Source organism: Kitasatospora setae KM-6054 (genome assembly GCF_000269985.1).
Taxonomy (GTDB): Bacteria; Actinomycetota; Actinomycetes; order Streptomycetales; family Streptomycetaceae; genus Kitasatospora; species Kitasatospora setae.
The window spans coordinates 8,711,933-8,769,603 of record NC_016109.1 but is presented as its reverse complement, the minus strand read 5'-3'; the positions used below and the strand labels follow the sequence as shown (position 1 = coordinate 8,769,603).

The 57,671-nt window shown below is 73.0% G+C and carries 49 protein-coding genes and 2 pseudogenes (2 of these 51 running past the window's edge); 34 read left to right on the top strand and 17 right to left on the bottom strand.

All coding sequences use genetic code 11. From position 1 onward, the window contains the following. Positions 1–3,463 carry the 5' portion of a DEAD/DEAH box helicase gene (locus KSE_RS39225; protein ID WP_014133185.1) on the bottom strand. It extends 92 nt beyond the left edge of the window, so 3,463 of the gene's 3,555 nt are visible here — the first part of the coding sequence; its start codon is at positions 3,461–3,463; the stop codon falls past the left edge of the window. Between the two features lie 191 nt (positions 3,464–3,654). Between KSE_RS39225 and KSE_RS37870 the strand changes: the two genes are divergently transcribed. The 7 genes from KSE_RS37870 (at position 3,655) to KSE_RS37840 (ending at position 15,597) form a co-directional block, all read left to right on the top strand. After that, positions 3,655–4,671 (top strand): TniQ family protein, encoded by a 1,017-nt coding sequence (locus tag KSE_RS37870; RefSeq protein ID WP_014133186.1) that lies wholly within the window; start codon positions 3,655–3,657, stop codon positions 4,669–4,671. A 209-nt stretch (positions 4,672–4,880) separates the two neighbouring features. Further along, entirely contained in the window at positions 4,881–5,540 is a 660-nt protein-coding gene (locus tag KSE_RS37865) for a hypothetical protein (protein ID WP_014133187.1), read from the top strand. Between the two features lie 122 nt (positions 5,541–5,662). Further along, positions 5,663–8,047 carry a Mu transposase C-terminal domain-containing protein gene (locus tag KSE_RS37860; protein ID WP_148283035.1) on the top strand — a complete coding sequence of 795 codons (2,385 nt, stop codon included), beginning with the start codon at positions 5,663–5,665 and terminating at the stop codon, positions 8,045–8,047. Further along, entirely contained in the window at positions 8,044–9,126 is a 1,083-nt protein-coding gene (locus tag KSE_RS37855; RefSeq protein ID WP_014133189.1) for an AAA family ATPase, read from the top strand. The genes KSE_RS37860 and KSE_RS37855 overlap by 4 nt, the downstream gene beginning before the upstream one ends. Positions 9,127–9,295: 169 nt before the next feature. Next, entirely contained in the window at positions 9,296–12,478 is a 3,183-nt protein-coding gene (locus tag KSE_RS37850) for a DEAD/DEAH box helicase (RefSeq protein ID WP_014133190.1), read from the top strand. A gap of 170 nt (positions 12,479–12,648) precedes the next feature. Further along, entirely contained in the window at positions 12,649–14,802 is a 2,154-nt protein-coding gene (locus tag KSE_RS37845) for a P-loop NTPase fold protein (RefSeq protein WP_014133191.1), read from the top strand. Positions 14,803–15,330: 528 nt separating this feature from the next. Continuing rightward, positions 15,331–15,597 carry a hypothetical protein gene (locus KSE_RS37840; RefSeq protein ID WP_231873102.1) on the top strand — a complete coding sequence of 89 codons (267 nt, stop codon included), beginning with the start codon at positions 15,331–15,333 and terminating at the stop codon, positions 15,595–15,597. A 170-nt stretch (positions 15,598–15,767) separates the two neighbouring features. On the opposite strand, the gene KSE_RS37835 is transcribed toward KSE_RS37840, so the two are convergent. From KSE_RS37835 to KSE_RS37825, 4 genes are all read right to left on the bottom strand, one after another. Next, positions 15,768–16,259, bottom strand: coding sequence for a hypothetical protein (locus tag KSE_RS37835; protein ID WP_014133193.1), 492 nt, complete (start codon positions 16,257–16,259; stop codon positions 15,768–15,770). 1,001 nt (positions 16,260–17,260) lie between these two features. After that, positions 17,261–17,530 carry a hypothetical protein gene (locus KSE_RS42560; protein ID WP_033258910.1) on the bottom strand — a complete coding sequence of 90 codons (270 nt, stop codon included), beginning with the start codon at positions 17,528–17,530 and terminating at the stop codon, positions 17,261–17,263. Positions 17,531–18,061: 531 nt separating this feature from the next. Continuing rightward, positions 18,062–19,078, bottom strand: a complete 1,017-nt coding sequence (locus KSE_RS37830; protein WP_014133196.1) for a terpene synthase family protein — start codon at positions 19,076–19,078, stop codon at positions 18,062–18,064. An 896-nt stretch (positions 19,079–19,974) separates the two neighbouring features. Next, positions 19,975–21,255: a hypothetical protein gene (locus KSE_RS37825; RefSeq protein ID WP_014133197.1), complete on the bottom strand. Its 1,281-nt coding sequence runs from the start codon at positions 21,253–21,255 to the stop codon at positions 19,975–19,977. 219 nt (positions 21,256–21,474) lie between these two features. Between KSE_RS37825 and KSE_RS37820 the strand changes: the two genes are divergently transcribed. The 12 genes from KSE_RS37820 (at position 21,475) to KSE_RS37765 (ending at position 31,302) form a co-directional block, all read left to right on the top strand. Then, positions 21,475–22,242 (top strand): hypothetical protein, encoded by a 768-nt coding sequence (locus KSE_RS37820; RefSeq protein WP_041293870.1) that lies wholly within the window; start codon positions 21,475–21,477, stop codon positions 22,240–22,242. A 68-nt stretch (positions 22,243–22,310) separates the two neighbouring features. Further along, positions 22,311–23,108, top strand: coding sequence for a peptidoglycan-binding domain-containing protein (locus KSE_RS40695; protein ID WP_051055599.1), 798 nt, complete (start codon positions 22,311–22,313; stop codon positions 23,106–23,108). Between the two features lie 164 nt (positions 23,109–23,272). Continuing rightward, on the top strand, positions 23,273–23,614 hold the full coding sequence (locus KSE_RS37810) for a hypothetical protein (protein WP_014133200.1): 342 nt from the start codon (positions 23,273–23,275) through the stop codon (positions 23,612–23,614). Next, positions 23,611–24,465 carry a pentapeptide repeat-containing protein gene (locus KSE_RS39215; RefSeq protein ID WP_051055068.1) on the top strand — a complete coding sequence of 285 codons (855 nt, stop codon included), beginning with the start codon at positions 23,611–23,613 and terminating at the stop codon, positions 24,463–24,465. Before KSE_RS37810 ends, KSE_RS39215 begins: the two co-directional genes overlap by 4 nt. 88 nt (positions 24,466–24,553) lie before the next feature. Further along, complete coding sequence (locus KSE_RS37800) at positions 24,554–24,748, top strand: hypothetical protein (protein WP_014133202.1); 195 nt, start codon at positions 24,554–24,556, stop codon at positions 24,746–24,748. 667 nt (positions 24,749–25,415) lie between these two features. Then, the gene (locus KSE_RS39210) at positions 25,416–26,537 is read left to right on the top strand and encodes a DUF6192 family protein (protein ID WP_014133204.1); all 1,122 of its coding nucleotides are present in this window, start codon (positions 25,416–25,418) and stop codon (positions 26,535–26,537) included. Between the two features lie 3 nt (positions 26,538–26,540). Next, positions 26,541–26,969, top strand: coding sequence for a hypothetical protein (locus KSE_RS37790; RefSeq protein ID WP_014133205.1), 429 nt, complete (start codon positions 26,541–26,543; stop codon positions 26,967–26,969). 74 nt (positions 26,970–27,043) lie between these two features. After that, a complete protein-coding gene (locus KSE_RS37785) occupies positions 27,044–27,898 on the top strand; it encodes an IS5 family transposase (RefSeq protein ID WP_014133206.1) in 855 nt (284 codons plus the stop codon). Between the two features lie 181 nt (positions 27,899–28,079). After that, positions 28,080–28,481 carry a hypothetical protein gene (locus KSE_RS37780; protein WP_033258912.1) on the top strand — a complete coding sequence of 134 codons (402 nt, stop codon included), beginning with the start codon at positions 28,080–28,082 and terminating at the stop codon, positions 28,479–28,481. 125 nt (positions 28,482–28,606) lie between these two features. Then, positions 28,607–29,020, top strand: coding sequence for a hypothetical protein (locus KSE_RS37775; protein WP_033258913.1), 414 nt, complete (start codon positions 28,607–28,609; stop codon positions 29,018–29,020). 339 nt (positions 29,021–29,359) lie between these two features. After that, positions 29,360–30,199 carry an IS5 family transposase gene (locus tag KSE_RS37770; RefSeq protein WP_014133208.1) on the top strand — a complete coding sequence of 280 codons (840 nt, stop codon included), beginning with the start codon at positions 29,360–29,362 and terminating at the stop codon, positions 30,197–30,199. A 263-nt stretch (positions 30,200–30,462) separates the two neighbouring features. Beyond that, positions 30,463–31,302: an IS5 family transposase gene (locus KSE_RS37765; protein WP_014133208.1), complete on the top strand. Its 840-nt coding sequence runs from the start codon at positions 30,463–30,465 to the stop codon at positions 31,300–31,302. A 318-nt stretch (positions 31,303–31,620) separates the two neighbouring features. Here KSE_RS37765 and KSE_RS37760 read toward each other — a convergent pair whose 3' ends face one another. Beyond that, a complete protein-coding gene (locus tag KSE_RS37760; protein WP_014133209.1) occupies positions 31,621–32,649 on the bottom strand; it encodes a YncE family protein in 1,029 nt (342 codons plus the stop codon). 582 nt (positions 32,650–33,231) lie between these two features. On the opposite strand from KSE_RS37760, the gene KSE_RS37755 reads away from it, so the two are divergent. Then, complete coding sequence (locus KSE_RS37755; protein ID WP_014133210.1) at positions 33,232–33,789, top strand: hypothetical protein; 558 nt, start codon at positions 33,232–33,234, stop codon at positions 33,787–33,789. A 35-nt stretch (positions 33,790–33,824) separates the two neighbouring features. Here the strand turns inward: KSE_RS37755 and KSE_RS37750 are convergent, their stop codons facing one another. Both KSE_RS37750 and KSE_RS37745 read right to left on the bottom strand, forming a co-directional pair. After that, positions 33,825–35,339 (bottom strand): NAD(P)/FAD-dependent oxidoreductase, encoded by a 1,515-nt coding sequence (locus KSE_RS37750; protein WP_014133211.1) that lies wholly within the window; start codon positions 35,337–35,339, stop codon positions 33,825–33,827. 82 nt (positions 35,340–35,421) lie between these two features. Continuing rightward, positions 35,422–36,003 (bottom strand): hypothetical protein, encoded by a 582-nt coding sequence (locus tag KSE_RS37745; protein ID WP_014133212.1) that lies wholly within the window; start codon positions 36,001–36,003, stop codon positions 35,422–35,424. Between the two features lie 399 nt (positions 36,004–36,402). Here KSE_RS37745 and kdpF point away from each other — a divergent pair, with 399 nt between their 5' ends. The 8 genes from kdpF to KSE_RS37710 all read left to right on the top strand — a co-directional run bounded on the left by kdpF (position 36,403) and on the right by KSE_RS37710 (position 44,351). Then, positions 36,403–36,492 carry a K(+)-transporting ATPase subunit F gene (gene kdpF, locus KSE_RS39460; RefSeq protein WP_014133213.1) on the top strand — a complete coding sequence of 30 codons (90 nt, stop codon included), beginning with the start codon at positions 36,403–36,405 and terminating at the stop codon, positions 36,490–36,492. Positions 36,493–36,704: 212 nt separating this feature from the next. After that, positions 36,705–37,418, top strand: coding sequence for a bestrophin-like domain (locus KSE_RS37735; RefSeq protein WP_014133214.1), 714 nt, complete (start codon positions 36,705–36,707; stop codon positions 37,416–37,418). Between the two features lie 189 nt (positions 37,419–37,607). Beyond that, entirely contained in the window at positions 37,608–38,573 is a 966-nt protein-coding gene (locus tag KSE_RS46275; protein WP_014133215.1) for an APC family permease, read from the top strand. After that, complete coding sequence (locus tag KSE_RS46270; RefSeq protein ID WP_014133216.1) at positions 38,531–39,349, top strand: hypothetical protein; 819 nt, start codon at positions 38,531–38,533, stop codon at positions 39,347–39,349. The genes KSE_RS46275 and KSE_RS46270 overlap by 43 nt, the downstream gene beginning before the upstream one ends. Before the next feature lie 310 nt (positions 39,350–39,659). Beyond that, positions 39,660–40,013: a molecular chaperone gene (locus tag KSE_RS45490; protein ID WP_014133217.1), complete on the top strand. Its 354-nt coding sequence runs from the start codon at positions 39,660–39,662 to the stop codon at positions 40,011–40,013. Positions 40,014–40,069: 56 nt separating this feature from the next. Then, positions 40,070–40,891 carry a glycosyltransferase gene (locus tag KSE_RS37720; RefSeq protein WP_051055069.1) on the top strand — a complete coding sequence of 274 codons (822 nt, stop codon included), beginning with the start codon at positions 40,070–40,072 and terminating at the stop codon, positions 40,889–40,891. Between the two features lie 67 nt (positions 40,892–40,958). Beyond that, positions 40,959–41,504, top strand: a complete 546-nt coding sequence (locus KSE_RS37715; RefSeq protein ID WP_014133219.1) for a hypothetical protein — start codon at positions 40,959–40,961, stop codon at positions 41,502–41,504. 741 nt (positions 41,505–42,245) lie between these two features. Further along, positions 42,246–44,351: a DUF7927 domain-containing protein gene (locus KSE_RS37710; RefSeq protein WP_033258914.1), complete on the top strand. Its 2,106-nt coding sequence runs from the start codon at positions 42,246–42,248 to the stop codon at positions 44,349–44,351. A 29-nt stretch (positions 44,352–44,380) separates the two neighbouring features. Here the strand turns inward: KSE_RS37710 and KSE_RS46445 are convergent. Beyond that, positions 44,381–44,953: pseudogene (locus KSE_RS46445) on the bottom strand (choice-of-anchor D domain-containing protein); the annotation flags it as partial. Between the two features lie 91 nt (positions 44,954–45,044). On the opposite strand from KSE_RS46445, the gene KSE_RS43935 reads away from it, so the two are divergent. Beyond that, positions 45,045–45,566, top strand: coding sequence for a VOC family protein (locus KSE_RS43935; protein ID WP_033258915.1), 522 nt, complete (start codon positions 45,045–45,047; stop codon positions 45,564–45,566). Positions 45,567–45,589: 23 nt separating this feature from the next. On the opposite strand, the gene KSE_RS37700 is transcribed toward KSE_RS43935, so the two are convergent. Further along, a complete protein-coding gene (locus KSE_RS37700; RefSeq protein ID WP_014133222.1) occupies positions 45,590–46,636 on the bottom strand; it encodes a hypothetical protein in 1,047 nt (348 codons plus the stop codon). Between the two features lie 298 nt (positions 46,637–46,934). Here KSE_RS37700 and KSE_RS42550 point away from each other — a divergent pair, with 298 nt between their 5' ends. Beyond that, complete coding sequence (locus tag KSE_RS42550; RefSeq protein WP_148283036.1) at positions 46,935–47,531, top strand: hypothetical protein; 597 nt, start codon at positions 46,935–46,937, stop codon at positions 47,529–47,531. 820 nt (positions 47,532–48,351) lie between these two features. On the opposite strand, the gene KSE_RS37685 is transcribed toward KSE_RS42550, so the two are convergent. Beyond that, positions 48,352–48,771: a hypothetical protein gene (locus KSE_RS37685; protein ID WP_148283037.1), complete on the bottom strand. Its 420-nt coding sequence runs from the start codon at positions 48,769–48,771 to the stop codon at positions 48,352–48,354. Between the two features lie 420 nt (positions 48,772–49,191). Between KSE_RS37685 and KSE_RS37680 the strand changes: the two genes are divergently transcribed. The 4 genes from KSE_RS37680 to KSE_RS39195 all read left to right on the top strand — a co-directional run bounded on the left by KSE_RS37680 (position 49,192) and on the right by KSE_RS39195 (position 52,394). Further along, complete coding sequence (locus tag KSE_RS37680; protein ID WP_148283038.1) at positions 49,192–49,707, top strand: hypothetical protein; 516 nt, start codon at positions 49,192–49,194, stop codon at positions 49,705–49,707. Between the two features lie 221 nt (positions 49,708–49,928). Next, positions 49,929–51,416 (top strand): hypothetical protein, encoded by a 1,488-nt coding sequence (locus tag KSE_RS37675; protein WP_014133227.1) that lies wholly within the window; start codon positions 49,929–49,931, stop codon positions 51,414–51,416. A gap of 157 nt (positions 51,417–51,573) precedes the next feature. Next, entirely contained in the window at positions 51,574–52,149 is a 576-nt protein-coding gene (locus KSE_RS42545; RefSeq protein ID WP_051055071.1) for a hypothetical protein, read from the top strand. A 53-nt stretch (positions 52,150–52,202) separates the two neighbouring features. Then, entirely contained in the window at positions 52,203–52,394 is a 192-nt protein-coding gene (locus KSE_RS39195; RefSeq protein WP_014133229.1) for a hypothetical protein, read from the top strand. Here the strand turns inward: KSE_RS39195 and KSE_RS40670 are convergent. The 6 genes and pseudogenes from KSE_RS40670 to KSE_RS37640 form a co-directional block, all read right to left on the bottom strand. After that, positions 52,366–53,112 (bottom strand): annotated as a pseudogene (locus tag KSE_RS40670) (NF041680 family putative transposase); the annotation flags it as partial. The gene KSE_RS39195 and the pseudogene KSE_RS40670 sit on opposite strands and share 29 nt — an antisense overlap. A gap of 215 nt (positions 53,113–53,327) precedes the next feature. Then, the gene (locus KSE_RS37660) at positions 53,328–54,659 is read right to left on the bottom strand and encodes a cytochrome P450 (protein ID WP_014133231.1); all 1,332 of its coding nucleotides are present in this window, start codon (positions 54,657–54,659) and stop codon (positions 53,328–53,330) included. A 92-nt stretch (positions 54,660–54,751) separates the two neighbouring features. After that, positions 54,752–55,606 (bottom strand): class I SAM-dependent methyltransferase, encoded by an 855-nt coding sequence (locus KSE_RS37655; RefSeq protein WP_014133232.1) that lies wholly within the window; start codon positions 55,604–55,606, stop codon positions 54,752–54,754. Beyond that, a complete protein-coding gene (locus tag KSE_RS37650; RefSeq protein WP_014133233.1) occupies positions 55,600–56,373 on the bottom strand; it encodes an alpha/beta fold hydrolase in 774 nt (257 codons plus the stop codon). Before KSE_RS37650 ends, KSE_RS37655 begins: the two co-directional genes overlap by 7 nt. Further along, a complete protein-coding gene (locus KSE_RS37645; RefSeq protein WP_051055072.1) occupies positions 56,370–57,050 on the bottom strand; it encodes a substrate-binding domain-containing protein in 681 nt (226 codons plus the stop codon). The genes KSE_RS37650 and KSE_RS37645 overlap by 4 nt, the downstream gene beginning before the upstream one ends. Beyond that, positions 57,047–57,671, bottom strand: the 3' portion of a protein-coding gene (locus KSE_RS37640) for a DUF6182 family protein (protein ID WP_014133235.1). Its footprint extends 164 nt past the window's final position; the window shows 625 of its 789 coding nt (coding positions 165–789); the start codon falls outside the window, past its right edge — the gene reads right to left on this strand; the stop codon is at positions 57,047–57,049. Before KSE_RS37640 ends, KSE_RS37645 begins: the two co-directional genes overlap by 4 nt.

Sequence of the window (57,671 nt, the reverse complement as noted above, 5' to 3'; positions counted from 1 at the left end):
CGATCCAGGTGCCGAGGCGGACCTTGGCGTGCTCGACGCGCTCGACGAATCCGGGCGGGACGTCCAGGTGGCCCTCCCGGTCCCGGAAGGCTCGCGCAGCTTTGATGTAGCGACGGAATTCCGCTGGCAGTTGGTGGATCGGGGTGAGGGCGGACCGCGGCGGCCGATGGGCTGGCCGGTCCGTTCGGGGTCCGGGCCGTAGGGGCGGCACTGATGGTGGTGCGGCCATCGACCGGGCGTATGGGGGCTGCCCGCAGCCGGCACTGCCCTGCGCCCTGCGGTACGGCGCGGGCTCGCCCTGTGCGGGGTGGGTTCGCCAGGCTCCGAGGGCGTCCAGGAGCGCGGTCTGGTGCGCGTCGAGGTTGCCGGTGTCGGCGTGTCGGTTCTGCATGCGCAGCCACGCACCCGGCCGGAAGCGTTCGTCGCCGGGTGTCCCGGTGCGGTTCACGGGACCGGTGAGGCGGCCGCCGGCTGCCAGGTAGGCGACGAGGCGACGGTATGAGCGCTGCCAGTCCGGCGCCATCCGCCAGAGCGGGTCCAGTGCGGTGAGCCGTGCTTCCTGATCCGCGGTCAGGTCGGCCTTTCGCTGGCGACGCACCCACGTGCCGAGGTTGTAGTCCTCGACCTGCTCGTCGGCGGGAACGGCCAGATGGCCAGTGCGCACGGCAAACGCGCGCGCGTGGGCGTAGCCGCGCTCCCAGGCGTCCTCGTGCTTGTTCCAGATCATCCCGAGGGCGTCCAGGTCGTTTCGGCGTCTGGTGGCGAGTCGGCCGGTGGCGTGCAGGTGGCGCTGCCGGGAGAGCCAGCTCGCGAGGGCGCCTTCGGCAGGGTTGAGGTGGCCGTGCTGTGCGGCGAAGGTCGCGGCCTTGGTGAGCATGCTGGCCCACGGCTCCTCGAATGCTGTCGGCCTGGGCGCGGCCTGCGCGATGACGGCAGCGGCTGGTGGGGCTGTGGCCTGGTGGTGGGGGGCTGTGTCTGTGCCTGGCGGCGCCGTGCTGCTTCCGGCCGTGGTGTCGGCTGGCTCCGATCGGGCGCGGTGCGGGAACGGCTGCGGGATCCGGGGGGCGGCCAGCGGGGGGCCGGGCGGTTCTATGGGGCCGGCCGGTTGAGTGAGGGCGGGGTCGGCGGGGGCTTGGAGGAAGTGCGGGGCCGGGTCGATGCCGAGGGCCCGCAGGGCGGTGAGCTGCCGGCTGGTCAGTTGGGCTGCGTCGCGTTGGCGCTGGCGGATCCATCGTCCGAGGTGGACCTGCTCGGAGTCGACGGTCTCGCAGTGGCCGGCGGGCACATCCAGGTGGCCTTCGCGCTGGTGGTACTGGCGGGCGGCACGCAGTCCGCGGGTGAAGGCTGCGGCGAGTGCGGTGGCGGGGCGGGACAGGAGGATCGTGTGGGGGTGGGCGTCGGGGTGGGTGCGGGCGAGGTGGTGCAGGAGATGCCGCTGCCCCGGGTGGAGGTCGTCCCGGCGGTTGATCTGGCGGTCGAGCCAGCTGTTCCAGCCGGTGTCGGTGTCGGCCTGCCGGTGGTAGGGGATCGTCCAGGTGGTGGTCGCGAGTCGGTGACGTAGGTGGGTGTAGGTGTGCTGCCAGCGCAAGCTCCATGGGGGGTTCCACCACGGGTCGACGGCGTTGAGGGCGTCGACCCGTTCGGACTCCAGGTTGCTGGTGCTCGCTCGTCGGCGCATGCGGGCGAGCCAGGCGCCGAGCGTGGGGTCGCTGCCGGGGATCGTCGGGTCGAAGGCGAGGCTTCCGGTGCGGGAGGCGGTCGCGGCGGCCCGTTCCAGGTGGTGCTCGAAGCTGTCCGGTGGGTGGGGCCAGGAGATGCCGAGGGCATTGAGCGCGACCGCCCGTTCGATGGGCAGTGTCCCGGCCTTGTAGTGGGTGCGGTGACGGCCGACCCAGCAGCCGAGGGGAAATCCTGACGAGTCGGTGTAGTCGCTGGGCACGTCGAAGTGGTCGTGCCGGTCGACGAAGCGCACCGCCGCGTTCCAGCCGTCCGCCCATTCACCGCTGTCGATCTGGTGGGTGCGCAGGTCGAGGACGGGGGCGATCTCGTCGGCGCGTTCAGGACCGGGGAGGACAGGGTCTTGGAGGCGGCGGCGGCGGATGCCCGTGAGGCGGTGGAAGACGCGGTCGTCGTGGTCGCGAAGTCCGGTGAGGACGTCCCACAGGACGGAGAAGTGGGAGGACCACATGGCCTCCCGGGTGGACTGGCCGGGGGCGAGGTAGACCGGGATGACCAGCGTGGCGATCTTGCCGGAGCCCGGGGGCTGGCGCAGGGCGCGCCCGAGGGACTGGACGATGTCGACGGCGCTGCGTTTGGGGTCGGCGAACAGGACGCCGTCGGCGTCGGGGACGTCGACGCCCTCCCCGAGGGTCTTGACGTTGGCCAGGATGGCGAACTGGTAGCCCAGCGGCCCTCGGGTCGTGCTGCCCAGCAGGGGCATGGTGTCGAACTGACGTAGGCACCGGGCGCGTTGTCGCGGGGTCTGGTTGCTGTGGACGGCCCTGGACCAGATGCGCGGCGGGGTGTCCTGTTCGCTGATGGCGGCGGCGGTGAGGGGGAGGCTGTCGGCGAAGTTCTGGGAGGCAACGATGCGGCTGTGGAAGGTGACCACGCGGCGCAGTCCGTAGTCGGCGACGGCTTGCAGGAGGCCCACCTGCAGGGCGGCCAGCCGCAGTCCGTCGTACTCGGGGGTTGCTTCGGCGGTGTGGAGGACCTCGCGCAGGTCTTCGTCGCGGATGATGGGCACGACGATGCGGTAGTCGGCCAGCAGTTTGCGGTCGATGGCCTGTGCCAGGGTGAGGCGGTAGACCACGGGCCCGTAGATGGTGGCGTCGTTCATGGACGCGAGTTCGACCGGGGCCCCGGGCTTGCGCTTGCGTCTGCGTGTGCCGCTGTTCGCCGTCCACAGGCGCGGGGTGGCGGTCATGTAGAGGCGCCGGGCAGCGGGCAGGCGCTCGTCGTCGTGGACCGCTCCCCAGTCCTTGCCGCGGTCGCCGCTGGTGTGGTGCGCTTCGTCGGCGACGACGATCGCCCATTCGGGCAGGAAGTGCCGACGGTGGGCGAGTTCGAGCACTTCCAGGGAAGCGTAGGTGGCGAAGACCACGGCCGGCCCGGGGCGCTCGGAGAGCCGGGAGGCGAGGACTTCGGGGTCGGTGGTGAAGACGACATGCCGGGTGATGTCCGGATAGTCGGTGCGGCCGCTGGAGCACACAGCGGTCATGCGGTGAATGCTGCTGTCCTCGCGCCATCGGCGGATGGTCTGGGCGACCAGGTCCAGGGTGGGCATGAGCACCAGGACGTTGCCCTGCCCGGCGAAGTGCTCGGCGACCCGGATCGCAATCAGGGTCTTGCCGGTGCCGCACGCTGCGATCACCGTCGCTCTCGGCAGGAGTCCCAGCGTCGCCGTCGCGGCCTCGATCGCCTGCTGCTGGTGTTCACGCAGTGAGCGCGGTTCCCTGGACACTGAGGAGGCGGTTCCTTCACGGCCGTTGCGACGTGCGGGGCGGCAATGCGGGCAGGCCGCCTGCCGCCTCGGGCACCTGTCCGGGGTCTCCGATCGGTCGGACCGGCCCTGGAAGGTGCCCGGATGTTCCCGTGATGATACGGCCGACATGCGCTACCGTGGTGGGCCGGTTGTCCGCCCCGGGGAGCGATGTGAACGTGCAGGAGCATGGCCGCTGTTCGGACCTGCGGGAGCTGCCGCTGCATGTGCGCTTCCTGCCGAACGAGTCGACCGGTTCGTACGTGACCCGGCTCGCCGAGCGCAACGGGCTGAGTGTGGGCTACCTGCTGGAGATCGTGGGTGAGGGCAAGAGCCGGGTGGTTGCGCCCCACCTGACCGAGCTCTACCTCAACCGGCCCGCGGCCGAGCGTCTGGCCCGGCTCGCCGGCCGGCCCCTGCCCGTGCTGCAACGGGCCTTGGCGAGTCTGGGCGAGGAGTACCTACTGACGGGCTCCGGGGAGCACCCGGTGTGGAAGTGGCCGTGGGCCGTGACGGACGGCTACCTGGTACGGGCGTGCGCGCTGTGCGCGGCCCGGCGCGGGGTCACCGAGCCGGCGTGGCTGATGGTGCCCGACACCTGGAGCGTGTGCGGCGAGCATGCCCGGTGGACGGACAACTCGCGCGACACGGCGTGGCCGTGGACCGATCTGCGGCCGTGGCCGCAGGTCCTTGACGCCCACCGCCGGTTGGCGTGTCTGGGCCGGCGGATGGGAAAGGTGGGGCGGGCGCTGATGGCGGACGCCTTCTCCATGATGGCCGACCGCCAGGTGCGGTCCTTGTACGGACGGGCGCCGCGCTGGTTCGCCGAAGCCGCGGACCGGCTCGGGGAACGGCGGGCGGCACCGTTCCTGGCGTATCCGGAGGCGGTCCGGGTCGCGCGGGTCCTGGCGCGCAGCGAGCGGCACCGGCTGGCGGGGGCGTTGACGTGGGAGGAGTACCGGCGTTGGCACGCGCAGGCGGTGGCCGAACTGGGCCCGGCGTTCAGCCCGGTCCTGACCGTCTGGATGGCCCGGCATCAGCCGCAGACGTCCGTGGCGGCGCGCAAGGCAGGGGTCCGGCCGCCGCTGGCCGCTCCGCACAAGGTGGTCGGCGCGCTGGCGTCGGTGGCGCAACTGAGCTGTCTGCCGGGCGAGCTGGGCGCCGGAACCTTCGACCGGCCCTACCTGTGACGTGAGGCGGAGGGCTTTCACACCTGAAGTGGACGTCTTTGTTCCGCCGGGTGGCGAGTTGTGATAGCTGTGGGGCGTATCACGGCGGCTCGATGTGGTGGCGCAGGCTCGGCCGGGGCTTCGGCCCGGCGGCGGAAAGGCATCGTGTGCAGGTACAGGTGCGTTATCGGGATCCGGACGGCCGGGAGCGCGAGGCCGCTCCCGGAGAAATGCGCGCAGTGCCGTTGGAGCGATGCGAGCCCCTGCGTGAACCCCATGCCTACCACGGGAGGCAGTCGATCCTGACCCGTTACTGGGCGGCCACCACCAAAGGCATGGTGGTCTGCGGCAGCGAGCGGCTGATGTACGCGGCGGCCCTGCTGGACTTCGACGCCTCGGTGCAGTGGTTCTCCGCGACCGCGACGCAGATCTGCTGGCAGGACGGCTCCGCGCACGGGACGGTAGAGCCCGCGTTCTTCGCTCGGACCGTACGCGGGGAGCGGCTGGTGATCGTGCACCCTGCCCGCGACGGCGACGAGCAGGCCCGATCCCGGGAGGCGGAAGTGGTCGCGCATGTCGCGGACGCCGCCGGATGGACCGTCGCCCCGCTGGACGTCCCGACGGGAATCCGCCTGCAGTGGCTGCGGGTTGTGTCCGCGCACCGCTTCCCCGACCTGTACGACGAGAAGATCCGCGACGTGCTGCTCCCCGCGTTCTCGGTGGCGCGCCCGATCACGGCGGGAGTCGCCGCCGCTGGCCTCCCGCGCACGGCTCTCGCCCATGCCTGGCACCTGCTGTGGACCGGTGACCTGTCCTTCGAGCGGGACCGGGCCCTCATCCCGGTCTCCCTCGCCTGGGCAGGCAACGCCGCGAATCGGGTGGTCGTGTGAGGGCCCAGAGGTCCGGCTGCACCTGCCGTACCGGCAGCGCGCCGGGCACGGACGACGATGACGGGCGGTGCGCCGGCCTGGAGCCGGGCGACACGGTCCGCTGGCACGGCGCCTCGTACCTGGTGGCCGCCCTGCAGGGCGGCCGGGTCCACCTGAGCGCCGCCGACGAGGACGGCGAGGACGCGGTCGCGCTGCTGTCGGCCGTCGTAGGTGCCCCGGACTTCGCGGTCCTGGACGACGCCGGCACGGAGCGGCCCGGAGCCCGGATCCCCGACGTCAGCATCCTGTCCCTGCTCACCCCGGCTGAACTGGTTGACGTCCGCGCGTGGGAGCGGCACCTGCGCGAGGCAGAGGAAGGCCTGCCGCCGGGTTGCGCACCCGACGCGCGGCCCCGGCCCGAGTACGACCCGGCCACCGTCTCCCGCAGCCAGCGGTTGGCCAGCAAGGAGCGCGAACTCAAGGCGCTGGGCTGGCGCAAGGTGTCGGTGGCGACCTTGGACCGGCGCTTGAAGGAGTACTCGGCCCAGGGCGTGGCGGCCCTGGTGAAGGTCGTCGCCGGAAAGCTCTACGGGAACACCGACGAGCGGATCGTCGCCCTGCTGCTGCAGGAGCTCAAAGACGGAGTCGAGGAGTCCTCCGGCTGGGGCACCCGCCTGCACGAGCGGCTGCAGGCCGGCCTGCGCGCGGCCTACCCCGAGGAGAACCTGAGGATCTCCCGCACCGGGTTCTACCGGCTGCTGAACAGCCTCGGCACCCGCACGGGCTCCCTGCGCGGGCCTGTACGCCGCCGCAGGGAGGCGGCGGGCTCCCCCGAGCCGCCGTGGACGCCCACACGGGCACGGATGCTCGGCGAGATGGTGCAGATCGACTCGACCGGCCTGGATGTGCTTGCGATCGGCGACGACGGCTACCCGGTCCAAGTCGAGCTGACCGCGGCTGTGGACGTGGCCAGCCGCAGCATCATCGGGGCACTGATCGTGCCCCGCGCTCCTGGCCGTGGGTACAAGGGCAAGCGGCTGGGCGGACGAGCGACCACCTCGTTCGACGCCACCCTCATGCTCGCGCAGGCACTCGCCCCCATGCCGGCCCGGCCCGGATGGTCGCCGCTCAGCAGGGCTGAGCTGTCGGATCTGCCCTACGCGGATCAGGTCGCCTGCGATCCGCGGATGGCCGGTGCCGCGGCGCGGCCGGTGATCCGCCCGAAGATGGTCGTCGTCGACCAGGGGAAGATCTACCAGGGCGAGCACTTCGAGGACGTGTGCACCTCGCTGGGGATCTCGATCAGGTCGGCGCGGGACAACACCGGCCCCGACAAGGCGATCGTGGAGGCGACGTTCTCCGCCTTGAAGAAGCTGTTCAGCCAGTACGTGGCCGCCTACACGGCACGGGACCTGGCCCGGCGCGGCAAGTACGTGGCCGAGGGGCCGATGTGGCGGCTCAACGAGCTGCAGGACCTGCTGAACGAATGGATAGCGCTGCACTGGCAGCAGCACCGCCACGAGGGGTTGCGCAGCCCGAACCTGCCCGGTGTGGTACTCACCCCCAACCAGATGTACGCGGCTCTCGTGGCATGCGAGGGGTACGCGCCGCTGCCCTTGTCGCCGTCGCAGTCGCGCAAGCTGCTGCTCTGCGAGTGGCGGCAGGTCGGCGACAAGGGCGTGCGGGTCGGCAACCGCACGTACAACAGCGCCGCGCTCCAGGCATACAACAAGCAGCCCTCCGGGGTGCGGGGGCAGGGCAAGAGGTGGCCGATCCGCTTCGACCCGTACGCGCCGCACTATGTGTGGCTGTTCGACCAGCGCCAGGAGCAGCTCGGCAAGGACCCGTGGGTGGAGGCCGAGTTCATCCACCAGGACCTGATCGACGGCGAGTGGTCCCAGTACCTGTGGCAGACCGCGGAGCAGGCCTTCCTCAATGCGGGCGGCCCGGAGGAGCACGAGCAGCGGGAGCGCGACATCGCCTTGGCCGTGTCGGAGTTGCGGGAGCGGGCGCGGCGCGGGCCGCTCGACGAGGCACCCGCCGCACGGGCCTGGCGGCGGGCGGGCGCAGCTCGGCGGCTGTGGCGCCGGCCGGGCCGGCCGTTCACCGGGCCTCAGCCGGCGGTGCGCCCGCCGGATCCGGACAGGTACGCCAGCATCAGTGTCCCCGACCCGGCCACGATCGTGCCGGCCCGCTCGTTGGAGAATCCCGCGCAGTTCCTCTTCCCTGATCAGGACGCCGGGCCGCGGCTGTCCGGCGACGCGGGCGTGCTGGTGACTGCGGGCGAGCCGGTCGCTGTTCCCGACACGGACGAGCGTCCGCCGCAGAACGCAGAACCGCCGGCGGATCCCGGAGTGGACATGACGACTGGGACTGGGAAGGAGCCGCGGCTGGTGGCACAGCGGCGCGGTTCCACGGGTGGCATCGCCGATCTGTTCCTCAGCGGCCTGCCAGCCCCGGCCGATGCCTCCGATCCTGCTCCCCCGCCCCGGGCAGCGGCCGGCTCCACCGACGAGGAGGATTCGTGAACGACACCACACGGCAAGGCACCGCACCCGCGCCGGCCGGGACATCCCCGCTGCCGGGCGGGCCGTTCGATCCGGGGCCGCTGACGACGAAAGAGGGCTTCCGGGCACAGGCCCGGCGCACCTACGGCCCGCCCGACCTGCAGGACTGCGCTCCGCTCGGCACGAAGGTGACGCTGTCGGACCCACGGCTGGTCTATCACGGCCGGCTGCTGCCGGTGGTGACCGACGATGTGGGCGCAGCCCTGAAGCAGGCCCGCAGGTTGCTGGTGAAGAACCTGACGACCGGTAACGGGCGCGGGCCGAACTTCGTCGTCGACGGCCCGCGCCTGAGCGGGAAATCGTTGCTGGCGGCGCTGATCGCCCTCGGATTCCATGCCTTGGTCGACGAGTTGTACGGGCCCGACCCGGACCGGCATCCGGTGGTGTACATCAACGTGCCGCACGACCGCAGCGACGATCTGCACTGGTCGCTGCCGTTCGCGGACTTCCTCGGGATCGAGCACTCGCGCTCTCCCGAGACGATGAACCATCGGCCGGTCGACATGACCGAGCCCATCGTGCGGGTCATGCAGCGTGCCGGCACCCGGCTGGTCGTGGTCGACGGTGTCGAGTACATCAGGAGCAGCGAGCGGCAGACCGCGTTCGACTACCTCCTGCGTCTTCAGGACAGGCTGCCCCGCGTCACGTTCCTGTTCTGCGGCATCGGTGCGCGGGAGATCATCAGGGCGGGGTACGGCGACCACCGGAGCCAGGCACCGGCCGCGGGCACGCACGCGCCGCGGCCCCACATTGCCTTCCCGACCCTGTGGGTGCGGCCCGTCCCCTACACCGACGCCGAGCCCGAGCAGTGGCACAGGGTGCTGGGCAAGGTCGAGGAGAACCTCCGCCTCTACAAGCACAAGCCCGGAACCCTGCGCGACCTCGCCGCCTACCTCCACGGGCGTACCGACGGCTCCATGCATGTCCTGGACCAGCTCATCTGCCAGGCTGCCCAAGCCAGCATCCTGGAGGGGACCGAGGAGATCGACAAGGACCTGCTCGACTCGGTCCTGACCGGCTACGACGACCCCGCGCACTGACCGGCCCCGTCTCCGTGTCGGCACGTATCGCCGGTGCGGGGGCAGGCCCGCGGGATCCGGGCCCGTCCGCTCTGGCCGTGCCTTCGAAGCCCGGCCGCCCCCTGTGCGGGAGAAAGACCAGTCCGCACGACCGCACGTTCGACCTCCCTCTCCGAAGAAGGCGCGGCGCATGTACACGAGCACCGAGGTGTGGGCCGATCCCGCGAAGTACGAGAAGAACCATGTCCGCCAACTCCTCGTCCCTGCGAGCGAGTTGGATGTCACTGAGAGCGGCGGGGCGAAACGGGTGCACAGCGTCTTCGGAAGCTGGCCGGCCGTCGACGCGGCGCACGACGTACCGCAGGAGGCCGAGGCGCTGACGGCGGTGCTCCCCGCCGGCGCGTCCTCGGGCGTGGTGGGCTGGCGGGGCAGCCTGGCCCGCACCGGTCCCGACAGCGTCAGGCGGTCGCTGCGCGGCTCCATCGGCTACCGCCCCCACGACGAGCCGGGCAGCCTGCGCCGCCCCCAACTCGGCGCGCTGCACGCCGTCATGGCTCACTGGGTCTCCGGACTGCCCGATCCGGGTGTGGTGGTGATGCCGACCGGCACGGGCAAGACGGAGACCATGCTCGCCGTGCTGGTGGCCGGCCGGGTGGAACGGCTCCTGGTCCTGGTTCCCAGTGCTGCGCTGCGCGACCAGCTCGCCGGGAAGTTCGAGACGCTGGGCGTCCTGCAGCGCGAGCGCATCGTGTCGGCCGGCGCGCTGCGCCCGTGTGTGGGCCGGCTGGAGCACTCCTTCAAGGACCCGGACGAGGCTGCCCGGTTCGCGCAGGCCTGCAATGTGGTCGTGGCCACCCCTCAGGTGCTCAACGCCTGCTCGCCGGCCGTCCGGGCGAAACTGCTGGGCGCTTTCTCCCACCTGATCGTCGACGAGGCCCACCACGCCCCCGCCGCCACCTGGGCACGCGTGATCGACACGTTCGCCGACCGGCCTGTCCTGCTGTTCACCGCGACCCCGTTCCGGGAAGACGGCCGGCGCCTGCCGGGGCGCGTCATCTTCCGCTTCCCGCTCCGGGAGGCGCAGCGCGACGGGATCTTCGGGCGGATCAACTACCGTGCCGTCCTGGGGCTGCGGGACACCGACCGGGAACTCGCGGAGGCCGCGGTGGAGCGGCTGCGCAGCGATCTGGACGCCGGGTTCGACCACCTGATGATGGTGAGGGCGGAGAGCATCCCGAAGGCGGAGGAAATCGTCGAGATCTACCGGGAGCTGGCTCCCGGGTTCGCGCCGACGGTGGTCCATCAGAACGTGGGCGCCCGCCGCCGCACCGCCGCCGTGCGGGCGCTGCGGGACCGCAGCTGCCGCATCATCGTCTGTGTCGACATGCTCGGGGAGGGCTTCGACGAGCCGGCGCTGAAGATCGCCGCCATGCACGCGGCGCGCAGGAGCCTGAGTCCGATGCTGCAGTTCATCGGCCGCTTCGCCCGGGCCCGCAAGGACCTGGGCGAGGCAACCGTCTTCGTCGCCCAGGAACCCGGCGCCGGCGTGTCGCCGCTGCGCCAGCTGCTGCGGGAGGACGCCGACTGGAACCTGCTGCTGGACCGTCTGACCGACGGCGCCGCGTCGAGCGCCGAGGAGACCAGCGCCTTCGACGCCACGTTCGCCGATGCCCCGGACGATGTCGCGGTCAGCGTCCTGGAGCCGAAGATGAGCGCCGTCGCCTATCGCGCGGCGAGCGGGCAGTGGAATCCGGAGGCCGCGCTCGGCCTGTTCCGCAAAAACGCCCGGGTCCTCGACGAGACCGTCGCCACCGGCGGCCAGGACAACCCGGTCGCGTGGTTCGTCGTCGAGCACCGCACCGCCGTCCGCTGGGGCGCGCCACAGGCACTTGAACAAGTCGTCTACGAGCTCTACATCCTGTACTTCGACGTCGCCCGGCGGCTGCTGTACATTCACGGCTCGGAGAAGTCCGGGGCCTACAAGGAACTCGCCGAGGCAGTGCTGGGGCCGGACTGCGAACTGATCAACGGGGCGCGCACCTACCGGGTGCTGGCCGGGGTGGACCGGCTCATCCCCAGCAACGTGGGGCTCAAGGACGCCCGCAACCACTTCACCAGGTTCTCCCTGCACGTCGGCAGCGACGTCTCCCAGGGCTTCGACACCTCCCAGGAGCACAAGAGCCAGACCCACATCGCCGCGTCCGGGTTCGAGAACGGCGAGGGCGTCTCCATCAGCGCCGCCTACGCCGGGCGGTTCTGGACCCCGACCACCGCCCCCGACCTCAAGGCCTGGACCGACTGGTGCGACCACCAGGGCAGCAAGCTCCTGGACGACAGCATCAACGTCGAACGGGTCTTCGACGGATTCATCATCCCCGAGGACATCGACGAACGACCCGAGTACGTCCTACTCGCAGTGCAGTGGCCCTGGCAGATCCACACCGACGCCGGCAGACGGCTCACCGTCCACCACGACGGCCGCTCCTGCTCGATGACCGACATCGACTTCGAGGTCGACGACCACTCCCCCACCGGCCCGTTCCGCTTCTCCCTCGTCAGCACGGCCTGGCGCATCCCCTACCAGGCCGACTACGAGAACAGGCGCCTCGTCTACCGCCCCCTGGGCTCGGATGCGAAAGTGCGCAGCAGCACCCGCGGCACGCAGGCGCTGCCGCTGCAGGCATGGCTGAACATCCACCGTCCCGAACTGTTCCTGGAGGGCGACCGCCTCATCGACGACGAGGGCCGACTGCTCAACCCCCGTTACGCCCGGCTCCCCTTCGACACGAGCGGGTTCGTACCGCTGGCCTGGCAGGGCGTGGACCTCACCAAGGAGTCCCAGGGGCCCGAACGCCGCCCGGACTCCATCCAGTTCCACATGTCGGCGCACCTGCGTGCATCAAGCGCCTTCGACGTCCTCATCGACGACGACGGCCCCGGCGAGGCTGCCGACCTCGTCGGCCTGCGCGTCGTCGACAACAAGTACCTCGACATCACACTCGTGCACTGCAAGTACACCAAGGCCGCCGCAGGCCGCCGCGTCAAGGACCTGTACGAGGTGTGCGGCCAGGCCGTCCGCAGCGCCAAATGGCGGCGCGGCAGGACGCTCTCCCTCCTGGACCACCTGCGCGACCGCGCCCAGAAGTACACCGCGCGCACCGGCATCTCCCCGTACGAGATCGGCGGCCCCAGGGAACTCCTCGCGATCCACGACATCGCACGCACCCTCATCCCCCGCTTCCACACCGTCGTCGTCCAACCCGGCCTCCAGGCCGAACACGCCACCCACGACCAACTGCTCCTGCTCGCCGGAGCAGAGCAGTACGTCCGGCACGCCACTGCCGGCGACTTCGCCGTGTACTGCAGTCCCTGACCCCGTTCACAGCACCGCTGGCTGACCACCCCACACCGGTGGAAGCGCCCCTTCCGTTCCGACCAGCAAGACCTCGCAGTCACCGGCCTCACACCCACCGGGCCAGTGGCTGCGAGGTCTTTGAAGGCATTCAGCCCTTCGACGGGCCTCTCCAGGAGCAGGATGCACGCATGGCCAACACGTTCTTCAACGACGACCCGGTCGACGGCAGCCCGGACGCCCCTGACCTGCTGGGGCACCAGAGATACGCACACCACGCCGTGGGCCTTCTGCAGGAGGTCCGCGGTCAGAGCGAGTCCGGCGTTCTTGCGCTGATCGGGCCCTGGGGGTCCGGGAAGTCCTCGGTCCTGCAAATGGTGCTGCGCAACCTCCGGCAAGGCCCGGCCGACGGTGTGTCATGGTCGGTGGCCGAGCTCAACCCGTGGCTCTACCCGGACCTGGACACCCTCACCATGGCCCTGTTCAGCGAGATCCGCGGCGCGCTGCCCAAAGACGACCAGTGGTCGGAGACGCGGAAGAAGATCGGCAACTTCGGCCAGGCCATCAGCCCCCTCGGCAAGGTGGGCGGGCTCCTCGGCCTGGACCCCAGCGAGGCCATCAAGGCCCTCTCCGAGCGGATCAGCGGAGACACCAGTCCATCAGCCGCCAAGGCGACCGCCAGCGAAGCACTGCGCAAGGCGGGACGCCCCGTTCTCGTGGTCATGGACGACCTGGACAGGCTGACGCCCCAAGAGCTGCTCCTGGTCTTCAAGCTGGTGCGCCTGGTCGGCAACCTGCCGAACGTCTACTACCTCATCAGCTTCGACGAGCAAACCCTCCTCGACGTCCTTCGGCGCAGCGACCTGGTGGGCGACTCCCAGCACCGGGCCAGCGAGTTCCTGGAAAAGATCATCCAGGTCAGGCTGGACCTGCCCGCCTTCCGCGAACGCGACGCCTCCGCACTTGTCGACCAATCCTTGAGCACCTTGCTCGAGTCGCATCAACTGGCACTGACCGAGCCCGAGGAACGGCGACTCGCAACCGCCTACTTCCAGTACCTGCAGGACCGGCTGCGCACACCGCGGGCGATCAAGCGCTACTTCGGCCAGGCCGCCGCATCCCTTCACGCCCTCGCCGGCGATGTCGACCTCGTCGACTTCCTCCTCGTCACCTTCCTGCGCACCAGCGAGCCCGGCGTCTACCGCCTGCTGAACCGCCACCGCGCCGAACTCACCGGCACCAGTTTCGATCCGGCCGCCAGGCGTGAGCGCCAGTCCGGGGAGCACACCCAGCGATGGCGCGAGCGGCTTGAGAAGGCCGGCGTCGCCCCTGATCACATGGAAGGAGTGCTCGGTCTGTTGGCCATGCTCTTCCCTCCGCTCGGGCAGGCGCTCGGCGGCGGTGGCGACGCGTCAGGCACCGCGCGGCGTCGCGGCATCGGCAGCAACGACTACTTCGACCGCTACGTCGCCTTCGGTATCCCCGACGACGACCTCTCCGAAGCCGCTCTCACCACGGGCCTCGATCAGTTGACGGCCGGAGCCCCCGGTCCGGAGGCGGCCGAACTCCTCCTGCGGCTGGACAACGACACCCAGCGCATCGGCCGGCGCATCAGGCAACGCATGGACGCCGGCACCCCGGTCCCCTCCACCGCGCTGCTGCTCGAACTGGCCGCCCGCTACGGCTCACTGACCGCACAAACCGAAGGCCTGCTCGGAGCGGACGTGAGCGCGCGCTTCCTCGCCCAGGACCTCTTCCGTAGCCTCCCGTCCGACGGGCGGGCAGAGGTCCTGCAGCGCATGGCAGCCACCCCGCAGGGGGCCATGCTGGCCAGCCGGGTCCTGTACGACGCGACGGAGCCCAGCAACAGCAAGCCTGCCTTCGCCCAGGAAGACGACGCCTGGGTCCAGGAAGCCCGCACCGGCCTGGTAGCGCGGCTGCGCCAGCATCTGGCGACGCCCGGATCCCGCCCCGCTGCCCATCTCAGCGACTCCGATGTCGATCTCATCTGGAACTGGCGCCACATCGACCACGCAACCGCCCGGGCCTGGATCCGCCAACGCCTTGACGACGGCACCTGGCAGCTCCTGCCCCTACTCACCAAGATCGTCCGCCCGCCCCGCACTCCCTGGGGCGCAGTGGACGCCGACACTCTGGCCAACCTCGATGCACTGATCGACCGTGCCGAGGTCTACACCGTCCTCGACCAGGCCCAGACCTCGCCCGACCCTGACCAGTCCCGGCTCCTCGAAGGACTCCGTCACGCCCGCGACCGCGACCGCGCCGAAGCCACCCAACAACCTGACAGCGGATCAGCAGAAGTGACCAACACTCAAGACACCTGACCGCTGAGCAGAACGCCAGCTCTGACCGCCGATTCGGGACGCTCCCGTCCCAGGTGGTCAGGGCTGGCGGACACCCACGCGGCACGGGGCTCAGGCGACCCCAGCCGGTCAGCGGACAGCAGCGGCAGGCCACCGTTGACACACCGAGCCGCAGGGCGGCCCTCGGCGGCAGCGCCGTTGCCTCAGGACGCGGACAATGAAACGGGGACAGCCCAGACCGACCCCCTTGCCGGTGAGCCACCGGACCGCAGTTCGACAGGCATCCCGCCGCCAGGCCGATCCGGTGAGCCGTCAAACCACCACGCTGGTATATAGATCGCACCAGGCACTCTGCAGGCTTGTCCCAGATGCTGCATAACAGCAGGTCAGAAACCACATACCCCGACCAGATCAGGGAAATTGGCAGCTCAGAGCCCTGGTACTTGTAGTCCCAGTTTTTGCAGAACCACAGCTCACAGCACTGCCATTGAATCCACCTACTCCAAAACTACTGGCGCTGAACACCCGGTGGACCGGGTGGAGGTGCGCGTGGTGGTGCCGGGTGAGGCGGGGCGCCGCCTGGCGGCGTTGGCCGCGGGGTTGGGGTGGAGCGCGGAGCGGGTGCTGGCGGTGCTCGCCGAGCACGCCCAGGTCGACGACGACGGCCTGGTCCACGTTCCCCCGGTCGCGGTCACGGCGGCGCCGCCCGGCCTGGAGCCGCCCCCGGAGCGGGCGCCGGTGGTCTACCGGGAGCGGCCGCGGTTCGGGCGCGACGAGGGCGGCGAGGGCTACGGCGGCCCGGCGCTGGACTGGTAGGAGCGGGCAGCAGGCGGCGGGGCCGTCACCGGCTGGTGGCAGCCCCGCCTGTCTGCGCCGGTGAGTTTTGGCCCCACCAGAACGGGTTCGTCTGGTCCCATTTTTAGGCCGTCCGGGTGGCGGCCCGGGGCAGTGTCGAGAAGGAACGGGTTGGAGTGGCCCCACCCGTGTCACTCGTCGCTGGGCTCAAGGGGGTGGGGAAGTGGCTCCCACTCGGGCAGCCAGTCGGTGGCCGTCTGGCCGGTCAGCGCAAGGTGGAACCAGTCGCTGAAGCCGAGGTCAGTGTCGTGCCAGTCCGCCCAGCCACGTCGGAACGCCGAGACCGTCCAGGACCCGTCCCCGCGGGGAACGAGGAACAGCTGGTCGCCTTCGACCGTGTTCCCCCAGACCAGGGCACCGCCCGGGGTTGGCAGCACCGCGTGGGGAACCGTCCGGGTCGCCTCCAGCATGCGGCCCATGCGGTCGGCGTAGCTGCGGAGCTTCCGGGCCCCGCAGAAGTAGAGGTAGTCCGAGATCAGCGCGTCGCCGTACGCGCCGGCGATCGCGATGAAGTCCTCGGGCAAGGTGATCGACCAGGAGGCAGCGATCTCCTTGATCAGATGCCCTTCGTCCTGCCGGACAGGAGCCCCGAGCAAGGGCAAGAAATCGCTGACGGTCTTCATCTGGTCCCCTGCCCGCGGGACGGCCCCGCTCCTCAAGTCGGCACCGCTCACTGCCGCCGACCGCCCAGACAGTAGCCGAGAGGTCCGACTGATCCTGCAACCGGTACGACTGTCGTCCATGCGTACTTGCCCCGTTGACCGCCTGGTGGGGCCAACTTAAACCGTTCCTCGGTGGGGCCACTTGCAGCCGTCACCCCGGGGCCAAGAAACACCGTCCTGGACACCCGCCGCTTCGCTGTGCGGGCCCTGGCCCGGCGGGGTGCTGAGCGGCCGTCAGCGGGCCGTACGGGGCCGGGACGGGGCGCGGCAGGGGTCAGTGGTTATCTTGGGCGGCCCGGAGCCGTTGGCCACATGAGGAACAGCGCCTGTAGGCGCCTGTGGCTAACCGATATCTGGGGGCTCATGAGGCACACGCGGCACGGGTCGAGGCCGAACGTTTCGGTCGAAAAGTTTGGAACGTCAGTGCGAAGATTTTCGACCGAAATGCTTCCGCCCGGACTTGGGGCTGCTGCTGACCAATCGGCCGGACGGCGCGCCACCATGGAGTTGTGGCACGTGTCCGGTACTGCGCGAGCTGCGGCGGCCGGCTCCCCCGGGGAGCCTCGTCCCGGCGCCGGTACTGCGACGACGCCTGCCGGGCCCAGGCGTACCGGGACCGCAAGGCGGAACAGCGCCGCCTGGACTTCCTGACCCTGCTCGGGCAGGCCCACTACGCCAGTCACCGACGGCTGATCCGGGCGCTGACCTGTCCGGTCTGTGGGCGCGCGACCATGGCCAGGGCGAGCCGGCGGCGCGATGCCGTCTACTGCTCCGGTCGGTGCCGGTCCCGCGCCTGGCGTCAGCGGGCTTCCCGCCGAGCCCGGTCGGCAGCGTGACGTCGAGCCGTCACGAATCAACCCCGTACTGACCGGTATGACGCCTGCGCGTCACGGTACGCCCCCAAACTATTCGGCCGAACAGTTTGCGCCGGCCAGGCAGTGCCTCATGTGCCTACATGGCGATCACTGGGGCTGATCTGCGGGAACGCCAACCAGCCCCAGATAACCGTCGGGCTCGGCGAGGAACCCGTGCCCGAGGGGTCGGCGGGCGCGCGGGACGGGCCCGGACGGCCCGGCGTCCGGCCCCGGCCCCGGTTCCGGGTCGGGATGCGGCTGCGGGTCGGGGTGCGGGGCGCGCTCGATCGGCAGGAGGCGGGGGCGGCCGGCGGCGGCCTGGCCGCCGTCGTCGTCGGGCGCGGTGCCGGGAAGGTGGAGTGGTCGACGGTCGGTCATGGACCCAGTCTCCCCCGGCGATGGGCACCCGGGCCCGAACGCCGGCCGGAGGACGGCCGGGCCGCCGCCGGCCCGGGAGAATGAGGCCCATGACCTCTGCTCCCCGCCTGCCCCGCGGGCTCACCGCCCTCATCCCGATCACCGGGGCCCCGACCACGCCCGCCGAGCGGGCCGCCGCGCAGCTGCAGATGCTGCGCACCGCGACGGTGCCGGTGCCGGTCCTCGCGGCCGCCCTGGAGTTGCTGGGCCTGCTGCTGGACGAGGACGACCCGACCCCGGTGGCGGCGGTGCCCGCGCCGACGTCCGCGCCCGCCTGCAGAGCGCGATCGAGGACTCCGCGCTGTAGCACCGCACGCCTTCCGCCGGCGCGGGCACCGCCGCCACCGGGGTCGGGGCGCTCTACGGGGTGTCGCCCTGCCACATCCAGCGGCCCGCCGCGTCGGGCTCGTAGATCGAGCGGCCGCCCGGGTAGGCACAGCGATCATCGAATCCGCCTGCGCGAATGGACCACGGTAAGCATCCCGGCCATATCTATATTCCCAGAGAGGAGGTCGTCGGGGTAGCCCGTGGATCGGCCGCGGACTGGAGGTCGTCGACGGCATACCGTTCGACCGAGGAGTGCCAAACGAGCTGCCCGCTCAGGTTGGCGGCGACGTTGGCCGCGTAGTCGACTGCGGCCTCGCGAGCCCGTGACGGCAGGGCTTGCCTGTCGAGTTCTTCGAGGAGTTCCTGCCGGGCTTGCAGCACCGTGTGGAGCTGGGCTTCGACGAGGACCGCCACTTGGTCCACCGCTTCCTGCAGCGAGCAGCCCTGTGCTTCTCGGATGATGGTGACCGCGTTGTGCTGGTACCCGACGAGGGTCTCCCGTTCGACGGAGAAGACGTCGTTCACCAACGCGATGTGCAGCGCGCCGGCCCGGCGCAGTTTGTTCATCGGGCCGCAGGTTCGTACGGAGCCGGGCAGGAAGATCGGAAGGCGCAGTTCGTCGAGGTCCCAAAGCCAGGGCATGCCGACCGAGTACATCCTGCGGTCGAGGTAGTCGTCGAGGCGGAGTCCGGCGCCGTGGGCGTTGAGGCCGGCCTCGGTTGTGTAGGTCTGGAGGAACGCCTCGAAGTGCCCAATGAAGGCATCGCACCAGGTAGCGGGCCGTCCGAGGGCGGTCTCCTGCCACAGGGCGCCCAGGGCCCGGGCGGTCGGTGACCGCCCGGAGACCGGGAGTCCGTGCAGGGTGCCGCGCAGCTCGTCGATGGCTGTCATCCGGGCCGGCAGCCGCTCCGCGGTGTCGTCCTCGTCGATCTGGTCGTCGATCCGGAAGGTCAGCGCGATCCATTTCAGACCGATCGTCAGTGTGTCGAGGTCGGCGCGGGGCCACACATACGCCCCCGAGAGGTCGGCTCCCGTGCGCCGCATCCTGTCGCGTGCCCGTTCTGTGGGCGCGAGGCCGTTTGCGTCGATCCACTCCCACATCGCCCGGGACGCCTCCTCCAGGTGCGGATTGCACTCCAGGGGGAAGGGGACGTAGAAGTCCGGTATCTCGAACTCGGCCATGAGCACTCCATCTGCTTGTCCGGCACAGATCAGGAAAGCTGTCCAGACCCAGGCTGAACACCCCGCTTCACCAGGCGCGATCGGCCGTCCACGCCCGACAGCTACCTGCGCTGCCGATCGGCCGATCGGCCCTTTCAAGATCAATCTCAGCGTTAGTGGCTGTACCGCTGATACTCGCCCCTCGGAGCCCGTGTCAGTGAGTGAGGAGAGGAAGGGGTGGCGGGCAAGGATTTTCTTGTGCTGGTTGATCGACGCGATGACGGGCAGCATGAGGAGCGCCTCCTGGAAGGAGTCACCCCGGTGGGAGCGGGTCTGTACACAACCGCCCGGCCCCGTCGATTCTCGGTGGCCGGCCTCTCCACCGGACAGCCTCGGACGAGGGCCATAGCGTCAAGATTGACGGGCCGCCAAGAGCACTCGAACGGAGGGCGAGCCGGCCGGCCGCCGCCAGGCGGGCGGCGGGCGGGCGGCGGGCGGGCAGCGGGCGGGCGGCTGCCGCGGCGCCCCCGACCGCCCGGCACCGGCTCCTGTCCGAGAGCGGCCGCACCCAGGAGGCACGGACCCGCGCTGCCGGGGCAGGCGTGCGGTGCGGCGGACAGGCCCGGCCGGCTCCCCCCTGGGCCGGGCCCCGCCGCACCGCACCGGACCGGGGCCGCAACAGCCCGGCCCGACCGAACGGGAAGTTCAAGAAGTGGTTCCCCTTGACGGAGGAGCCGCGCTCCGGAAACCGGATTGGCAGCCGCGCCCCTCAGGACAGGAGGCGCGACGGCGGGCCAGACGGGCACCGCCACCGGCTGGCAGGAACAACCGGGGACGGGGCGGCGAGACGGCCCCGGTGCCCGACCCGGCGGGGCGGTGAGCGGCCCCCGGCGGCCCGGTGCGGGGGCGGGATCCGGTCAGTAGACGAAGGTGACCTGCCGGCCGGTGCCCGGGGTGTTGAACTTCGGGGTCGGGCTCCCGGTGGGGAAGTCCAGGAAGCAGACGGAGTACGTCGTGCCGGGGTTCAGCTTCACCGCGATCTTCGCTTCCCTGCGGGCCTGGGGCACCGTCGCGGTGACCTTGGTCCAGGCGACGGCGTGGTCGGTGGGGTAGACGGCGGTGCCGCTGCCGTCCTTCAGCCACAGGTAGAGGTCGACGCTCAGCGGCCGGGCGGCGGACTGGATGTAGCCGATCATGTAGAGGTCGTCGCCCGAGCGGCGGTAGCAGACGTCGACCGATGCCTGGTGGTCGGTGTAGGCCTCCACGGGGCCGCGGCAGTGCTCGCCGGTGTCGGCGGGGACCGCGGCCGCAACGCCCGCGGAGGCGGGGGCGGAGGCCGGCGGGCTGGGTACCGGCGACGGAGTCGGGGAGGCCGACGGCGAGGACGGTGGGCTCCCCGGGGCCGAGCCGGACGGCGCGCGGCTCGACGGCGGGGCGGTGGACGGCGCCGGACTCGACGCGACGGGGCCGGAGGGGAGGGGCGCGGCCGGGCCGGAGGCGGCGGGCGCCGAGGCACCGGCCGACTCGGCGGCCTCGGCGGACCCGACGTCCGGAGACCTGCCGTACCAGCCGATGAGGCCCACGACCACGGCCACCGCGGCGGCACCGGCTCCGATCCTCACCCGGGAACGCCGGCCCTTGACGGGCCCCCGGCGCCGCAGCCCCCGCGGCAGGACGACCGGCTCGGACACCGGCTCGGGCTCGACCACCGGCCCCAGCACCGGCACGGGTTCGGGCACCAGCACCGGCTGCAGCTCCGGCACCGGCACCGGCACGGCTGCGGCCTGGTCGGTGGCGGCTGCTCTGCGGCCGAGGACCTTCCTCGCCCGCTGCCTCCAGCGGTACTGCTTGCGCAGTCCGGTGCAGGCCCGGTCGATCGCGCGGCCGAGCTCGATCAGGTCCGCCGCTTCCCGGCCGGTGAGCTCCAGGCGCGCCGCGACCACCCGGGTCTCCAGCGCCGTGGGCAGGGCCCGGTCCGTATGCAGGATCCCGCTCCCGTGCTTCCAGTGGGACGCCTTCGTCGGGGAGATGCTCACCTCCGGCGTCCGTACCGCGATCCGGTCCTGATTCCACCCCTTGGCCTCGATGCGCTCCCACACCTGTCTCGCCCAGCGGTCCATGTCGTCGGCGAGCGCGAGTACGGCCGCCACGAAGGCCGGGTCCTCCGCCTCGTAGTCCGGGTCCTTGTCGGTTCCCACGGTGTCCGCAACCCCTCCTGAAATCTCCACTGAAACGGTGAAAGCACTGGTCACGGCGGTGCGGGTTTCAGTGAAACCCGACGCCCCCCGCAGGTACTTCACCGCCGCCCCACTCCTGGCCAGGATCGGTTGCAGCGGTGCGCCGGACGCACCGCCAACTACCCCGATCCCCTGTGCGCGCCCCCGCGCGCCCATTTCCGCATGCCGTCAGGAGAAGCCATGAACACCTCGTCCCAGCAGCACACCACCGCCCCCGCGATGCCCGTCCAGCCCGCGCCGGCCGGCTGGCCCGTGCCGCCCCAGCCCGCGTACGCGCCGACCGTCCCGCCGGCCGTAGCGCAGCCGCTGCCCCCGCGCCAGGGCGCCGGTGCGCCGCCGCGCTCGGTGGCGCGTACGCGGATCGTACTGATCGCGGCGGCGATCGCGAACCTCGTCCTGGCCCTGGCCGTGCTCCTCCAGGCCCAGGCCGAGCTCGACTCCTACGCCGCCTACCGCGGCGCGTGGTTCGCGGGCGCGCTCTCCGGCCAGGAGCAGGCCGCCCAGGCCGCCGTCGGCTTCGCGCAGCTCGCCCTGGTGTGGACCGCGCTGCACGCGGCCGGCGCCCTCGCCCTGGCCGTCCGGCTCGGCCGGGGCCGCGGCGGGCTGCACCGCGCGGTGGTCGTCTTCGGCGCCTGGCAGTGCCTGATGGGCGCCCTGACCCTCGCGGTCGGCTCCGAGGCCGGCGCCGCCGCGGTCCTCCAGGCGCTGGCCACCCTCGCCGGCGGCGCCCTCACCGCCTGGTACGCCACCCGCCCCGACACCACCGCCGCGGTGGTCGTCTTCGGCGCCTGGCAGTGCCTGATGGGCGCCCTGACCCTCGCGGTCGGCTCCGAGGCCGGCGCCGCCGCGGTCCTCCAGGCGCTGGCCACCCTCGCCGGCGGCGCCCTCACCGCCTGGTACGCCACCCGCCCCGACACCACCGCCTGGGCCCGCCGCCCCCGCCCCTGAACCCCGGACCTTCCCTACTCCCCGACCCCGAACGCCCTTTCCCATACCGAGACAAGGAACCCATGACCATGAACGCGACCTCGGCCCTGGCCGCAGCAGGCAGGAACCGCTACGTCCGGATCCTCCTCGCACTGCTCGCCGCGGTGCTGGTCCTCACCGGCCTCGCCGCCGCCGTCCCCGCGCCCACCGCCACCGCCGCGGCCAAGCCGTCCTCGAAGGCGCGGGCGGACCGTGAGGAGGTGAAGGAGATCCAGCGGCGCCTGGTGGCCCACGGCTACCCGGTCACCGTCGACGGCTCCTACGGCGCGCGCACCCTCTACGCCGTCCAGGACTTCCAGCGCGACCACGGCCTCGCCCCGACCGGGCTCGTCCACGACTTCGCCCCGACCGGGTTCGACACCAACACCACCTTCTTCGCCCTGCTCGCCCCGCCCGCGAAGAAGTCCTCCGGCGCGCCGGCGAAGCTCACCAACAGCCAGGCCATCTCCCGGCTGCGCGCCGCCGGCGTCGACTGGCACTCCAGCAAGGACTGCACGGACCAGGGCAAGTACGGCTGCACGAGCTTCACGAAGATGCTCGCCCCCACGCTCGACCTCGCCATCGAGCTGAAGAAGCGCAGCGGCTGCGACGTGACGGTCACCGGCGGCACCGAGGTCGGTCACAGCACCGTGGGCGCCCGCATCCACGGCACCGGCTACAAGATCGACGTGCGGCCCAACCCGTGCCTCGACAAGTTCATCACCAACAACCTGTTCCGCGGCGAGGACCGCAGCAGCGACCCGCGCTGGCTGACCCACGACGCCGAGTACGTCCTGGAGCACCCGCAGAAGGGCGCCGTGCACTGGGACATCAAGTACACCCTGTGACCGTTCGCTGTCCGGGCCCGGACAGCGAACGGCGGGGCCGCCACCGAGTCGGTGGCGGCCCCGCAGTTGTGCTGTGATCTGGGGCGGTAACGGGGCCGTTGCGGTGTCAGGTCGGTTGGGGGGAGTGGCTGCGGGGGTGTGTCGTCGGTGGGTACGGTCCGCTCATGTCTTGGTGGGACGCGGCCCTGTGGGGCCTGGCTGGTGGTGGGGCGGTCGGGGTGCTGTCCTTGATGACGGCGATCAGGGAGGCCGGTGCCCGCTGGCCTTGGCGCAAGGGGGAGATGTGGCCCGAGCTGACCCATATGGCCGGCGGCCTGGTTCTGGGCGCACTGGTGTCCGCCGCCGCCAGCAGTCAGATCAGCGGCCCGTGGCCGGCGTTCATCTTCGGTGTAGGGGCACCGGCCACGATCCGCGGTCTCCTGTCGGGGGTCCAGGTGACCGCCCGACGCCTTGAGGTCCTCGACTCCCCCGTTGACGATCCGAACACGGAAGGTGAATCGCCGTGAGGGCCTACGTTGACAGCTTCCTGGGCCGTGCCGCCGCCGCGTCGGTCTCCCGCCGTCCGTGGCTGCGTATCACTGTCTCTCCCTGGTGGGCCCGCGTTCTGATCGCGGCCGGCGCGCAGGCGCAGCCGGCGGTCTCCCCGGCCGCGAATCCGCGTCCTCTCGACTCGGACTCCCCCGGCGCTGAGGCGGCCCGCACAAGCTCGCGAATCGTGGAAGGCCTCCATGTACACCCCGGCGTGGACCTGACCGGCGCGGACTTGACCGGCGTGTACCTGAGCGGCGCGAACCTGCGCGGCGCGTACCTGACCGGCGCGAACCTGCGCGGCGCGTACCTGACCGGCGCGAACCTGCGCGGCACGAACCTGCGCGACACCTACCTGGCCAGCGCGGACCTGCGCGATGCGGACCTGCGCAATGCGGACCTGCGCGACGCGGACCTGCGCGACGCGAACCTGACCCGCGCGGACCTGAGCGGCGCGAACCTGCGCGACGCGGACCTGACCGCCGCGGACCTGAGCGGCGCGGACCTGACCGCCGCGGACCTGACCCGCGCGAACCTGCGCGCCGCGTACCTGAATGGTGCGAACCTGACCCGCGCGGACCTCAGCGGCACGGACCTGAGCGGCGCGAACCTGACCGGCGAGAGCCGAATCGGGCAGGTAGGGGGTATGGGTCCTGGTCGTCCCACACTGCTTGTCAATGTCACCTGGTCGGACGAGACACAGTGGCCGGACGACGTTGGATCGGATATGCGCCGACGGTCGGAACCGCTCGGCGACGGGCGCTACCGGGTACTGGGCTCGGGGAACAGCGACGCGGAGCTCGGCGTCTCCCCAGTACCTGTGCGCTGAGCGGGAGACCGTTCCGCCGCACGGAGGCCAGCCGCGCCAAGGGACCGGGTCGGCGCTGGCTCAGGGGCTGGGGTGGAGCGCGGAGCGGGTGCTGGAGGTTCTGGCCAAGCACGTCCAGGTCAACGGCGACGGCCTGGTCCACGTCCCCGCGGTCGCGGTCACGGCCGCGCCGCCCGGCCTGGAGCCGCACCCGGAGCGGGCGCCGGTGCTCTACCGGGAGCGGCCGCGGTTCGGGCGCGACGAGGGCGGCGAGGGCTACGGCGGCCCGGCGCTGGACTGGTAGGAGCGGGTAGCAAGCGGCGGGGCCGTCACCGACTCGGTGGCGGCCTCGCCGCTTCGCTGTGCGGGCCCTGGCCCGGCGGGGTGCTGAGCGGCCGTCAGCGGGCCGTACGGGGCCGGGACGGAGCGCGGCAGGGGTCAGTGCCTGTGTCTGAACCCCTGTTTTGGATAGCCTGGAGCCCTAGCCTGGGCCGGTGTCCGAGGACAGCGGCCCGGTGGGCGGGCGGTGGTGCAGGTGCTGCGGCGGACGGCTGAGGCCGGAGTCGCCGCCCGGTGCCGTCTACTGCTCGGCGGCGTGTCGTGCCAGGCAGTGGCGGGTGGACTGCCGGTTGCGGAAGCGGGTGGCGGCCGAACTCAGCGGCGTCGGCCGGGTCGAGTGCCCGGAGTGCGGCGAGCGGTGGGTGGCCGGGGTGGACCGGCGTTCGAACGCGGTCTACTGCTCGCGGCGGTGCGTGATGAGGGCCTGGCGGCGGCGGAACGAAGCGTTCGGCGAACGGTCACAGTGACCGTTGAGCGAACGGCGGATGCGCCCAGAAACGGTCAACTCCGGTCAGCGGCAAGGCTTTTGTTGTGATCAGCTCACCGGCGGTCCGACTCTGCTGCCGGAAGCGGGCCGGTCCCGTCACGGCCAACGGCCGTGCCCGGCCTGCGAGTTGGTGGTGAGATTCCACATGGCTCAGGAGATCGAGACGACGGCCGACAAGGTCGGCAGCGTCAGCGCCAGCCGCTACGAGGAGATCGTGGCCCTGCTGCGCGAGGTGGTGGAGAACCAGACCCGCGGCCAGTTCACGATCGGGGACGCGGCGCTGGAGATCGAGCCGATGCGCGAGCCGGGAGGCTCGGCGCCGGCGGACGAGATGTTCAGCGTCAAGCAGTCGCTGGCCCGGCTGGCGGAGGACATCGGCCTGACCTTCTCGTCGGTCAGCGGCACGCGCTGGGTGGCGTCGCGGTGGCCGAAGGAGCGTCGGCAGCCGAAGGTGTCCTACACCGTCCACCGGACCCTGGCGGGCATAGCCGACGAAGGCGAGCGGTTCGCGGCGATCCTCACCCCACCGGGGAAGAAGGGCCGGTGGACGGCGGACGAGGCGAACCGGCGGGTCGGGCGGCAGGTCGAGATCCCGGTGACGCCGCAGGAGAAGGTCAGCGCGATCCACGCCCTGGCCAAGGACGAGGAGGTCGCCGCGACGGTGACCGGCGACTTCCTGCGCCGGCCCGAGGTGGTCGCGCAGGTCCAGCCGCAGGACCGCGTCCGGGTGGTGGAGGAGCTGACCCGCGACGACCAGGTCGCCGCGGCGGTCGCGCCCTCGTTCCTGCGCCGGCCCGAGGTGGTGGCCCGGGTCGCCCCGGCCGAGAAGGTCCGGGTCGTCCAGGAGCTGACCCGCGACGAGACGGTCGCCGCGGAGGTGACCACCGGCCTGCTGCGGCGCCCGGACGTCGCGGCCCGCGCGATGGCCGACGACACCGCCCGCCACCAGGTCAACCACGCCCAGGTCGAGCGGGGCCGCCAGGCCCGCGAGCACTTCGAGCAGACCAACCCCGTCGCGCCGGCGGTGAAGAACATCGACCGGACGGTGGAGTTCCTCGACCTGGTCACCGCCTGCCACGCGTTCGTCGCCGCTGCCGGCCGGGTGGTCCCGGGCCTTCGCGACCGGCAGCTGAGCGAGGACGAGCAGGCCGTGATCCGGGAGAACTGCGCGCGGGTCCGCGCCACCTTGGACTGGGTGGAGACCGCGGTGGACACCGGGAAGGTGGACATGGACGGCGAGCTGGCCCGCCTGCTCCAGGGCGAGTAGGCGATGCCCCGTGCTGCCCGCCGCAGATCGGCGGCCGCCGAGCGGCACGCCGACACCGTCCGCTTCGTGCTGTTCGAGGCGAGGCCCGCGGGCCTGGTCTTCGCCCAGCTCAGCCGGGCGTCCGGGCTGAGTACGAGTCAGACCCGCTCGGGGCTGGCCTGCCTGCGCGACACCATCGCCGAGCGGGGCTGGCCGCCCCTGATCTGGAGCCGGACCGACGGCTACAAGTTCTGCTCGGACCCCGTCGAGCTCCAGGCATACGAGGTCGCGGTGATCCGCGAGAAGCTCACCGAGATCCGCCGGTTCATCACCGGCGTCGTCGCCCCGCACGCTGTCCTGCAGCCCAAGGGCCGCTGGGTGAGGCACCTGAACACCCAGCTCAGCTCGGTGGAGTCCACCCTCGACGTGATCGCCGACTACATCGACGCGTGATCGTCACCCCCCTTCCGGGCCCGGCCGCCTTCGGCGGCCGGGCCCGCCAACAGCCCCTCGGAGAGGAGGAGTCGATGGCCCGCCGCCGCTGCTACCCCTCGGACACCTGGGACGAGGAGTGGAAGCTGCTGGAGCCGCTGCTGCCCGTCCCGGCCTGTGAGACGAAGGCCGGCGGGCGCCCGGAGAAGCACCCGCGCCGCGAGATCGTGGACGCGATCCGCTACGTCGTGGACACCGGCTGCAAGTGGCGGGCCCTGCCGAAGGACTTCCCGCCCTGGCGGACGGCTTACGGGTTCATGGCCCGCTGGGCGGCGGCCGGGGTGGTCGGCCGCATCCGCGACCAGCTCCGCCGACGCATCCGCCGGGACATGGGCCGCGGCCCGGAGGCGGTCGCCACGATCATCGACTCGCAGTCGGTGAAGGCCGCCGAGACCGTCGGGAAGGACTCGCGCGGCTACGATGCCGCGAAGAAGATCAACGGCAGGAAGAGGCACCTGGTCGTGGACACCAAGGGCCTGCCGCTGTTCGTGATGGTCACCCCTGCCGACGTCACCGACCGCGACGCGGCGAAGGAGGTGCTGTTCCGGCTCAGGTTGATGCACCCGGAGATCACGATCGTCTGGGCCGACTCCGCCTACGCGGGCCAGCTGGTGAGCTGGGCGAAGAAGTACCTGAACCTCACGGTCAAGACCGTCAACCGGCCCAAGGAGGCCAAGGGGTTCGTGGTCCTGCCCCGGCGCTGGGTGGTCGAGCGCACCCACGCCTGGGTGATGCACGCCCGCCGGCACGCGCGCGACTACGAACGGCTCGTCCAGCACTCCGAATCGCTGATCACCTGGGCCACGATCACCGTGATGACCAGGAGAATCACCCGGCGCAACTCCACCCGGACCGGACAGACGGCCTCCCGCGAAACCCAGCGGGACTGATCGTTCTCACTACCACCGCCGTCACTCGGTCCGGGACCGGGCCGCAGCGCGTCCGCAGTCCACTCTCCCACGGCCGCTGACCGCCCGTCAGGCCGTTCGCCGACGCCGGGTCGCTTCCTGCCCGATGATGTTGACCGCCAGGCAGCGAGGTGAGCGATCCGGACGGGAGAAGTGCACCAGCATGGAGCTGATCAGCGGCGCCGGCCTGCACTCCAGGCCCTGGCCGGAGCTGATGCCCGACGGGCGCCCGGCGCTGATCCTCCCCGCCGCCCCCGACCGCCCGGTGATCGCCCAGGACGGCTGGGCCGACCGCACCACCGCCTTCGACCCGGCCGCCGGGCCACAACCGGGCTGGTCAGCGGTCCTGGACGACTACCGGCTGACCCTCCACCGCCCCGGCGGGACGGCCTGGTTCGACGGCGAGATCGGCGCGGACCGGCACTGGCGCCGCCGCCTGCGTGACCACCGCACCCTGCTGCTGATCACCGGCCCGTTCACCGGCGTCTTCGACTTCCGGCCCGCGGCCGAGGCCGGACGGCTGTCCCTCCTCACCACCCCGGCCCGGCTCGCCAGCGACCTCTGAACCGAGCACGTCGAGGGGGCCGCCGACGGCCCCAACTGAGGTCCGGGCCTGGGAAGATGCCGGCAGGAACCTCCCGAACAGGTACCAGGAACTTTGCTATGAAATGAAACGGAGAGCGGCAAATCATGCATCTCGTCTACCTGGTTACCCCTGTTGGCGGTTCAGGCTGGCGCACATACGGCACGCGCCCCGGCTACTACGGCTCGGCAGCCGAGCTGGCTGTCCAGGTCGCAGATATCGCCCGTGCCGAGCACTTGGAATCGGGGCCGATAACCGTGCATGTGTGGATACATCGGGGAAGGGAAGAGCGCGACCAAGCCCCGGTTCCGGACAGTGCCACGGTGCACAGGTGTGCAGCGCCCGACCTTGCGCCCCCGGAGCCCCAGATCAGGACGAAGGTGACCTTTACAACCGTAGTCGTGTTTCTGTTGACCGCCTGGCTGATCATTCAGGTAGTGGCGCCGTGGCTGATCGCCATCTACGGGATGCTCTTCACTCCCCGCTTGCCCATCCAACCTGTGCCGCCGACCGCTCCCTGAGCCCTGGTCGAAGAGCCAACCGCAGGTCATGCAGAACGCCCCTGTTCCACCCTGTTCGATTTCCGACCAGGGCAGATCCTGTCAGGAACTTCGAAAACAGGTACTGACTGGGCGTTTCACCCGTAGTTGGGATGGTTGGTCTCGTTTTCCGGGGAGCTCGGGCTGCCGGCGTTCGGTGACGCTTGGGGTCCTGGTGGCAGGAGTGCCACTGTTACCCCTATGTCCGCCGGAACTGCGCGGTTCCTCCTGTCTCGTCCCAAGAAGTCGAGCCCACCGGCTTTTGTCTCTCGGGTGCCGCGAGCCCTGGGCAACGCGGCAATCCCGCAGTATGCCGTTGTCATGACGGATCGTCGACGGTATCCGAGCGACCTGTCCGACGCCCGCTGGGCCCTGGTCGAACCCACCCTCACCGCCTGGCGTCGGGCCCGCACCGAGCGGGCCCTCGCGTTCGGCCGCCCTCCCGAACACGAACTGCGCGACCTCCTGGACGCGATCCTCTACGTGGATCGCACCGGCATCCCCTGGCGCTACCTCCCGCACGACTACCCGCCGTGGGAGACCGTCTACGCCTACTTCGCCCGATGGCAGAAGGAAGGCGTGTTCGAGCAGCTCAACGGACTGCTGAGGCGTCTGGTCCGCACGGCTGAGGGCCGCGGTCCGGAGCCGACGGCGTGCATCGTCGACTCGCAGAGCGTGAAGACCTCCACGAACGTCCCCACCTCCTCGCAGGGCGTCGACGTCGGCAAGAAGATCGTGGGCAGGAAGCGCAGCATCGTCACCGACACGATCGGCCTGCTGCTGATGATCCTGGTCACCGCCGCGAGTGTGCAGGACGGCGCCGCCGGCAAGCAGTTGCTGACCGCGGTCGCCACCGAGCACCCCGCCATCCGCAAGGCCTGGACCGACATGGGCTACAAGAACGCCGTCGTCGAACACGGCGCCACCTTGGGCATCGACGTCGAGATCGTCCGCCGCGACCCTGCGACCAGAGGATTCGTCGTCCAGCCCCGCCGCTGGGTCGTCGAACGGACCTTCGGCTGGCTCATGAACCACCGCCGTCTCGCCCGCGACTACGAAGCCCTCCCGGCCCGTTCCGAAGCCATGGTCCACGTCGCGATGATCAGCCTCATGACCCGCCGTCTCACCGGCGAATCCACCCCCACCTGGCGCGGAACATGAACTCTGAACGCAGGGATGAAACGCCCAGTGACTGGGCGTTTCACCCGTAGTTGGGATGGTTGGTCTCGTTTTCCGGGGAGCTCGGGCTGCCGGCGTTCGGTGACGCTTGGGGTCCTGGTGGCAGGAGTGCCACTGTTACCCCTATGTCCGCCGGAACTGCGCGGTTCCTCCTGTCTCGTCCCAAGAAGTCGAGCCCACCGGCTTTTGTCTCTCGGGTGCCGCGAGCCCTGGGCAACGCGGCAATCCCGCAGTATGCCGTTGTCATGACGGATCGTCGACGGTATCCGAGCGACCTGTCCGACGCCCGCTGGGCCCTGGTCGAACCCACCCTCACCGCCTGGCGTCGGGCCCGCACCGAGCGGGCCCTCGCGTTCGGCCGCCCTCCCGAACACGAACTGCGCGACCTCCTGGACGCGATCCTCTACGTGGATCGCACCGGCATCCCCTGGCGCTACCTCCCGCACGACTACCCGCCGTGGGAGACCGTCTACGCCTACTTCGCCCGATGGCAGAAGGAAGGCGTGTTCGAGCAGCTCAACGGACTGCTGAGGCGTCTGGTCCGCACGGCTGAGGGCCGCGGTCCGGAGCCGACGGCGTGCATCGTCGACTCGCAGAGCGTGAAGACCTCCACGAACGTCCCCACCTCCTCGCAGGGCGTCGACGTCGGCAAGAAGATCGTGGGCAGGAAGCGCAGCATCGTCACCGACACGATCGGCCTGCTGCTGATGATCCTGGTCACCGCCGCGAGTGTGCAGGACGGCGCCGCCGGCAAGCAGTTGCTGACCGCGGTCGCCACCGAGCACCCCGCCATCCGCAAGGCCTGGACCGACATGGGCTACAAGAACGCCGTCGTCGAACACGGCGCCACCTTGGGCATCGACGTCGAGATCGTCCGCCGCGACCCTGCGACCAGAGGATTCGTCGTCCAGCCCCGCCGCTGGGTCGTCGAACGGACCTTCGGCTGGCTCATGAACCACCGCCGTCTCGCCCGCGACTACGAAGCCCTCCCGGCCCGTTCCGAAGCCATGGTCCACGTCGCGATGATCAGCCTCATGACCCGCCGTCTCACCGGCGAATCCACCCCCACCTGGCGCGGAACATGAACTCTGAACGCAGGGATGAAACGCCCAGTGAGCATCTGTCAGCATGGCGGGGACGGCCGCGAACCCTGCCGCAGGTCTCACCGGCGCCTCGGGGCCGCAACCTCGTCTTGGGGCGGCCTGTGGGCGCCGCGCGGTGAAGACCCGTGCCGAGGTCGGTGTTCCCGCCCTGGCCCGAGCGGCCAGCGGTGGAGCGTTCGCCGTGCCGGCTGGAACGCGGATCGGGAATCGGAGCGGTGCGCACCGCGGCGCGGACACCACCGCCTCTTCCGACAGCGCCTCGAAGCACCGGACCCAGGCCGGGCCGGGGTCCGGGTGGTTTCAGGGGGTGTACTGGAGGGTGGTGATGCCGTAGAGGTCGCCGCGCCGGCCGCCCGCGTAGACGAGGTGGGTCTGGGGGTCGAAGTCCAGTCCGAGGCCGTGCTGTTCGATCGGGGTGTCGGCGAGGACCGCGCGGGTGGCGAGGTCGACGACGGCCACCCGGTTGCGCAGGCTCGGTGACGGGTCGCCGGGCGGGCTGGTGGTCTCGGTGGTGAGGACGTAGGCGAGGCGGGCCTGGTCGTCGATGACGACGTCGTTGGGATGACCGGTCAGGCCGGTGACCGCGCGGACGGTGCCGTCGGCGGCGCTGCGGGTCAGGAGCCGGCCCGTACCGTCCTTGGCGCCGTAGAAGTACAGGTCGCCGGTGCCGGGGTCGGTCACGAAGGAGCCGGCGTCGGTGACGCCGGGCAGCCGGAGGTCCTCGTGCCGGGTGCCGTCGGTGCCGTAGGCGTGCAGGAGGGTGTCGGGGCCGGCGGGGGCGGTGACGTAGATCCGGTCGGTGCCGGGGACGACGGCGATCTCGCCGGTGCTGTCGGCGGGGAGCGTCACGACGGCGCGCTGCTTGCCGTCGGTGGTGCCGTAGACCATCAGGACGGCGTCGTGGCCGCGGCCGTCGCCGTCCTCGTCGTAGTAGGCGGCGACCAGGCCGCGGGTGCGGTCCAGGTCGAGGTCGGTGGTCATCGGCCCGGTGGGGCCGTTGGGCTCGGCGGCCTCGAAGAGGTAGTCGCTGTGGGGCCGCTGGCTCTTGCCGACGTACTGGCGGGAGAGCCGGGCATCGATCAGGTCCCAGGAGAACAGGTAGCCGGTGGTGTTGTCGATCGCGACGCGGGTGACCCGGTCGGTCTGGTCGGGTGCGATGAACAGGCCGGCGGAGTCGTTCTGCACGGGGATCCGGAGCCGTCCGCCCTGGAGCAGGTCGAAGAGGATCATCTCCTTGCGGGCCGAGTTGTAGAGCGCGTACGTGACCGAGGACATGTAGCGCTGGTCGCCTTCGGGCTTCCCGGTGTTCCCGTGGAAGCCCGGCTCCACCTCCGCGATCGAGGGCTTCGTGGCGCGCGGCGCGTGCGCTCCGGCGGGGGATCCGCTCGCGGAGGCGGGGCAGGCGACGCAGGCTGCGGTGCGCGGCGATCGCCGCGCACCGCAGCCGGCCGACTCGGAGGGACATGCGTTCGACTCCAGGAGGTGGCAGGGGATTCCGGGACCGCCGGGAGGACCTCACCGGCGGGGACGGTGCACAGCATCACCGGCGGGAAGGCCCGACCGCACCCGACGGCCGTCCCTCGCGCCGGATTGCACCCGGACGGCCGCGCTCGCCCGCGTTCCGTCATCTGTCCGGAGTGACGCAACCGGGACGATCCCGTATCGTGCGCTCCGCCCCCGGGACAGGTGGTCGCGGTCGGCACCCCGTTCACGGCTTTCGCGGACCGGGACACGAACGGCGAATGCGGGCCGCCGCCGGTGCCGGATGGTGCCATGGGGATCCACCAGGCGCTCGCGCGCCCCGACGCTCCGGACGCCCGAAGGGGCGGCAGGGCATCTGCGGCGGCTCCCGCGAGCGAGCCCTTCCCCCTCCCCGGCCCTCGTGCGCCGCCGAACACCCATGGAGTCCCGATGCGTACCCGTCCCCTCTCGCTGGCCCTGCCCCTGCTGCTCGGCGCCTCGCTCCTCCTCCCGGCCGCGTCTCCCGCCGCGGCCGGCGACGACGACGGCGCGAGCTGCCACGGCGCCTCCGGACACCAGACCTACGACCCCCCGCTGAGCGCGGAGCCGAAGACCACGACCGTGACCACCACCGTCCTGTACGAGATGTGCGAGCACTTCCCCGCCGAGACCGCGAAGAGCGTCACCACCCGCACCGTGCGGGCCAGTTGCGAAGAGCCCGACGACCTGGACGCGCTCACCGAGGTCACCGTCGTCTTCGACAGCACCCCCGCCACCTCCACCACCCTGAAGGGCACTCCCGAACGCCGCTCCCAGGACACCGCCGTCCTGAAGGGCACCGTGACCGCCGGCGAACACCAGGGCTGGCGCGGCGAGTACACCTTCACCCTCCCCAGGATCAGGACCGAGGAGTGCGAACGCGACACCCTCGCCCGCGCCGAACTGGGCTGGCTCGACGCGTTCATCGGCCTCTTCCCCGACCGCCGCACGACCGACCGCCAGAGCTGAGCCCACCGCGGACCCCGCTGCGACCCGCCGCCGGATCAATCGCCGGAGGCGCCCAGGCGGGGCCGGCTGGCGGTGTAGTAGGCGTCGAGCATGTCGGCGAGCTCGGGGAAGGCGGGGATGTAGGCGAGGACTTCCGGCGGCGGGGTGATGGTGTCGTGGGTCCGCTCGGCGACGGCCCGGTACTTGGCCTCGTACATCTCTTCGAGGTGGACGGGCCATTCGACGGGCAGCGACCAGTTCCACTCGTGGCCGACGGCCAGGCGGTGCACGGTGGCGTGGCGGACGGTGTCCCGGCGGTCCATGGTCTGGATCGGTGGCCGGGTCGGCCGGAAGAGGTCCATCTCCGGTGTGGGCGGCGTTCCGTCGAGGATCCGGTCGGCCAGCCGGGAGGCCAGGAGCGGGGAGGTGTGCAGGCCGTCGCGAAAGGTGCCGGTCATCAGCCACAGCCCCGGCAGGAGGGTCTCTCCGAGGAGGGGGTGGCCGTCCAGGGTCATCGGCCGGTTCCCGACCCTGGTGGCGGTGATGTCGCTGAACCACAGGTCCCTGCGCAGTTGCCGGGCGGCGCAGTCCAGCAGGAACGCCAGGTCGCGGACGCTGGGGTCGCTGCCCGGGCGGGGCCGGGTGGTGTTGGTGGCGCCCACGTAGACCCGGTCGGGACCGCGCGGCACGGTGTGCAGCCCGCAGCCGAAGGAGCGGTTGGGGGTGCGCACGACGCAGTCCGGCGGGGCGGCGGCCGGGCCGTTCGACAGGACCACCGACACGCCGAACCCGCTGATCAGCCGGGGTACGGGGGCGCTGACCTCGGGGGGCAGCGAGTCCATCAGCGCCTGGGTGCCGACGCCGGCGGCCAGCACCACCCGGTCACCGGCCAGCACCGTCCCGTCGGCCAGGGCGATCCCGCCGGCCCGGCCCGCGCCGTGGACGACGCGGACGGCGTGCTCGGGGACCAGGACGCCTCCCAGCCGGACGACGGCGCGGTGCAGGACCTTGAGCAGCGCGCCGGAGTCGACTCCGTGCTCGCGGGGGAGGAAGAGGCCGGCCAGCGGCCGGGCGGTCGGCTGCGGATCGAGCCAGGGGACGGCCTCGGTGGGATCGACGCTCTCGAAGGGCTCCCCGTGGAGCTCCAGCGCGGCGCGGATCGCCGTCATCGCGGTGTCGTCGATCTCCGCCATGCCGATCGTGTTGTGGATGACGAGCGTTCCCCGCGCGCACCGGACCGTTGCGCCGCCGTCCTCCTCCAGTCCGGCGAGCCAGTCGTCCCACAGGCGGGCCGCGAGCACGTCCATCTCCAGCCGGGCCCGCCCGTGCGCGGTGGCCGTCGTGGTCGCGGTCACCTCGCCGAAGCACCCGTTCATCGCCCCGGACGCCGTCGACGCGGCCAGCGGCCGGTTCCCGTCGCCGACCACCGCCACCCGCGCGCCCCGCCGCAGCAGCACCACCGCCAGGGACATCCCCAGCACCCCGTTGCCGACCACCACCACGTCGAACGCCTGCCCGCCCCGGCCGCCCGCCCCGGGGGTCTCCGTCGTGTCCGGTTCCCGACTTCCCACAGCAAGTCCTTTCCTCCCCGGGCGGATCCGGGGGTCGTCCTCGACTCCGGCGGCGCGTCTCGGCGTGCTGTCGGTGCCGGGTTCAGCCGATCAGGAGGTCGGTCACGGCGACGGTGCCGGAGACCGTGGCGAGTGCGGCCTCGCAGCGCAGGACCTGTTCGGACGGGGTGACGCGTACGTCGGTGAAGGGCTGTCCGGCGAACAGGCCCGAGACGACGGTCCCGCTGCCGTTGCCCACGATGGTGGCGCCGACGAAGGTGGCCGTGTACGTGCCGGTCAGGGTGGAGGTCTGGCCGGTGTTCCAGGTGATGGTCCGGGTGAGCGTGCCGCTGCCCGCCAGCTGGCCGCAGGGGTAGGGCGTCGGCACCGGCACCACGAGGGACGCCGTCCCGGAGGTGACGGCGGTGCCGGGCGCCGCGCAGGGCGTCAGCACCTCGGAGAGCGTGATCGTGGTCGGGGCGCCCGCCGCGGTGAGCGGCGGGGCGTAGGTGCTCGTCGCGGTGCCCGGGCAGTCGAGCAGGGACCCGGCGGCGCGGGCCGGCGGGGCGGGCAGGACCAGCGCCGCCGCCGCGAGCAGCAGGGCGAGCAGCAGCGGGAGCGCGTTCGGCGGGCGGCGGGGCCGTCGGCCCCGGAGCCTCGGCGGTACGGGCGAGCGGGGATCCACGTGTCCTTCTCTCCTGGCGACGACCGTCGTGGGGGGGCGTGGCGAGAAAGTACTGCTCGACACGCCCCGCGTCACCACTTTCCGCGTTTCATCGATCGCGGAAAGTGACGAAAGGAGTGCGGGTGGATCGGCGGCGGCGCCCTCCCCGTCGCCGGGGCGGGGCGGGGTGGATCAGCCGGCGGATCAGCCGGCGGGCGGAGCGGACGGGCCGCCCGGGTCCCGGCGCGCGTACGAGGCGGTGAGGCGCGCCACGCCGTCGGCGGCCCACCGGGGTCCCGTCGGAGCCGCGACGCGCGGGCCCGGCCGCGGGCCGTCTTGGCGGTCGGCCCGAACGGGTAGACCCCCGGGGCGGGAACCGTGCCCGGACCCGCCGTCCGCACCGAGGAACACGAGGCTCCCATGGGCGTCAGGACAATCGTCGGCCTGATCGTGGCCGTCCTGCTGGTCGTCTACCTCATCCTGTCCATCAAGTACCCGGACCGCTTCTGACCCGGCGCGGCCGGCCGCACGGGTCGTTGCGTGACGCGCATTCGCTGACGAAACGTCCGGTGCGCGAGGCCCCCCGGTGGCGGGGTGGGACGGCTCCGGGCCGGTTCCCGGCGGGGCCGGGGGCTGGGCCGTCCAGGGGAAGGGGGTGAAAGCCCTCATGGGCGCGGGAAGGGATGCGCTCGTCCGTCCGTCGCCCCTCCTCCTGGAGTGCCATGGACATCCGGCTGCTCAACACCTTCGACACCCCCACGCTGGCCGTCCTCGTGGTCGGGGTCATCGTGGCCCTCTCCGTTCTCGCCGTCCTGCTGGTCCGACGCCGCTACCCGGGGCTGGCCGAGGGCGAGCACAACGACATGATCGGCACCGTCCTGGGCATGTTCGGCGCGATCTACGGGATCATCCTGGCCTTCGTGATCGTGACGCTCTGGACCCAACTCGACACCACCAACACCATCGTGGCCTCGGAGTCCACCGCGGCCGCCACCCTGGTCCGCGACGCGGGGGCCTTCCCGCCCGCCGAGCGGGACCGGATCCGAGAGGCCACCGGCGCCAACCTGCAGGCCCTGTACGACGCCCTCCAGTCGTATGAGCCCGGCACCGAGACCGAGAAGGCGTACTACGGCCAGGCGACCGGCCAGCTGGACGAGATGGTCCTCCAGAGGCGAGCCCGGATCGCCATGGCCACCAAGGAACTCCCGCTCCTCCTCCAGGTGCTGGTGTACGGAGGGGCCCTCGTGATCATCCCTCTCACCTTCCTGTGCGGCGTCCGCAGCCGACGGATGCAGGTGCTGTTCGTCGGCACGGTCGCCATGCTGATCGGCTTCAGCCCGCTGCTCACCCTCGTCCTCGACCGCCCCTTCTCCGGAGACCTGAGCGCCTCCTCCGGCCCCTTCAAGGAAGGCGCGCTCACCCAGTTCTGGAAGTGAGCGCACGGGTTCCGTCACCACACCCGCGCGACGCAACCACGCAGCCGCGCAGCCGCGCAGCCGCGCAGCCGCGCAGCCGCGCAGCCGCGCAGCCACGGGACGGGGCCGCGCTCCCGCCGCCAGGGGGACCGGGACCACCTCACCGCCCTCGGCGGGATCCCGGCCCTGTCCCTGGACGCGCTGACCTCGGTGGCCTACGGGCCCGAGGCGGCGGCGGTGGTCCTGGCGGCGGCCGGCGCGGGCGCGATGGGCGCGATGCTGCCGCCGAACCTCGCCGTCGCGCTGCTGCTGGGCACCCTGGTGCTCTCCTACCGGCAGGTGATCGCCGTGCATCCCGGCGGGGGCGGCTCGTACGCGGTGGCCAAACAGGAGTTCGGCCGCACCACCGCGCTGCTCGCGGCAGCCGGCCTGGTGGTCGACTACGTCCTCACCGCCGCCGTCAGCCTGGCCACCGGCGCCGCCAGCCTCGCCTCCGCCTTCCCCGTCCTCAACGACCACCTGCCCCTGGTGGCGCTGACCGGGCTGGCCGTCCTCACGGCCGTCAACCTGCGCGGACTCGCCGACAGCGCACGCCTGTTGGCGCCGTTGACGCTGCTCTTCGTCCTCGCGGTGCTGGCCGTCGTCGTCCTGGGCGCCGCCCGCCCGCACCCGGTCGGCGCGGTCGGCGGCCCGCCCACCGTCGCCGTCACGCAGGGCCTGGGCGTGCTGCTCGTGCTCAAAGCCTTCGCCGCCGGCTGCACCGCGGTCAGCGGGGTCGAGGCGATAGCCAACGGCGTCCCCGCCTTCCGCCCGCCCCGGGTGCGCACCGCCCGGCGCACGCAGGTGCTGCTCGGCGTCCTGCTGGCGGTGATGCTGGTCGGCCTGGGCCACCTGATGGCCCGCGACCACGTCGTCCCGCGGGCCGACGTCACCGTCCTCGCCCAGCTCACGGCCCACTCCCTGGGCACCGGCTGGCCCTACTACGCCACCAACCTGACCGTCGCCCTGCTGCTGGCCGCCGCCGCGAACACCAGCTTCGGCTCGCTGCCGATCCTGCTCGCCCTGCTCGCCAGGGACGACCGGCTCCCCACCTCTTCGCGCTCCGCTCGGCCCGGCCGGTCCACCGCGCCGGCGTGCTGGGCCTGGCCGTCCTCACCGCGCTCCTGCTCGTGGTGACCGGCGCGGTCACCGAGCGGCTGATCCCGCTCTTCGCCCTCGGCATCTTCATCGGTTTCAGCGTCAGCCAGCTCGGCATGGTCCGGTACTGGTACCTGGCGCGCCCGGCCCGCTGGCGCCGCCTGGCCGTGCTCAACGGCACCGGGGCCGCGCTCACCCTGGTGGCCACCGCAGTCCTGCTGGTCCTCAAGTTCACCCGGGGCGCCTGGGCGGTCGTCCTGGTCGTCCCGCTGCTGATGCTGCTGTTCGCCCGGGTCGAGCGGTACTACGGCGCGGCGGCCGGGGCCGTCGGCGCCGGCCGCGTCCCGCCCCGGCCGGTGCCCGGACGCGGCCTGGTCGTCGTGCCGGTCGGCGAGCTGAGCGCGGTCACCGCCCACGTGCTGGCCCGCGCGCTCACCCTGGGCGGCGACGTCGTCGCCGTGACGGTGGACGTTCCCGGAACGGCCGCCCCGGCCCTGGCCCGCCAGTGGCGGGAATGGGACCCGGGCGTCCCCCTCGAAACCCTCCCCGGCACCCACCACGCGCTGCTCGAACCGATCGTCCGGTACGTCCAGCGGGCCACCGCGGAGGGCCGTGACGTCACCGTCCTGGTGCCCCGGAAACTCACCCGCCGCCACCGCGAGCGCCTCCTCCAGGGCGGGCGTCCCGCCGTCCTCGCCGCGCTCCTGCGCCGCCGCACCGACGCCGTCGTCTCCACCGTCCCCTACCACCTCGACACCGCGGCCCGCCCGCGCGCCGCCCGCCCCGAACCGCCCGTCGGCACCACCACCCCGTGACGGGCACCGGAACCGGCCCCGCCGGCCGCCGCTGCCCCGCCGACCGCCGCCGCCCCGGCCGCGCCGCCTTTCGTGACATCGCACGGATGGCGAAATCCCGGCCGACGGGCCGGGCCCCGCCGAGATCCGCTGGTCGGAGGCCCGGAGGGCCGGAGGCGCCGGGTCCGCGCTGCCGTGCTCGGCCGGGCCGGTTTGGAGGACGCGCGGGGAAGGTATTCCCCCGTTCCCGGCAGCACACCGCGGACTCCCGTCGGGGCGACAGCCCCTCACCGGCGGACCGCCGGACCGGCCCACCATCAAGGAGAAGCCCGTGACCCCGCGTTCCCTCGCACGCCTCTGCCTGACCGCCCTCCTGGTGGGCGGCCTCACCTGGACCGCCGGCCCGGCGGCCTCGGCCGCCCCGGCCGCCGTCCTCCGCCCGGTCGCCCCGGCGGCGGTCGCGGCGCCCGCCGGCTACGTGATGGTGTCGACCCACGAGATCGCCGCCACCGAGGTCCTCGGGGTGGACCTCCTCGCGGGCCGCGTCTCCGCGGTCGGCATCGGCCTGGACATCGCACCGGGCGAAACGGTGATCTTCGCGAAGTACAGCGGTACCGAGATCCGGCTCGACGGCGAGGACTACCTGCAGCTGAGCGGGAACGAGATCCTCGCCGTCGTCGGCTGAACACCGGCCCCCGCGCTCCCGGCGGCCGGAGCGCACCAGTGACGGGAGGGACTCCCTTGCCCCTCATCAGCGTGATCACCCCGGTCCACCCCGACAAGCACGCCTTCCTGTCCGAAACCTGGGCCTCCGTGCGCCGGCAGGCCCTGCCACCCGGCTGGGAGTGGGAGTGGCTGGTCCAGCAGGACGGGCCGGACCGGCCGGACGGGTCCGTGTGGGACGTCCTGCCCCGCGACCCCCGCATCCGCACCGGCTCCGCCCGGGCCGGCGGCGCGGGCGTCGCCCGGACCATGGCCCTGGCGAGGGCCCGCGGCACCCTGGTCAGGGCGCTGGACGCCGACGACCTGCTGCTCCCAGGTGCCCTGCACCGCGACGTCACGGCCCTCCACCGCACCGGGGCCGCCTGGTGCGTCTCGGCCTGCCTCGACCTGCTGCCCGACGGCACCCTGCGCCCCGGCCCCTGGGACCCGCCCGACGGGCCCCTCGAACTGGCCGCCCTGCGCCAGCGGTTCGAGGCCGGCGCCTTCCCCCTCGTGGGAACCCACCTCACCGCCCGCACCGACCTGGTCCGGGCGCTCGGCGGCTGGCCCGCCTACCCCGCCCTGGAAGCCCTCGCGATGGTCTTGTTCTGCGCCGCGCTCGCACCCGGCGTCATGATCGCCCAGCCCGGCGGGATCTACCGCAAGCACCCCGGCATGACCACCTCCGAACCCTCTTACCACCACGAGACGGACTTCGACGCGCTGCGCCGCTCGATCCTCACCCGCCTGGACTCCCCCGCCCGGGCGGGCTTCAGCTGGCTCCCCCGGCAGCCCGGCGCCCCGAACCCCACCCCGCCGGAGGACCGGGCGGACCCCGGGCCACGACGGCCGGGACGATGACCACCCGCCGGCGCCGGACCGCCCGCACGGGCAGAAACAGCACCCACTCCCCCGAAAGGAGCCTCCGATGAGGCGAAACCCCGTCCCCGGCCTGCTCGCCGCACTGGCGCTGGCGGCGGCCACGATCACGGTCACGGCGAACGCACCGGCCCGGGCCGCGGTGGGGGACGTGCTGTGCACGACGCCCAGCAGCGACTCCTCCGCCTACTGGCCGGCCCTCAGCCTGACGCCCGCCGCCACCGTCGTGACGATCACCCGGGACCTGAGCACCTGCACCTCGCTGAGCGTGCCCGCCATCGACTCGGCGCCCGTCACCGTCCACCAAGTGACCCTCCCCTCCTACTCCTGCCTCACCCTGCTGAGTTCGGCCCCCACCGTCATCAACTTCACCTGGAACAACGGCGCGACCACGGTCGTCACCGGGACCAGGACGGTCAACCTCGCCGCCGCCGCGCTCACCACCACGGTCACCGGCACCGTCACCTCCGGCCTGTTCACCGGCGACACCGTCGTCTACCAGCTCGTCGCCCCCTCGACCGACGTCCTGGCCTGCACCCTCGGCCTGGGCACGGTCTCCCGCATCGACAGCACCGCCACCCTCACCATCGGCTGAGCCCGCGACCGCGACGGTCGGCAGCGGGCGCGGGAGGCGGGAGACGGGAGGGGCGGTTCACGGCGGTTCCTCGATCCGGTGGTCGGGCCCGGCGGCGCGGCGCCGGGCCGGCGAAGGAGGTGCGGCGAGGTGCCCCGGACGCCTCCGGTGGAGCGGGGCGTCGGCGGGTGCGGGTCCATGAGGTCACGGCCGCGGGGCCCCCTCCTCCCCCGGTGCCCGCCGCTCCGTTCCCGAGTCGTCCCCACCACGGTGAGCGGCCGGGACGCGCTCGGGCGGCCTCGTCGCGGTCACGGGGCGCGGGCGTTCCACGCCCCGGATCCTCGACGGCTCGCGGCCGGGCCGCGGTTCCGTTCCGAACGGGATGTACCGAAACCCTTCGGCCGCCGGGACGGGCCGGGGCCCTCGCCGGGAGCGCCCGCGAGGAGGCCGTCGGGCCCGTCCGGCCCGCCGGGCCCGGCTCCGGGCGTCCTCCGGCTCCGACCCGGGGGCGCGGGTCCCGGGCCGGAGCCCCGCCGGTCGGCGGCGCCACCGTACGGATGGTTCGCGAACGGGCCTTCCACGGCTCACTGGTGCGCCGATCACCGGTTGCTAGTAGTGGAGGACATTTCGCTACGAACGGCATCGGCAGGCGTCACCATGAACCGCCCGTTCGGCTCAGGATTTGTCACATCGTCAGGAAAAGGTGGGCACGGCGATCGGCCTCCGGAGGAGGAGAGACTCCCCGGGCGTCCACGGGACCGGTTGCGGGCCTGCCTGGTTCCGCTGTGCGTGCTGCTCTGCCCGCTGCTGTCCGGCACCGGCCCGGCGGCGGCCGCGGCCGGGGCGCAGCAGCGCGGCCCCGCCCCCGCGCAGGCCCGGACGGCCGGGACGGGCACCCTGCTGTTCAGCGAGAGCTTCCAGGACGGCGCCGTCCCGGACCCGAAGCTGGTGCCGCTCGGCGATGCCTGTCTGACCGGTGCCCGTGGCGCGCCGCCCGCCGGGTCGTCGGCGCTGGGCCCCTGCTCCTCCTCGAACGGCGCCCCGGGCCGGGGCGGCAGCCCGGGGTACCTCCAGCTGACCGACAACCGGACGTACCGGTCGGGCGGGATCGTCTACAACCGTCCGCTGCCGGCCGCGTCCGGCGTGGTGGCCGAGTTCACCTCGTACCAGTACGGGGGCAGCGGCGCGGACGGCATCAGCTTCTTCCTGACCGACGGCGCGCAGCAGTTGACCCGCACCGGCGCGGTGGGGGCGGCGCTGGGCTACGCGGCGCTCAAGGGGGTCGACGGCGTGCCCGGCGGGTACGTCGGCATCGGCTTCGACGCCTTCGGCAACTTCCACACGGCGGGGGACGGGCTCGGCTCCGGCTGTCCCGCGCGCTCCGACACCTCGCGGGTCGGCAACGCGGTCGGGCTGCGCGGGCCGGGCGACGGCTCGTCCGGCTACTGCTACCTGGCCGGCAGCCTGAACGCGGCGGGCAGCGCCGGCGCGCTGCCCGGCCAGCTGCGCGCCGGCAGCCTGGCGTCGGCGGCGCGCAAGACCAGGATCACCGTCGGCCCCGGCGCCCTGCCGACGATCACCGTCGAGATCGACTTCAACGACGGCAAGGGCTACCGGCAGGTGCTGTCCCACACGATGACCACCCCGGCGCCGGCCACCTACAAGTTCGGCTTCGCCAGCAGCACCGGGCTGCTGTCGGACGTGCACCTGATCCGCTCGATGACGGTGGGCACGGTCGTGCCGCTGGCCCAGCTGAACCTGGTCAAGCAGATCGACCGCGGCACGGCCCAGCCGGACAGCTACAAGACCGGGCAGAGCGTCCCGTACCAGTTCGTGGTGACCAACAGCGGCACCGAACCGGTGCACGGGCTGCGGGTGGACGACCCGGGCGCCGGTCCGGTGGACTGCCCGGAGACGGACCTCTCCGCGGCCGGGTCCCCCGGGGCCACCGTGACCTGCACCGGGACGCACACCGTGACCGCCGCCGACCTCGGCGGGGGCGGGACGTTCACCAACACCGCGACGGCCACCGCGCTGGACGCCTCGGAGAAGCCGGTGGCCTCCAACCCGTCCTCGGTCACCGTCAAGGTCGAGGGCGTCGCGCAGCTGAGGCTCACCAAGACCTCGGACGCCCGCGAGCCCGTCAAGCCGGGCGACCGGATCACCTGGACCGTCACCGCCGCGAACCCGGCCGGGACCTCCGCCTACACCGGCGCGAAGTTCACCGACGACCTGTCCGGGGTCCTCGGGAACGCCGACTACGGCAACGACGCCGCGGCGAGTTCCGGCGTGGCCGCGGTCAGCGGCACCACCCTGACCTGGACCGGGAACGTGGCGGTCGGCCAGACCGTGACCGTGACCTACTCGACCACCGTCAAGCCGTACGGCAGCGGGAACGGCACCATGGCCAACACCGTGGTGGGCCCGGCCGACTCCAAACCGACGGGTTCCACCGGCTGTTCGCCCCGTAGCGCGGCCGGGGACGACGGCCGGGGCGGGCCGTCGTCCGGCCCGCCCCGGCCCGTTCGCTACCGCCGGGCGCCGGACCGCCGACGCCACCGCACCAACGCCCCGCCCGACAGGACGAGCACGGCGGCCGCCGCACCGAGCCCCGCCTCCCGCCCGCCGGCGGAACCCGTCGCGGCCAGCTCCGGCCCCTGCCCGGACCCGCCGGTGCCGACCGACGGCTCCGGCCGGCCCGGGGACGAGGAGGACGGGGACGCCGGGGAGGCGGACGGAGTCGGGGACCCGGTGGGGCTCGCGCTGGGGCTGGGGCTGGCGCTCGGGCTGGCGCTGACGCTCGGGCTCGGGCTCGGGCTCGGGCTGGACGCGACCGCGTTGCCGGTGACCTGGGCCGACACCTGGTAGGGCGGCAGCGGGTCCTCGTCCGCGGTCAGCGACACCGTCCCCGCGTACGGCCCCTCGGCGCCCGGCGTCCAGGTCAGCACGACGGTGCACGACTCGCCCGCCAGCAGCGCCACGTCCAGGTCGCAGGTGCCGCCGGTCCGCGTCACCCCGGCGGGCACCGTGAGCGGGACCCCGTCGAACCCGATCGAGGTCGTACCGCCGTTGGTCAGCGTGAGGGTGACCGTCGCGCTGCTCCCCACCGTCACCGTCCCGAAGTCCCCTCCGGTGAGCACCACGTCGCCCTGTGCCCGGGGCAGGGCGACGGCCCGGGCCGGGCGGTCGGCCCCGGCGGAGAAGGCGGGGGCGGCGCAGCACAGGACGGCGAGGGGGACGGCCGCGGCGCAGGCGGCACGGAGGATTCGCTGTCGCTTCACGGACACGGGGGGCTCCCGGAGGTCGGTTTCGGTGGAACGGGCCGCCCCACTATCCGCAGCGCGTTCCACCGCGCTCGGCCATTGGCCCGCCGGTGGGCGTGTGCCGGCGCCGGAACGGTGTCCCGCCGTCGGACCCCGGTCACCAGCGGGTGGCGCACACGAATGGATTCCGGTGGATTTTGGGCCCATATTCCTTATTCCTGCACATGCTTCGCTCGCGTTCCCTCGACCGCGTTGCGGTAAGGCGGTCCGGAGGATCGGGAGTGTCCGAGGGGGCGTCGTGCGGGGCGGAACGGGAACGGACGGGTTCGCCCTCTCCTTCGGCGCGGTGGCCGAGGTGTACGACCGGATACGGCCGGCCTATCCGGCGGCGGCTCTTCGGTGGGCGCTCGACGGGGGCTCCCCGGACGCCGTCCGGGGCGCGGCCGGGGTGGACGTCGCCGCCGAGAGCCTGGCGGATGCGGTTCCCGCTCACGGCGTCCTGCTCGGCGGTCCACCGGAGCCCGGCCACGACGCCCTGCCGGGCGCCGACACCGCCCGCTGGATCCTGCCGGACGGACGGTACCTGCGCCTGCTGGCCCCCGACGGCGGCGAGGGGCCGGTGGCGCGGCACCTGCGGCGGCGCGGACGGGGCCTGTACGCGGTGGCCTTCGAGGTCGACGACCTCGAAGGCGCGTGCCGCCGCCTGGCCCGAGCGGACGTCGGAACCCGCCCGCTCACGGTGGAAGAGGTCCTGGTGGAACCGCCTGGCCCCCTGGCGGCCCGCATCACCCTGCGGAGCGCGGCGACGCCGACGGGCTGACGGTCCGCGGCCCACCGCGCCGGCTACCGGGCCGAGTGCGCGAGTGCCGAGCGTTCGTAGACGTTGGTGCTGACGTCGGTGCTGGCGCGGTGGTGGACGACGCTGAGCGGGCCGAGGCCCGACAGGACCTCGATCACGTCGGTGACGGTGGGCGAGTCGTCGGGCCGCTCCCGTCCCGACAGCTGCGGCAGGACGCCGACCGTGGCGGCGGCGGCGAGTTCCTCGGGGCGGAGGTCGGCGAGGGTGCGGACGCGCCGGACCGTACGGCGGCTGGGCGCGTCCGCACCGTCGGTCGGGGCGGCGGAGGCTCCGAGGTCGAGCACCAGGTCGCTGGTCTCCGTCACCATCCGGGCGCCGAGGCGGGCGTCCGAGGCCGCGTAGCACCACTGGTCGGGGTGCTGGCCGCGCAGCGCGGGGAACCGGGCGCGCAGGACCCGCAGCACGGGCATCGCGGCCTCGACCGGCGAGCAGGGGGCGAGGACGAAGGAGAGCCTCGTGTCGTCGTCGGGCTCGAAGCGGAGGGCGGCCGCGACGTCGGGGAGCGCGTGCGCGGAGGCGCTGTCGCACTCGCCCGCCGCTCCCAGCACGAGGACCGTGTCGCCCCGCTCCCGGTACTGCCGCACCAGCTCCCGGGTCGCGGCCGCCTTCGGGCAGCCGGCGTGCCCGGGAGCGGACCGCGCCGCCTGCCGGCAGGGCTCGCCGAGGGCGATGACGATGCGCCGGGTCCGCAGCACGGCGGCCCAGCGCTGGACGGCGTCGCGGGCGGCGGTCTCCAGCGCCCGCGGGGCGGTGACCGCGATCCCGGTCACCGAGCCGTCGAGGTCGATGTAGGTGGTGCACGCCAGGACGCCGCCGTCGCGGACCCGTTGGGCGGGAACGGGCAGGAGCTCCGGCGCGGGGCCGCCCGCTCCGGTCAGGAGTCCCTCCGCGCGCAGGTGCGCCTCGACGAGCGGGGCGGCCGGACACGCGACGCGGCCGCGCTCCGGGTGGACGAATCCGCGCGGCACCGTCGGCTCCGGGCCGACCTGGTGGTGCAGCGGGAAGAACTCCGTCAGCCGTGTCCTGTGCATCGGTGGTCCTCCTGGGAGGCGTAGCGGCCGGGTGTGTGCCCGAGTTTCGGGGTCCCCCGCGCGGTCGGACGCGTGCGCGTCGCGCCTCTCATGCGAACGGGTGATGCGGGCCCGACGCGGGCCCCGACGGCACGGCGGAGCCGACCCGTTTCGTCACGCGCGGCCGTCGACGCAAGATCGGCCCACCGCTGGCGCCGGGCGCGGGCGGACGGACGGTGCCGGAGCGGTCCGCCCCCGCTCGGCGGGGCGCGTGGCGCGCCGCCCGGAACTCCGCCGGGCGGCCGGTAAGGCTCGCTCCGTGCGTACCGAAACCTCCCCCGGCTTTTCGCCGTCCGCCGTGGCGCGCGCTGCCGCGCTGGCGGCGGCGGCCGCCGCGCTGCTCGTCCCGCTGCCGACCCGGGCGAAGGCGACCTCCGCCGTCCCGGGGGCGCAGGCCAGTGCCAGGCTGATCCGGCTGAACAGCTCGGCCGTTCCCGCGATCGGGCTGGCCGCGTTCAGCGGCACGTACGGGACCGCGTCCGGCCCCGGTCACGGCGCGGACGACCAGGGCGACTTCTCCGACCCGGACGGCGTGCTCGCACACGTGGCGGTCGGCTCGGGGACGGCCCGCACGTCCGTGTCCGCGAGCCGGGACTCCGCGCAGGCCCAGCTCACCGGCCTGGAGGTCCGGTTCAACTCCCGCTCGCTCGTCCGGGTGGAGGCCGGAGCGGTCGGCTCGCTCGACGCGTACGCGTCGAGCGCGTCCCCGCACCGATCGGACCGTGGGCGCTCGCCTACCACCGCACGGACTCCGCGCGGATCACCGTCCTGGGCCGGCGGCTCTCCGCCGGGACCACCCGGCTCGCCGTCACCGGCGCGGACCTCGGCGTCCCCGGCATCGGCGCCGGCACCCTGACGGTGACCGTCTCCCCGCACCAGGAACCGGCCACGCAGTCCCGGCAGTACACGGCCTCCGCCTGGCTCGACATCGAAGTCTCCGGAACGCTCGACGACACCGACGGGAACCGGGTGCACCAGGGCCCGATCATCGCGCTCCGCCTGGGCGAGGTGCAGGTGGACTGCCGGGCCGCGTCCCCGTCCCCGTCTCCGTCCCCCACGCCGTCCCCCACGCCCACCCCGATGCCCGAGCGGTCGTCGACACCGTCGCCCAGCACCGCGGCGTCCACGGTTCCCACCCCGACGCCGAGTGCCGCACCGTCCGCGAGCCCGACGCCCACCTCCGGCCCGGAGCCGTCGGGCAGCGCCTCGGCCGTCCCAACCGTCGGCGCGTCGGCGGCCCCGTCCCCGTCACCCTCCCCCGGCGCCTCGGCCCCGCCCACCGTCCCCGCCCCGTCGCCGACGCCCACGCCGACGTCGGTCGCCCTGTCGCCTCCGCCACCGTCCGCTTCCCCCGGCCCGAGTGGCGCACGGCCGTCCCGCGCGGCCTCCCCGCCGCCGGCTTCGGACGATCCGCTACCGCCGTCCGCCACCGGCGGGTCCTCGACGGCACCGGCGGTCACCGTCGCGCCGGTCACGACCCCGGTCCCGGGGCGGTCGGGTGCCCCCGGTGGGGACCGCCTCGCCGAGACCGGGGCGGGGGGAGGCCACGGCTTGCGGGCCCGGGCGGCCGTCGCGTTCGTGCTGGTGGCCGCAGGCGCCGCGGGCATCGGGCTGTCCCGCCGCCGGGGCGCCCGGCACCGCTGAGCCACCCGGAACGCCTGACCGGCCCGGGCCGGTCAGGCGTTCCGGGTGGCGGGGGGTTCCTTGAAGAGTCCGGACCAGGAGGCGGCGGGAGCCGGCCGGGCCGGCGGTCGGCCCCGGCCGAGGATGCCCCGCACACCGTCCAGACCCGCGCGGGCCGCGCGGGCGTGGCGGATGAGGTCGTCGAGGTCCTCGGCGCCGAGGCGCCCCAGGTGCTCCTCGTAGGTGCTCTCCGGGACCCCCGAGGCCGCGCCGAGCGCTCCCAGCAGGTCACGCGCTTCGGCGCGGAGCGCGGGCGCGGCCTCCCGCAGCCTCCGGCGGCGGAGCGCCGCCTGCCGGCACGCCTGCCCGCAGTACACGGCGGGTCGGCCGGTGGCGGCCCGGATCAGGGGTTCCCGGCAACCGGGACCGGCGCACACCGCGCCCGCGTCCGCGCCTTCCTCGCCTTTCGTCACGCCATCACTGTGATGCAACCCGGGGCGGCATGCAAGAATCCGGCCTCCGACGTCGGACCGGCCGAGCGCCGGGGGCGGGTACTCCGGCGGACCGGACCGATCCCCCGAACCGCCGGAGCACCGAAAGAACGCACACGGACGGCCATTGACCCCATGGGGCGACGGCCTCCTCCGGCCGGCACCGCAGCCGACCGCGAGCCACCTGGCGCCGCCTCCCCCGAGCGCGGCGCACGGCGTACGGACCGGCGCGCGATACGCGGAACGGCGCGCACCGTGCGCCGCGTGCCTCCGCCGACCGGACCACCCGGCAATCCGGCGCCTTCCTCGACCCGAACCGTCCTGGGGCCCGGCGACCGGCCGGGCGCACCGGCGGCCTCACGCTCTGTTGCCAACCCTGGAACGTTGCGTCACAGTTTGAATGTGACGAAACAGAGCGCGAATGCCACGCCCCAGTGCGCCGCCGTGAAGTGCACCCGCCCCCTGTCCCGGGCCGCCACCGGACGGCCGAGCCTGTACTGCTCGCAGGCGTGCCGCCAAGCCGCGCTGCGGGAGCGCAGGAGCACCGAGCAGGCGCCCGCGCTCCGCGCGGAGGCGGCCGCCCTCCTCGCCCTCCTCGCCCTCCTCGCCCCGCGCGCACCGGTCCACCACCTCGACGGCCTGACCGGGGAACAGCTCGCCCACCTGGTGCGCCACGTCCGCGCGGTACTCGACCTCCTGACGCTCACCCCGCATCCCGGCCCGGCCGCGCGACACGAGCCGGTACAACTGCCACCGGACCGCCACGGCCGCGCCCCCTGGGCCGTCCTGGACCTCGGCACCGGCCTGTGGTCGACGACCGACCGGAAGGTCGACCTCTTCGTGACGAAGGACAGCGCCCTGGTCTTCATCCGCCGACGCCTGAAGCACCCCGGCCAGACCCGCGCCTTCGACGACTGAGCCGGACCCGTCCGACGGCTGGTCCGCGAACCGCCTCGCGCCCGGGTTCCGTCACCGGAACCACCCGACGGAACACCTCCCCTCCACCCGGCCCCCGTCCGCTCCGGGGACGCCCCGGCCCGGTACGGCACCGCCCGCGCCCGACCCGGCCCACCGCCCGGCACCGGCGTCCGCAGCGGCGCGCTAAGGATGACCGGCCACCTCCGGGTACGTTGCCGTCCGTGACCAAACGACTCCTCACCGCCGCCTGCGCGGCGGTCGCCCTCGCCGTCACCGCCCAGGCCGCCCCCAGCAGCGCCGCGGCCCACCGCCCGCCCGCCCGCGCGGCCGCCGGCAACCTCGGCGCGGAGCAGCTCGCCCTCTGGGAGAACCTCGGCGAGGACGTCTGGCAGGAGGCGCTGGAGGAGCACTGCATGCTCGCCGGCGGGCCGTCCTGCGAGATGAGCGGGAAGGACGTCGACTCCGTGCTTCCCGGGATCGAACGGCTGACCAAGGAGCTGGGCGACAACGTCACCTCGAAGCCGGACCTCGTCCGGGGCGTCCACCGGGCCGGCTCCGGCATCCGGAACACCCCGCGGGACCTGTCGCGGATCGCCGCCGACATCGCGCTCAGCAGCAGCGACCCGAACGTCCGGCGACTGGCGGAGACGACCCTGCCGTCCCCCTCCGGCACGAAGGCGGGCGGACGGAAGGTGATCGACGCGATCGGCGACTTCGCCGAGAAGGTCGGCGAGCTGAACACCGGTCACGACGTGCTGTCGCAGCAGGGCGCGGCCGCGGTGATGTCCGCGGTGGCCGGCGCGCTGCCGGTGCTCGGGGACGCCTGGTCGATCGCCAACGCCGTCAACGACCGCGACGTCGAGTCGGGCGTCACCGCGCTGATCTCGGTCGCCGGCGCCATGGTCGCGACCGTCTGCGCCCCGGCCGGCGTGGTGATCGCCGTGGGCCTGGTGGTGTACACGGTGGCCAAGAAGATGTGGGGCTGGCTCTGCGCCAAGGACCGCGACTGGCGGCTGGACCCGCCGGGCGACCCGCGCGACCTGGTCGAGAAGGGCGCGGACTTCACCTGGGAGACCCACCTGGGCAGGCGCCGGACCGGCCCGGACGCGGGCAAGGACGTGGCGTACGCCCTGCAGATGACCAACTTCAAGGACTCCGGCGCCGACTACTTCTGGGCGCACCCGAAGCTGATGCTCAACTCCCGCTGGACGAAGGGTGCCGAGCGCAACACCGACCCGGTCACCTACGTGCTGACCGGGATCGACCTGCTCGGCCTGACCCAGGTCTACACCAGCACCAGCGAGGACCTCCAGGGCACGCTGCGGATCGCGCAGGACGGGAAGATCGTCCACAAGCGCTGCTACGTCGAACCCACCCCGAACATCACCGGCGACACCCTGCACTGCGACCTCGCCGCCTCCGAGCAGGTCACGATCTCCGCCGACAAGCCCGCCCTCGTCACCCTGGACATCCCCTACAACATCTTCAACGGCAACATCAAGGACCCGGCCCCCGGCAGCGAGAACCCCAAGGACAAGTGGTTCTGCGACCTTGCCGACGGCCCCTGCGTCCCGGAGGACTCCGGCAAGTACCGCAGCGTCCTCAAGCTGGAGGACCGCAAGGCCAGGAGCACCTACCTCGCCAAGATCCCGTTCGGCTACGGCCTCGTCCCCGACCTCCCCGGCGCCGAACTGCGGGACATCGGCTGACCGACCGCCGGGCGTCCTTGCGCTTCCCCCGGAGAGGGCCGCCAATGGAGACCGGTGGTCCTGAACTCCCTTTCGAAGGACGGGAGTCGCGCATGCGCGTGACGTACGGGGCAAGCCGACGGCAGTGGCACGTACCGGGCCCCTGGTCGATCCCGGCATGAGCGGCGTGCCGGCCGGGCGAGTGGCCAACCAGCGGTTGCGGGCCCTGCTGCGCGAGGCGTCCTGGAGCGGGGCGGAGTTCGCGCTCGCGCTCAACGAGGCCGGGGCCCGAGCGGGCCTGGCCCTGTACTACCAGCGGGGCTCGGTCTCCCAGTGGCTGGCGGGAACGATGCCTCGGCCGCAGGTGGCCGGCCTGGTCTGCGCGGTGCTGTCGCTGCGGCTCGGGAGGCTCGTCACGCTCGCCCAGGCCGGCCTGGCCGCACCGGACGGCCCCGCGCCGCCGGGGGGGCGGGAGGAGTACGCCCGGGCGGCCGTCGCGGAGCTGGCCGCGCTGACCTCCGGTCCGCTCCGGACGGCGCGCTCCCCCTCCGCGGGTCAGGCATGGTTCGACGTGTCGGCCGATCCGCTGTCGGTCCCCCGGTTCGGGTTCCGGGAGGACGGGGGCCGCCCGGTGGGCCAGGTGAGGAGGCGGGTCGAGCACGCGGAGGCCCTGCTGTCCGCGCTGTCGGCCCTGGACCTGTCGAGCGGCGGCGGGCAGGTCCGCCACGCGCTCGGGGGGGGTACCTGTCGCTGACCGTCGCCCCGCTGCTCAGGGCTCAGAGCCCACCGGCCGCGCGGGCCCGGGTGATGGCCGTCGCCGCCCGGCTGACCTACCTGTACGCGTTCATCAACTTCGACGACGACCAGCACCGGGCCGCGCAGCGGTTCTCGCTGATCAGCCTCTCGCTGGCCCGGGGGGCCGGTGACGCCACCGCGTCCGCGCTGGCCCTCCGGTCCCTGAGCTCGGCGTTTATCCTCGTCGGCTTTGATGTTCCTTGATCGAGTCGGCTCGTTTGGCCGTCTTGCCGACGTTGTGGCGTGGGGCCCGTTGTTTGTTCTTCGAGCCGGGTGGCCGTCCCGGGCCTGGCCGGGACGGTTTCGGTGCGGCTGCCGGACGGGCCGCTGTCGCGCGGATGTTGCGAAACCCCCGGCGGACGCGGGCGGGGGTGAGACGGCGGGGTTCGGTCGCCGGTCGCTCCCAGGGCCGGCGTACGTCTTCGGCCAGGGGCCGGGCGAGGCGGATCTGGGTGTGGGCGGCGATGATCAGCCAGGTCCACAGATCGGCGGTGTCGGCGTGGCGGATCTTCGGGGCGGTCCAGCCGAGGGTCTGCTTCATCAGCCGGAAGGTGTGCTCCAGGTCGAAACGGCGGAGGAAGGACTGCCACCACAGGTCCACGTCCGTGCCGGTGGCCGTGGTGGCCGAGCACCACAGCCGGACCGGTTTCAAGTCCCGGTCGCCCGGCAGACACTCGACCTCGAGCCGGATCAACGTGCCGTGCGGGATGGGTGGTTCCTCCTCGGCGTGGTCCAGCCAGGGGCCGCGGTGGGTGAGCCGGGGGTGCGTCCGGTCCCAGGCCGTCGCCTGGGCGGTGCCGTAGCGGGCGGTGTCGGTGGCCGTGGCGGTGTCGGGGGTGTGCCAGGTGTCGGGTCTGGCGAAGGTGAGGACTCCGCCGTGTCGACGGGGTCGCCCGCCCTTCGGCCCGCGGCGGTCGGGGCCGGGGGCGGGCGTTGATCCGCAGCGACTCGATCGGCGACTCGGGCGGGGCCGGCTGCTGCTCGCCCTCGGCGGCTTCGGCGGCCTGGTCCTCGGCCGGCTTGTCCGCGGTGGTGTGCGCGGCGGGGGGCGGGACGGCGTGGCGGTCTCCTCGCGGGTGGGTGCCGCGTGGGCGCGGCACCGGAGGGCCCCGGCCCTGCCGGGGCCGGCGGGGGCGGTCATCCGCGGGGGGTGGGGAGCAGTGGGAGGCTGCTGAGGTGCGGGAGTGAGCTGTTGGTCTCGCGGATGCGGGTGCCGGGGGCGATCCGCAGGTTCCACTTGGTGGCGAGGGTGGCCAGGGCCGTGGTCATGGTGGTGAGGGCGAGGTGTTCGCCGATGCAGCGGTGCGGGCCGGTGCCGAAGGGGAAGTAGGCGCCCTGGGGGCGGTCGGTTGCGCTGTCGGGGGCGGTGCGGTCGGGGTCGAAGGCGGCTGGGTGGGGGTAGAGGCCGGGGTCGCGGTGCACGGCTCGCGGGCTGTAGCCGACCTCGGAGCCGGCGGGGACGGTGATCCCGGCGAGGGTGACGTCGTGGCGGGCGCGGCGGGTGAAGAGCATGGGGGCGTGCAGGCGCAGGGTCTCGTCGATGACCTGGCGGGTGTAGGTGAGGTTCTTGAGGCGGTCGTAGCCGAGGGGGCCGCCGGCCGTCACGGTGTCGGCTTCGTTCTGCAGGCGGTGCTGCACGTCGGGGCGTCGGGCGACCTCGAACACCGCCCAGCTGAGGGAGGTGCTGGTGGTTTCGAGGGCGGCGAACAGCAGCATCAGGAACTCGCTGCGGATCTCGGTGTCGCTGAGCGGGGCGCCGGTGGCGGGGTGGCGGGTGGTGAGCAGGGTCTGCAGGATGTCGTGGTGCGGCCGGGGGTTGGCGCGGCGCTCGCGGATCAGTTCGTCGACGGTGGTGTGGAAGCGGCCGACGGAGGCGGCGAAGCGGCGGTTGCCGGGGGTGGGCAGGGAGCTGACGATGTCGGGGAAGACGGTGCGTACGAGGAGTCGGCGGGCGATCAGGAACAGCGTCTCGCGGATGTCGCGGACGGTGGTGGGGCTCAGGCGCGTGCTGAAGAGGCTGCGCAGGACGACGGCGGCGACCAGGTCCGACATCTCCTCGTCGGCGGCGACGACCGTGCCCGGGCGCCAGGCGCCGATGCGCCGTTCGGTCTCCTCGGTGATGGCGGAGGTGTGGTCGCGGACGCTTCGGCGGCTGAACGCGGGTTTGAGGGCGCGTCGCTGGTGCTGGTGCTCGGCGCCGTCGGAGGCGATGAGCGGGTTGCCGAAGTTGCTGGCGAGCCGTTCGAAGAAGCGGCCGCGTTCGAAGGAGTCGGTGTCGACCTGGATCCGGTGTACCAGGGCGGGGTCGTTGGCCAGGTAGAGGCGGATCGGTCCGAAGCCCACCCGGACGAGCGGTTCGGCGGTCCGGGTGGCCTCGAAGAAGGACAGCGGGCGGCGCAGCAGGGCCGGGGCGTGGCCGAGCAGGGGCACCTGGCCGGGCGCGGGCGGGCACGGGGCGGGGGCGGGCATCGGCTGGGTTCTCCTCGTCGGGTCGGGGGGCTGGGTCGGGGGGTGCGCGGGCCGGCGGGCGGCGCGGGCCCGCGGGTGCGGGTGCGGGTGGGTCAGGGGGCGGGTGGCACGGTGGCGAGTGCCAGGACGTTGCCCTCGCTGATGTAGCCGTCGGGGTGGTTGAGCGGGTGCTGGGGGCTGTCCTTGTCGTGGCGCAGGCGCTGCCACTCCTGGCTCAGGCCGAGTTGCTCCGCCTGGCGGGCGAGCCGGTCGCAGGCCTGGGTGTAGAAGTCCAGCGCGTCGGGTGACAGCGGGGCGTGGTGTTCGATCAGGACGGTCCGCTGGCGGACGTCGGTGAGGCCGGCGCGCCTCATCCGCCGGTACAGCTCGCGTGAGCGGAGCAGTTGGCGGGCGTAGCCCGGTGTGCGGCCGGCCGTCCGGAAGAAGTCCTGGAAGAGGTAGGGGTCGCCGGGGCGGAGGGTGATGAGGTGGGCGTCGAGGTCCTTGATGGCGAGGAGGCCGCCGGGGCGGGTGACGCGGATCGCTTCCGCCAGGAAGCGGTCGAGCTGGGTGTCGTCGAGGTACTGGACGGTGTTGGAGCACCAGACGGCGTCGAAGGTGTCGTCGGGGTGGGGCAGGTCCGTCACGGATCCCTGGCGGACGTCGACGGGGCAGCCGGGCGGTGCGGCGCTGACGCGTTCGGCGGCGAGGGCGGCGTTCTCCGGGGCGAGGTCGAGTGCGGTGATCCGGCCGCGGGGGCCGATGTGGCCGGCGATGGCCGGGAGGAAGTCGCCGGGGCCGCAGCCGGCGTCCAGGACGTGCCAGCCGGGTTGGAGTCCGGCTTGGCGGAGCAGGTCGAGGTAGGGGTCGCGGCAGGCGCGGAAGTGGGTGTCGACGATGGCGTGGTGGGTGAAGCCCAGGCCGGTGGAGGCGGTGTGGCCCCAGGCGCGGTGGTCCTCGGTCAGCACGGTGTGTCTCCGATCCGGTCGAGGAGGCCGTGCAGCGCGTCGGCCACGGCGGCCGGGGCCTCCAGTGGTTGCAGGTGTCCGGCGTCCGGGATGCTGACCAGGTGGCCTTGGGGAAGTGCCTCGGCGGTCTGCCGGGACTCCTCGTAGCCGACCAGGGCGTCCTGGTCGCCGGCGATGACCACGGCGGGCACGTCGGTGGCGCGCAGTGTGGCGGTGGCGTCGGGGCGGGCGGCGATGGCCCGTTGGGCCCAGGCGAGCGCTTTCGGGTCCGCGGCCCGGGCGTCGGCGAGCAGCCGGGCGAGGATCTCGGGGTGGCGGGCGCGGGTGGTCGCGCCGACCAGGAGCGGGGTGGTTTGGTCGATGACCGTCGCGCGGGTGGGCGCGTCCTCGACGAGGTCGGCGAAGCGCAGGCGCTGGGCGCGGGCTTCGGGGGTGTCCGCGGTGGCCCGGGCGGAGAGCAGGGCGAGGGCGGCGGTGCGGCCGGGGTGGCGGGCGAGGAAGGCCATGGCGGCGTAGCCGCCCATGGAGGAGCCCGCGAGGACGGCGCGGTCGATGCCGCGGTCGTCGAGGAGCCGTGCGAGGTCGTCGGCGACGACGTCGAGGGAGGGCTGCGCGGTGCCGAGGGGCGTGGTGCCGAATCCGCGCTGGTCGAAGGCGATGACCTGGTGTCCGCGGGCGCGTAGGGCCTGGGTGTGGTGGTCCCACATCGAGGCGTGCAGGGAGAGGGCGTGCAGCAGGACGACGGGGGTTCTGGTGGGTGCGGTCACCGGGAGGCCGCCTGTTCGGCCGCGGTGACGTAGCGGGCGGCGTGGGGCGGGAGTCCGGTGGCGCGGTGCCAGGCGAGGGCGACGGGGGCGGGCGGCAGGTCGTGGACGGGGACGATCCGCACGGTGGGCGGTGCGACGTCGGCGAGGGAGATCAGGGAGAGGTGCACGGCGGCGCCCTCGGCGACCAGGGCCATCATGCGGGGGATGTCGGTGACGCGGTGGCGGCGCCGGATCGGGCGGCCGGCGGGGGTGCGGGGCGGGACGACTTCGTCCCAGACGTAGGCGGGGAGGTCGCCGGGGCGGTGGAAGGCGTCGTGGTCGGCGAGTTCCTCGACGGAGACGGAGGTGCGGGCGGCCAGTGGGTGGCGGGCGCCGACGACGACGGCGCGGGCGTCGTGGGTGAGGACCCGGCTGACGGCGAGGTCGGGTTCGCGGAGGGAGAACTTGACGATGATGAGGTCGAGGTCGCCCTCGCGCAGGCCGCGGAAGGGGTCGGTGATGTCGTACGGGTGGAGCGTGACGGTGGCCTCGGGGAGGCCGGCGAGGGCGGTGACGCGGTGGGCGACCTCGGGTGAGCCGTGGTAGCCGAGCCGGATGGTCCCGGCGGCGGGCTCGGCGGCGGTCGCGGCGGCGGGTTCCGGGAGGGCGGCGGTCGCGGCGGTGGCCGGTGCGCTCATTGCGGGCACGGGGGGATCTCCTCGGTGAGGGCGGCGGCGGCCTTGAGCCGGCCGCGGCGGTGGGGTTCCGCGACGACGCGCAGGGCGGCGAACGGCGCTTCGATGCCGGTGAGCCGGGGGATCTGGCGCAGGGTCAGCCGCTCCCCCGGGGCGATCAGCCCGTCCAGGACCGCCTCGACCAGGATGTGGTTGAGGTGCACCAGGGCTTCGGAGAGGGTGCACCCCGCGGTGGCGAGGTAGAGGTCGCGGTGGCGGGCGGCCCGGCCGCCGGGGCCGTGGGGGCCGGGGCCGGCGGGGATGAGGATGTCGGTGGCGGGCCGGGCGGGCGGCCCGGCCGGCCCGTCGAAGGTCTTCAGGAGCCTGCGCAGGGCGGCGGTGTCCTTGTCCGGTCCCGGCGGTGTCCAGGCGGCGCCGGCGCCGGTGTGGGCGAACGGGAAGCGCTCGCGCAGGTTGTCCGGGTTGCCCGCGAGGAAGACCGTGCGGGTGAAGGAGCGGCGCCAGGGCCGTGCCAGGGCCGGGTCCAGGGCGAGGGCGAACTCGCAGGTGGAGCGTACCCAGGCGGCGAGGTCGACGTGGCGCACCACGACGGCGGCCAGGGTGCCCTCCTCCCCCGCCCCGTCC

Coding starts and splice junctions, on each gene's coding strand:
- KSE_RS37735 (WP_014133214.1), top strand. CDS start 36,705: ATGGACATCCGGCTGCTCAACACCTTCGACACCCCCACGCTGGCCGTC.
- KSE_RS37835 (WP_014133193.1), bottom strand. CDS start 16,259: ATGAAGACCGTCAGCGATTTCTTGCCCTTGCTCGGGGCTCCTGTCCGG.
- KSE_RS37830 (WP_014133196.1), bottom strand. CDS start 19,078: ATGGCCGAGTTCGAGATACCGGACTTCTACGTCCCCTTCCCCCTGGAG.
- KSE_RS37820 (WP_041293870.1), top strand. CDS start 21,475: ATGAACACCTCGTCCCAGCAGCACACCACCGCCCCCGCGATGCCCGTC.
- KSE_RS39210 (WP_014133204.1), top strand. CDS start 25,416: ATGGCTCAGGAGATCGAGACGACGGCCGACAAGGTCGGCAGCGTCAGC.
- KSE_RS37865 (WP_014133187.1), top strand. CDS start 4,881: ATGCGCGCAGTGCCGTTGGAGCGATGCGAGCCCCTGCGTGAACCCCAT.
- KSE_RS42560 (WP_033258910.1), bottom strand. CDS start 17,530: ATGACCGACCGTCGACCACTCCACCTTCCCGGCACCGCGCCCGACGAC.
- KSE_RS37755 (WP_014133210.1), top strand. CDS start 33,232: ATGCGTACCCGTCCCCTCTCGCTGGCCCTGCCCCTGCTGCTCGGCGCC.
- kdpF (WP_014133213.1), top strand. CDS start 36,403: ATGGGCGTCAGGACAATCGTCGGCCTGATCGTGGCCGTCCTGCTGGTC.
- KSE_RS37775 (WP_033258913.1), top strand. CDS start 28,607: ATGCATCTCGTCTACCTGGTTACCCCTGTTGGCGGTTCAGGCTGGCGC.
- KSE_RS37700 (WP_014133222.1), bottom strand. CDS start 46,636: ATGCACAGGACACGGCTGACGGAGTTCTTCCCGCTGCACCACCAGGTC.
- KSE_RS37850 (WP_014133190.1), top strand. CDS start 9,296: ATGTACACGAGCACCGAGGTGTGGGCCGATCCCGCGAAGTACGAGAAG.
- KSE_RS37770 (WP_014133208.1), top strand. CDS start 29,360: ATGACGGATCGTCGACGGTATCCGAGCGACCTGTCCGACGCCCGCTGG.
- KSE_RS37645 (WP_051055072.1), bottom strand. CDS start 57,050: ATGAGCGCACCGGCCACCGCCGCGACCGCCGCCCTCCCGGAACCCGCC.
- KSE_RS37765 (WP_014133208.1), top strand. CDS start 30,463: ATGACGGATCGTCGACGGTATCCGAGCGACCTGTCCGACGCCCGCTGG.
- KSE_RS37780 (WP_033258912.1), top strand. CDS start 28,080: ATGGAGCTGATCAGCGGCGCCGGCCTGCACTCCAGGCCCTGGCCGGAG.
- KSE_RS40695 (WP_051055599.1), top strand. CDS start 22,311: ATGAACGCGACCTCGGCCCTGGCCGCAGCAGGCAGGAACCGCTACGTC.
- KSE_RS37845 (WP_014133191.1), top strand. CDS start 12,649: ATGGCCAACACGTTCTTCAACGACGACCCGGTCGACGGCAGCCCGGAC.
- KSE_RS37785 (WP_014133206.1), top strand. CDS start 27,044: ATGGCCCGCCGCCGCTGCTACCCCTCGGACACCTGGGACGAGGAGTGG.
- KSE_RS42545 (WP_051055071.1), top strand. CDS start 51,574: ATGAGCGGCGTGCCGGCCGGGCGAGTGGCCAACCAGCGGTTGCGGGCC.
- KSE_RS37810 (WP_014133200.1), top strand. CDS start 23,273: ATGTCTTGGTGGGACGCGGCCCTGTGGGGCCTGGCTGGTGGTGGGGCG.
- KSE_RS37660 (WP_014133231.1), bottom strand. CDS start 54,659: ATGCCCGCCCCCGCCCCGTGCCCGCCCGCGCCCGGCCAGGTGCCCCTG.
- KSE_RS39195 (WP_014133229.1), top strand. CDS start 52,203: ATGGCCGTCGCCGCCCGGCTGACCTACCTGTACGCGTTCATCAACTTC.
- KSE_RS37715 (WP_014133219.1), top strand. CDS start 40,959: ATGAGGCGAAACCCCGTCCCCGGCCTGCTCGCCGCACTGGCGCTGGCG.
- KSE_RS37790 (WP_014133205.1), top strand. CDS start 26,541: ATGCCCCGTGCTGCCCGCCGCAGATCGGCGGCCGCCGAGCGGCACGCC.